Here is a 45677-nt window from a genome sequence, read left to right on the forward strand (position 1 = left end):
CAGCCCATCACAGACCAAACCACCCAAGACCAAGGCAAGAGCCACAAATCTCTTCTCGTCTTCAGGAAATCAGATATGATTTTCAAGGAACGAACGAGCAAAGGCTCCGGGTTTCCCCGGTTGGGATACCCCAACCCTTGCTCGGAACCGCCGACTGAAGCGCGGCGGGAAGACGTATTTAGTGACCCGAGGCCACCTCGTCAACCCTGCCCGTTCACTTCGTCCGGGGACACCGTGGCCGCCGTTTCAGGCGCCGTCGGTGTGGGGCGGCTTATATGGGGCCGCCCCACACCTGTCAAAGGGGTTTCACACAGTTTCCGCAAACGAGTCGATCGGGCTTACTTCCAGCCCATCCGGTCCCACGGAAACCCGCAGAGTCTGCCCGTCCTTCACGCTGCCTTCGAGCAGCATGCCGGCCAGCCTGTCCTGCAGGTTGCGCTGGATCACCCGCTTCAGCGGCCGCGCGCCATAGACGGGGTCGTACCCCGCCTCGGCCAGCCAGTCGCGCGCCTCCTTGTCCAGTTCCAGCGTGATCTTCCGGTCCTCTAGCAGCTTCCGCAGCCGACCCAGCTGGATCTCGACGATCGAGCCCATGTCCGCGCGCGCGAGGCGCCGGAACAGGACAATCTCGTCCAGCCGGTTCAGGAATTCCGGCCGGAACCGGGTGCGCACCACGTTCATCACTTGGCCGCGCACCAGGTCGACGTCCTCGCCTTCCGGCTGGGCGGCCAGGATCTCGCTACCCAGGTTGCTGGTCAGCACGATCAGGGTGTTCCGGAAGTCGACCGTCCTCCCCTGCCCGTCCGTCAGCCGCCCGTCGTCGAGCACCTGGAGAAGGACGTTGAACACGTCCTCATGCGCCTTCTCCACCTCGTCGAAGAGGATGACCTGGTAGGGCCGGCGCCGCACGGCTTCCGTGAGCGCACCACCCTCCTCATAGCCCACATAGCCCGGAGGAGCGCCGATGAGCCGGGCGACGGCGTGCTTCTCCATGTATTCCGACATGTCGATGCGCAGCAGCGCCCGGTCGTCGTCGAAGAGGAAGCTCGCCAGCGCCTTGGTCAGCTCGGTCTTGCCGACGCCGGTCGGGCCCAGGAAGAGGAAGCTGCCGATCGGCCGCCCCGGATCCTGCAGGCCGGCCCGCGCACGCCGAACCGCCTTGGAGACGGCCTCCAGTGCCTCCTCCTGGCCGACGACGCGCCTGCGCAGCTCGTCCTCCATGCGGATCAGCTTGGCGCGCTCGCCCTCCAGCATCTTCTCCACCGGCACGCCGGTCCAGCGGGAGACGACGGCCGCGACACCCTCCTCGGTCACCGCCTCGTTCACCAGACGGCCGCCCTCATCGGAGGATTCCGCGATCTTCTTCTCCAGTGCCGGGATGACGCCATAGGTCAGCTCGCCGGCCCGGGCGTAGTCGCCCTTGCGCTGGGCCAGCTCCACCTCGGTGCGTGCGCGGTCCAGCTCCTCCTTGGCCTTCTGCGCCTCGGTGAGCTTGTTCTTCTCCGCCTGCCAGCGCGCCGTCAGCGCGGAGGACTTCTCCTCGAGCGAGGCGATCTCACGCTCCAGCCTTTCCAGCCGGTCACGGCTGGCCGCGTCGGTCTCGCGCTTCAGCGCCTCGCGCTCGATCTTCGAGCGCATGAGGTCGCGGTCCAGCGCGTCCAGCTCCTCGGGCTTGCTGTCCACGGCCATACGGAGGCGGGACGCGGCCTCGTCCACCAGGTCGATCGCCTTGTCCGGCAGGAAGCGGTCCGTGATGTAGCGGTTCGAGAGAGTCGCCGCCGCCACCAGGGCGCTGTCGGCGATCCGCACGCCGTGGTGCAGCTCGTACTTCTCCCGGATGCCGCGCAGGATGGAGATCGTGTCCTCCACGGTCGGCTCGCCGACGAAGACGGGCTGGAACCGCCGCGCGAGCGCCGCGTCCTTCTCCACATGCTTGCGGTACTCGTCCAGCGTGGTCGCACCGATGCAGTGCAGCTCGCCGCGGGCCAGTGCGGGCTTGAGCAGGTTGGAGGCGTCCATCGCCCCATCCGCCTTGCCCGCGCCGACCAGCGTGTGCATCTCGTCGATGAAGAGGATCACCTCGCCGGCTGCCGTCTCGATCTCCGTCAGCACGCCCTTGAGGCGCTCCTCGAACTCACCGCGATACTTCGCGCCGGCCACCATCGCGCCCAGGTCGAGCGCGAGCACGCGCTTGCTCTTCAGCGCCTCCGGCACGTCGCCATTCACGATCCGCAGGGCGAGGCCTTCGACGATCGCCGTCTTGCCCACGCCGGGCTCGCCGATGAGCACGGGGTTGTTCTTGGTGCGGCGGGCGAGAACCTGGATCGTGCGGCGGATCTCCTCGTCGCGCCCGATCACCGGGTCGAGCTTGCCGTCCCGCGCCGCCTCGGTCAGGTCGCGCGCGTATTTCTTCAGCGCGTCGAACTGCTGCTCGGCATTGGCATTGTCCACGGTGCGGCCCTTGCGGAGCTCGGCCACGGCCGCCTCCAGCTTCTGGGCGGTGGCCCCGGCCTTGACCAGCAGCTTGCCCGCCGGCGTGTCGCTCGCCGCGATGGCCACCAGCAGCCGGTCCTGCGCGACGAAGCTGTCGCCGGCCTTCGTCGCCGTTCGCTCGGCCGCGTCCAGCACGCGCACGAAGTCGGGCGTCACCTGGGGCTGGCCGGCGCCACCGCCGGAAACCCGCGGGTTCTTCGCCACCTCGCCATCCACGTCGCGCTTGGCGGCCGCGGCGTCGCCCCCAGCGGCGCGGATCAGGCCGGCGGCGGCCCCTTCCTCGTCATCCAGCAGCGCCTTGAGCAGGTGCTCCGGCGTCACCCGCTGGTGGTATTCGCGGATGGCGATGGTCTGCGCGGCCTGAAGAAAGCCGCGGGCGCGTTCGGTGAGTTTCTCGATGTCCATGTCTCTGTCCCTCCACCCCGGTTCGGAACCCCGGAGGATCGATGGCGACCGCCCTTGCCGCCCCTCATCAGGCAGCGGCTTAAGCGTGTAAGGGGGATGTGGTAATGACCTCGATCAAGGTTCAAGGCCTTTCGGGAGAGCTTCGGATGCGTATCGAGCGGCTGTACCGCTACCCCGTGAAGGGCCTCACCGCCGAGAGCCTGGAGGAGGTGGAGCTGACGGCCGGGGAGACCATCCCCCATGACCGCCGCTTCGCACTGGCGCAGGGAGACGCTCCCTTCGACGAAACCGAACCGCGCTTCCTGCCGAAGCAGAACTTCGCCTGCATGATGAAGAACGGGAAGGTGGTGCTGGTGCGCGCCGCCTTCGACCCGCGGGCGCGCACACTGGCACTGGCGGCGGATGGGCACCCTCCCCTTTCCGCCCCGACCGATACGCCGGACGGCAAGGCCGCCCTGGGAGAATGGCTGATCCGCTTCCTCGGGGATGAGGCACGGCACGGGGTGAACCCCGACGGCAGCGCCCGCCCGCCGCGTTTCACCGAGGCCCCGGGCCATGCCTTCACGGACCAGGTGAAGAAGGGCGTCTCGCTGATCAATCTGGCGAGCCTCGAGGCTCTGGAGAAGGCGATCGGGCGGCGGCTGGATCCTCTCCGCTTCCGGGCGAACATCTATTTCTCCGGCCTGCCGGCCTGGGCGGAGCACGAATGGGTCGGGCAGGAGCTGCTGGTCGGCGGTGCCCGGCTCTCGGTGTTCAAGCGCACCGTCCGCTGCCCCGCGACCCAGGTGAACCTGAAGACCGGAGAGCGCGACTGCGACGTGCCGCACCTGCTGATGGAGCATTTCGGCCACAAGGACCTCGGCATCCACGCCACCGTTGCGGAGGACGGAAGAGTTTCCGTCGGAGATGCTCTCGAACCGGTGTGACTTGAAATGCTGCAGCGCAACCGGAACATAGGCCAGCGGTTCAACCACTTGCCCCGGCCGGGGCGCCGGTGGGTGCCGGCGGGGGAGGCCGGGTTCCGGAGGGAACTGCTCCCATGCGCATCGCACAGGTCGCACCGCTTGCTGAAGCCGTGCCGCCCAAGCTCTATGGCGGGACGGAACGCATCGTCTCCTATCTCACCGAGGAACTGACCGCCCTCGGCCACGAGGTCACCCTCTTCGCCAGTGGCGACAGCATCACGAGCGCGGCGCTCGAGCCGATGCTGCCGCAGGCCATCCGGCTGGACCCCTCGATCCGCGATCCGATCGCGCCGCATATGCTGATGGTCCAGAAGGTGCTGGACCAGGCGGCGCGCTTCGACATCGTCCACTATCATATCGACCACCTGCACCTGCCGGCCCTGCGCGGACGCGGCGTACCCTTTGTGTCCACGTTCCATGGCCGGCTGGACCTGCCGGAGATCCAGCCCCTGCTCTCCGCCTTCCCGGAGGCCCCCTTCATCTCGATCTCGGACAGCCAGCGCCGGCCGCTCCAGCATGTGGACGTGAACTGGGCCGGGACGGTCCTGCACGGCCTCCCGGCAGGGCTCCTGCCCTTCAGCCCTCGGCACCAGGGCTACATCGCGTTCCTCGGGCGAATCTCGCCGGAGAAGGGGCCCGACACCGCCATCCGCATCGCGGTGGCCGCCGGCATTCCCATCAAGATCGCGGCCAAGGTGGACAAGGCGGACCAGACCTATTTCGAGGAGGTGGTCGCCCCGCTGCTGGACCAGGACGGGGTGGAGTTCATCGGCGAGATCAACGAGGCCGAGAAGGCCGAGTTCCTCGGCAATGCCATGTGCCTGCTGACGCCCATCGCCTGGCCCGAGCCCTTCGGGCTGGTGATGATCGAGGCCATGGCCTGCGGCACGCCCGTCATCGCCTTCAACCGCGGCTCCGTGCCTGAGGTGGTGGAGGACGAGGTGTCCGGCTTCATCGTGGAGGACGAGCTGGGCGCCCTCGCCGCGCTGAAGAAGCTGCCGGCCCTGGACCGGGCCGCCGTCCGCACGGCCTTCGAACGCCGATTTACCGCCCGCCGGATGGCCGAAGACCACCTGGCGTTGTACCGCCGCTTGCTCGGGCGTGAGCGGACCACCATCCTCCGCGCCGTCTGACGGCCGCCGGCGCGCGCCATAGCCGGAAATTTCCGGGGGGTGGCGCGCGTTGCAGGACGGCACGCGCGACAGGGAGTGGTTGAATGGACGAAGACGGCACGGGCGCGGTACGTCAGGACGATGATGGCGCCTGGAGCGTGACCGCGACGGCGGCCACGGCCCTGGCGCTCTACCGCCCCCGTACGCTCAAGAACGGCTCCTCCTTCCTCGTCCTGGACCATTTCGGGGACGCCCAGGCGATCGGCTCCACGGCCGAGGGGCTGTTCCACGACGACACGCGCTTCCTCTCTCGCCTTTCGCTGCGCCTGGCCGGGCTGCGGCCCTTGCTGCTCTCCTCGGCCGTCAGCGCGGACAACACCGTGCTTTCGGTCAACATGACCAACCCCGACATTCCCGTCGCGCCCGACCGCAAGCTGATGCGGGACAGCGTCCATGTGGAGCGCCAGATGGTGCTCGGCTCCGGCGTGGTGCGGGAGCGGATCACCCTCCGCAACTTCGCGGAGACGCATCTCTCCACCGAGATGTCCCTCACCTTCGCCGCGGATTTCGCCGATATCTTCGAGGTCAGGGGCCAGAAGCGCGCCCGCCGCGGCGAGCGGCGCGCGCCGGAGATCCGGCCCGATGGCAGCCTCGTCTTCGCCTATCGCGGGCTGGACGATCTGGAGCGCCGGACGCGGCTGCGCTTCGACCCCGCGCCGGACGGCGCCCCGGGGCGCGACAATCGCTGGCCGCTGGAGCTTCCGCCCGGTGGCCGGCAGGTCATCGAGGTGACGATCACCTGTGAATCCGGGCCAGAGGCCGAGGAGGCCGAGGCCCCCGGCTTCGACGGGCTGCTGGCCGGCATCCGCGCCTGGTGCGGAGAGAGGGACGCGGCGCGGGCCCAGGTCGTCTCCTCCAACCAGGCCTTCAACGACTGGTTCGCCCGGTCGGAATCCGACCTCACCATGCTGACGACCCAGACGCCGTCAGGCCCCTTCCCCTATGCCGGCATTCCCTGGTTCTCCTGCCCCTTCGGGCGGGATTCCATCATCACGGCGCTGCAATGCCTCTGGGCTGATCCGGAGCTGGCCCGTGGCGTTCTCCGCTACCACGCGAAGCTGCAGGCCACCGCCATGGACCCGGCGCGGGACGCGGAGCCGGGGAAGATCCTGCATGAAAGCCGGAAGGGAGAAATGGCGGCACTGCGGGAGGTGCCCTTCGGCCGCTACTACGGCTCGGTGGATTCCACGCCGCTCTTTGTCGTGCTGGCCACTCAATATGCCGAGCGCACAGGGGACTGGGCGCTGATCCGGGAGATCTGGCCGAATATCGTGGCCGCCCTGGGCTGGATCGAGCGCCATGGCGACATCGATGGCGACCTGCTGCTGGAATACGACCGGCAATCCCTGAACGGGCTCATCAACCAGGGCTGGAAGGACAGCTGGGACAGCGTCTTCCATGAGGATGGCCGGCTCGCCGACGCCCCCATCGCGCTGATCGAGGTGCAGGCCTATGCCGAGGCCGCGTGGCGCGGCGCCGGCCGCATGGCCAAGGCGCTAGGCCATGAGGACGAGGCCGCCGTCTGGACGGACAGGGCCGACGCGGTCCGCGCCCGGGTCGAGGAAGCCTTCTGGTGCGAGGAACTCTCCACCTACGCCCTGGCGCTGGATGGCGAGAAGCGCCCGTGCCGCGTGCGCTCCTCGAATGCCGGGCACGCGCTGCTAACCGGCCTGCCCTCCCCCGACCGGGCGCGCCGCATCGCCCAGACGCTGATGGCGCCGGAGAGCTTCTGTGGCTGGGGGATCCGCACGATCGCGGAAGGCGAGAGCCGCTACAACCCGATGTCCTACCACAATGGCTCGGTCTGGCCGCACGACAACGGGCTGATCGCGCTGGGGATGAAGCGTTATGGGCTCAACGTGCAGCTCGAACGGCTGCTGACGGGCCTCTATGACTCGGCCCTGTCTGTGGACATGCACCGCCTGCCCGAGCTATTCTGCGGCTTCCCCCGCCGCCATGGGGAAGGCCCAACGGCCTATCCCGTGGCCTGCCTGCCGCAGGCCTGGGCGGCGGCCAGCGCCTATGCGGCGCTCGGCGCCATGCTCGGCGTGTCCTTCCGGCCCGAGGAAGGCGTGATCCGCTTCCAGCGCCCCTTCCTGCCCGCCTGGCTGGAAGAGCTGCGGATCGAAAACCTCCGCCTGGGCACCGCGGCCGTGGATGTCCGGCTGCGGCGGCACGAGGCGGATGGGAGCGTCTCGCTGAACCTGCTCCGCCGCCGCGGGCAGGTGGAGGTGGCGGTCATCACCTGACCGCCGCCGCTCCGGCCCGGCCAGCCGGGCCTCACAAGGCCCTACTGGACGGTTTCGCGCGTCTCGCCGTCGACCGAGGGCGATTCGTAGTTGCCGTTGGAGCTGGTGATCGTGGCCTCGCCCTCGGCATCGCCGAAGCCGTCCCCCTGGCCATCGTTGCCGCCGTAGCGGCGGCCGCCATGCTGCGGGCCGGCCGCCGCGCCGCCCTGCTGCTGCTGGGCCTGGTTCATGGCGTTGAGGATGCGGAAATAATGCTCCGCATGCTGGAAATAGCCCTCAGCCATCACCCGGTCGCCGGAGCCGGTCGCGTCGCGGCCGAGCTGGAGATACTTCTCGAACAGCTGCTGGGCCGTGCCGCGCATCCGCATGTCCGGTCCGATGGAGTCGAACACGTGGTTCCGGTTCATCGGCTGGTTGCCGTTGTTGTGGTGCCGGGGAGCGCCTCCCCCACCACCGCCGCCGCCATGACCTCCCTGCCGGAAGTTCCCGCGGCCGCGCATACGCTTCATGTTCATCTGGATCTGGTTCGCACCTGCATGCTCGGGCCGGCTGCGGAGGCGGGGGCTGTGCCCCAGAATCCTGGTCCGACTTCCGAGATGATGATCGTTGTGCCCGGGGGCACCGGATTGTTGTGCCTGGCGGCGCAACCGAAGCGACGGCCGACCCGCACCGGGGTTTTCAGGGCCAAGGCTCCGGCTGACCCGCCGCGTGTCGCGATGGGGGCCGCAAGGTGAAGGTAGTGAGCCCGGCCGATTCCTCCAAATGGTTTTTTCGGGGCCGGCTTTTCAAGCCGGCCGAAGCACCAGGGCGCGGGGGATGCCACCCAGGTCCGACCGGCATTCGACCGCGCGGAGCCCTGCCCCGGCCATCAGCCCCTCCACCGCAGGCTGCTGCCCCTGGCCGAGCTCCAGCACCGCCCTGCCCGCCCCGGTCAGAAGGCGCGGGAGGCAGGCGGCCAGGGCGCGATAGGCGTCCAGGCCATCGGGCCCGCCATCCAGCGCCAGCGCCGGCTCATGCCGCGCCACCTCCGGCATCAGCCCGGGAATCGCCGCGGATTCGATGTAAGGCGGGTTCGAGAGAATCAGGTCGAACCGCCCGGCCAGCGCATCGGCCCAATCCCCCGCCAGGATGGCGGCGCGTTCGGCCAGCCCGTTCCGGGCGGCATTGGCCCGGGCGAGCGCGGCCGCCTCGGGGTTCCGCTCCACCCCGACCCCGAAGGCCCCGGGGAATTCCTCCAGGCAGGCCAGAAGCAGCGCGCCGGTACCCGTCCCCAGATCGAGGATCCGGGTCACGGCCCCACGCTCGGGGAAGGCTGCGAGCGCGGCCTCGACCAGGGTCTCGGTATCGGCGCGCGGGATGAGGGTGGCGGGGCTGCTCAGCAGGTCCAGCGTCCAGAATCCGGCATGGCCGAGCAGATGGGCCATGGGCACATGGCGGGCGCGGGCGGCCAGGGCTTCCCGGAAGCGCGCCTGTGCCTCGGGCGGCACGGGCGCGCGGGGGTCGCGCAGCAGGTCCTCCTGCCGGCACCCCATGGCATGGGCGAGGAGAAGCCGCGCTTCCAGCCGGGGGGCCTCCACCGCCGCCGCGCGCAGCCGCTGGCCGGCCTGGCAGAGAAAAGCCCCGATCGACTCGCCCGGCTCGCAGCCGCTCACCCCTCCTCCGCCGCCAGCCGCGCCGCCTGGTCCTCGGCCATGAGGGCGGAGAAGATCTCCTCGAACTCGCCCATCATCACCCGGTCCACCTTGTGCAGCGTCAGCCCGATCCGGTGGTCGGTCACGCGGCCCTGGGGGAAGTTGTAGGTGCGGATGCGCTCGCTGCGGTCGCCGGTGCCCACCTGCCCCTTGCGGTCGGCGGCGCGGGCGCCGGCCAGCGCCTGGCGCTGCGCCTCGTAGATGCGGGCGCGCAGCACCTTCATCGCCTTGGCGCGGTTCTTGTGCTGGGACTTCTCCTCCTGCATCGCCACCACCGTCCCCGTGGGAATGTGGGTGATGCGGACGGCGCTGTCCGTCTTGTTCACATGCTGCCCGCCCGCGCCGGACGCCCGGTAGGTGTCGATGCGCAGGTCGCTCTCGTTGATCTGCACGTCCACCTCCTCCGCCTCGGGCAGCACGGCCACGGTGACGGTCGAGGTGTGAATGCGGCCCTGGGTCTCGGTGGCCGGCACGCGCTGCACGCGGTGCACGCCGCTCTCGAACTTCAGCTTCGCGAAGACGCCGCGCCCGGTGATGTTGGCGCTCGCGCCCTTGACGCCGCCCGCCTCGGCCTCGTCCCATTCCAGCACCTCGAAGCGCCAGCCCTGGCTTTCGGCGTAGCGCTGGTAGGCGCGGAACAGCTCCGCGGCGAAGAGCCCGGCCTCGTCGCCGCCGGCCGCCGGCCGCACCTCCAGGATCGCGGAGCGCTCATCCGCCGCATCCCTGGGCAGCAGCATGATGCGGATCTCGTGCTCCAGCGCGGGCACGCGGTCGCGCTGCTCGTAGAACTCCGCCTCGGCCAGTTCCCGCATCTCGGGGTCGGCCATCATCGCCTCGGCATCGTTCCGGGCGCGCTCGGCCTCACGCAGCTCCTGCACCTTGGCGACGACCGGCTCGATCTCTGCGAGTTCCTTGGACAGCGCGCCGAAGCGGCTGCCATCGGCGGTGCCGAGCTCGTGCCGCAACTCCTCCGCGCGGGTGAGGAGACGGTCCAGCTTCGCGGGGAGTGCCATCAGATGAGCCGTGCCGCGAGTTCGGCCAAGGGCACCCGCTCCTGCGTGCCGGCATCGAGGTCGCGCAGCTGCGCGACACCTTCGGCCAGCTCCTCATCCCCGATGATGACGGCGGCGCGGGCACCGAGGCGGTTGGCACGCTCCATCCGGCGCTTCAGGTTCCCCTTGTACCCGACCTCCGCGACCACCCCGGCGCGGCGGAGGGACTGCACGGCATCCAGCGCCGCCGCCTCGGCCGCCTCCCCCACCGGGATCACGGCGACGGGGCGCGGGGCGGCCGGCGCGGCCTCCAGCAGCATGGATAGGCGCTCGACTCCCGCCGCCCAGCCGACGGAAGGCGTGGGCGGGCCGCCCATCTCCTCCACCAGCCCGTCATAGCGGCCACCGGCCATCACGGTGCCCTGGGCGCCCAGGCGGTCGGTGACGAACTCGAAGGCGGTGTGGCTGTAATAGTCCAGGCCGCGCACGATGCGCGGGTTCTCGCGATAGGGCACGCCGAAGCGGTCCAGGGCGCGTTTCACCCCGGCATAGAAGGCCGAAGCCGCCTCGGTGAGATGGGCTTCGATCGTGGGCGCGTCGGCGACCAGCGCCTTGTCCCCGGCATCCTTGCTGTCGAGGATGCGGAGCGGGTTCTTCTCCAGCCGGGTCCGGCTCTCCTCCGAGAGCCTGTCGGCGGAGGCCTGGAAATAGGCGACCAGCGCGGCGCGGTAAGCCTCGCGGCTCGGCCCGTCGCCGAGCGTGTTGATCTCCAGCACCGCGCCCTGGTCGATGCCCAGCGCCTGCTGGATATGCCAGCCGCAGGCGATCACCTCGGCATCGGCCAGCGGCTCGGCCGCGCCCATCACCTCGCAGCCGATCTGGTGGAACTGGCGGTAGCGGCCCTTCTGCGGCCGCTCGTAGCGGAACATCGGGCCGGCATAGAACACCTTGCGCGGCAGGTTCGTCTGGGTGAGCCCGTTGGTCACCAGCGCCCGGCAGGCACCCGCCGTCCCCTCGGGGCGGAGCGTCACGCTTTCCCCGCCGCGATCCTCGAAGGTGTACATCTCCTTCGTCACCACGTCGGAGGTCTCGCCCAGGGTGCGGGCGAAGACGCGGGTATCCTCGAAGATCGGGGTCGCCCATTCCTCGAAGCCATAGAGGGCCGAGATGCGGCGGGCCGTGTCGATGACGTGGTGGTGGCGCCGGAACTCCTCGCCGATCAGGTCATGCGTGCCGCGCGCGGGCTGGAGGTCAGGTTTCGCCATGGCGCCGGGCGCTAGCGCCACCGGAAGCGTCTGGCAAGGGTCGAGGCCTTCGGCCCGGCCATCTTTGGCCCGGACATGCCTGCCCCGGATGCTCTAAGACGCCATCTCGCCTCTGTTCTACGGAGCCGGCCTGCCTGTCTTCCGAACTCATCCTGGTGCTTCTCATCCTGGGCGCCGTCGTCCTGATGCTCGCCCTGAACCGGCCAAGGGCGGATGCGGTCGCCGTCCTGCTGGTGGTGACCCTCCCCTTCACCGGGCTCGTCACAGTACAGGAAAGCCTCTCGGGCTTCGCCGACCCCTCGGTCGTGCTCGTGGCGGCCATGTTCGTCATAGGCGATGGGCTGGTCCGGACCGGTGTCGCCTCGCGCCTCGGGGACTGGATAGGAGACCGCAGCGGCCGGGGGGAGGCCGGCGTGATCGTGCTGCTGATGCTGGTCACCGCAGGCCTGGGATCCATGATGAGCTCGACCGGGGTGGTCGCTATCTTCATACCGGTCGCGCTCCGGGTCGCGGCGCGGCGCGGCATACCGCCTGGGCGGCTCATGATGCCGCTCAGCGTGGCCGCTCTGATCAGCGGGATGCTGACCCTGGTGGGAACTCCGCCGAACCTCGTAGTGAACGCCGAACTGTCGCGGGCGGGGCTGCCGCTGCTGGGTTTCTTCTCCTTCACGCCCATGGGGCTGACAGTGCTCGTCCTCGCCCTGGGCTGGATGCTCCTGGCCCGCCGCTGGCTAGGAGGGGCAGCTGGGACGGAGCAACGGCCAGCCGGGCGGCGCCTTGCCGACTTGGCGGCGGACTACGCCATCCTGGACCGGGTCATCCGCGTCCGGCTTCGGCCCGGATCACCGCTGCTCCACAAGCCGCTGAGCGAGCTGTCGCTGCGCGCCGGTCATGGGCTCAACGTGCTTGTCATCGACCGTCACAAGGGCCTGAGCCGTCGCACGCTGCTGCCAGATCCGGCGACGCGGCTGCACGCGGGAGATGTGCTCGAGATATATCTCTCCTCGCCGATCGAGGACGGCGGGCTGCAGCCGCGGCTGGAGGCGCTCGGAATGGAGGCGCGGCCGCTGGATCTGCACGACGTGGCCCACCGCCCGCGCCAGATCGGAGTGGCCGAAGTGATGATCGCCCCAGAATCCAAACTGATCGGGCGAACGATTATGGACGCCCGCTTCCGCAGCCGCACCGGTCTGACTGTCATCGGCATCCGCCATGGAGCTGCATCAGGGCGCATCGCGCTGAAGCACGGGCTGACGGAACAGGTGCTGGCGCTGGGCGACACCATGCTGGTGGTCGGCCCCTGGCGCTCCATCCGCCGCCTGAGGGATAGGCGCGACCTCGTCATCCTGAACTTACCCGCTGAGTTGGAGGAGGAGACGCCGGCGATGCGGCACGCTCCACAGGCCTTGCTGGCCACAACGCTGGCGGTGGCACTGATGGTGACCGGTATCGTGCCCAATTCCGCCGCGGCCCTGATCGGCTGCCTCGTCATGGGTGCCACCGGATGCACGGATCTGGATTCCGCCTACAAGGCGATCTCCTGGCGCACCGTAGTGCTGATCGCCGGCATGCTGCCGCTTTCCCTGGCGCTTCAACGCTCTGGCGGGGTGGAGCTGGCGGCAGCAGGGCTGCATTCCGTGATGACCGGGCTGGGACCTCGCGGCATCCTGGCCTGCCTTTTCGCAGTCACCGCAGCTATGGGCCTGTTCCTCTCCAACACCGCAACGGCGGTGCTGATGGCGCCGGTGGGCATTGCCATCTCTCAGGAGATGGGCCTGTCGGCACCGCCTTTCGCCATGACCGTGGCGCTCGCGGCCTCGGCCGCCTTCATGACGCCGGTCTCCTCACCGGTGAACATGCTGGTGATAGGACCGGGCGGCTACCGCTTCTCCGACTTCCTTCGGATCGGCCTCCCGTTGGCCCTCGCATCCATGGGCGTTACGGTGCTGATGGTCCCCTGGATCCTGCCGCTGCATGGAGCGGCCACGGCCTCGCCATGAGGCGGACCGGAGCCGAAGGGCGGCGGCTGGAGAAGGCTCCCTAACCTTCCCGCAGCACCGCGACGGCCCGGCGCAGATGCTCCCTGGCCTCCGCGAACACCTCGGCGTCCCGCTCGTCCAACGGGCCATGCCCTTCCTCGAACTCCTCCAGGAGGTCGAGGATGGCCTGCTCCATGGCGGCGAGGACGGGGTGTGGATCCTGCTCGGCGGAGGGCATCACTCGGCCGCCTGCACCGCGAGGGGGATGTCACCCACCGCCTCGGCCGCCTTTTCCGCGTCCTTCTGCGCCTTCAGCAGCGCGGCCCGCTGTTCCACGAGCCCGACGATGTGGTCCACCATCTCATCGCTCCGTGTCGTGTGGCTGGTCTTGCCGGCCGAGTAGACCATATGGGTCCCTGCCCCGCCACCGGTGAGGCCGATATCGGTCATCAAAGCCTCGCCCGGCCCGTTCACCACGCAGCCGATGATGGAGAGGGTGATGGGCTGCTCGATATGCGCCAGCCGCTCCTCCAGCGCCTCCACCGTCTTGATGACGTTGAAGCCCTGCCGGGCACAGGAGGGGCAGGAGATGATCTTCACGCCACGGTGCCGAATGCCCAGCGACTTCAGGATGTCCCAGCCCACATGCACCTCCTCCTCCGGCTCGGCCGAGAGGGAGACGCGCAACGTGTCGCCGACCCCGGCCCAGAGCAGGTTGCCGAGGCCGATGGAGGACTTCACCGTGCCGGTGCGGCGCCCGCCGGCCTCGGTGATGCCGATGTGCAGGGGGTGGTCGCAGGCATCCGCCAGCTGCTGGTAGGCGGCGACGGCCAGGAACACGTCGCTGGCCTTCACGCTGATCTTGAACTCGTGGAAGTCGTTCTGGAGCAGGTGGTCGGCGTGCCACAGGGCGCTTTCGACCAGCGCCTCGGGGTTGGGCTCCCCGTATTTCTCCAGCAGGTGCTTCTCCAGGCTGCCCGCATTCACGCCGATGCGGATGGAGCAGCCGTAGTCCCGGGCGGCCTTCACGACCTCCTTCACCCGCTCAGCCGAGCCGATATTGCCGGGGTTGATGCGGAGGCAGGCCGCGCCCGCCTTCGCGGCCTCGATCGCGCGCCGGTAGTGGAAGTGGATGTCCGCGACGATCGGGACATTCACCTCGCGCACGATCTCGGCCAGCGCCGCCGTCGCCTCCTCGGTCGGGCAGGAGACGCGGACGATGTCCACCCCGGCCAGCTCCGCGCGCCGGATCTGGGCGATGGTCGCCTCGGCATCCTCGGTCGGGGTGTTGGTCATGGTCTGGACGGTGATGGGCGCGTCACCGCCCACGGGCACCTTGCCCACCATGATCTGCCGGGACTTGCGGCGCTCGATATGCTGATACGGGCGGTAGGACGACATGCGCGGGCTTCCCCGAAATGCCCCCTGGATATGGCAGGCCAGCCCGCCATGGCCAAGGGACGATGAGGTTACCGCATCCGGGCCGCCGGCACAGCCGCGCGCGAACTAGCGCGCGGGTGCCGGGGCGGCGCCGTTGCGGGGCTGGCGGAGCTGGTCCGGGTTCAGCACCACGTCGCGCACCACGCCGGTCCGGCCGGTGAGCGCCGGGCTGACCTGCCCATCCACCACCAGCTCCAGCCCCTGGGCCTTGCCGGTGGTCAGCACCAGCCCTTCCCGCAGGGGCACGGCATAGGTCTCGCGGGGCTGCAGCACGCGGCTCATCACCGTCTGGCCCGAGCGCGAGTCGCGGATCTGCACCCAGGCCTCCTCGGTCGCGCGCAGGACGATCCGGTTCGGCGGCTCCGCCGGGGCGGCGGGAGTGGTGGGGGCGAGAGGCGGCGGGGCGGGCGCGGCCGGGGTGGCGGCCTGGCCAGGGGTGGCCGCGACAGGACCGTTGAGCGCGGGCGCGCCCGGCGGGCGCACCCCGCTCACGGCCGGAGACGCGGCAGGCCCGGTGGGCGCCGCCGGAGCCTGGGCGCCCGGGCTGACGGGGGCCGAGGCCTGGGGCGCGGCGCCGGGGCCGCCCGGCGGCGGAGGCGTCACGCCCGGCCTGCCCGAGCCGGCGCCGGGGGTCGCCTGGCCCAGGGTGGGCGGCAGCACGGGGGCCGTGTCGTTCTGCGGCAGGCCGGGGCGGGCATCGCGCGCGGCCTGCTCGATCCGGGCAGGGGGCGGCGGCACCTGGTCCACCGTACGGTCAGCCGAGCCGCTCCAGCGCCACCAGGCGGCATAGGCGCCGACCATGATCACCACGCCGACCAGGATCACCGCCCCCGCCGGGATGCCACGCTCGGGCACCGGCTCGGGGAAGACCAGATCGGTGCGGCCGACCCGCGCCGGGCCGTTCTCGCGGTAGCGGCGGGCCAGGTCGTCGGCATCCAGCCCGAGCGCGCGGGCATAGGTGCGGACGAATCCGAGCGCATAGGCGGGGCCCGGCAGGTCGCGGCTGCGGCCCTCCTCGAGGGCGGCGAGGTAGCGGCGGTTGATGCGGAGGTTATCCGCCACCTCGTCCAGCGTCGCCCCCAGGGCGAGCCGGGCGTCCCGCAGCTCCTCGCCCACGCGGGCCGCTTCCGCCGTCGTCATGTCGGGCTTCACCATCGGGGAAACGGAACTTCTAGGGGTGGAAACGGACCTCTAACGCGGCCCGCCGGAGCAAGGAAGCCCCGGCCCGATTCTCCTTCGGGCAAGGAGTGGCTTGGCCCGTCCGCCGAGGCCGCGCGGCGCGCTTCGCGGTGCCGGGGCTTAGGCCCGGGCCGCCAGGGCGGCGGCGGCCTGGTCCATCAGCTCGGCCAGGATCTCGGCCGCCGGGGCCTCCTTCGTGACCATGCCGACGCTCTGCCCGGCCATGAGGGAGCCGTTCTCGACATCGCCGTCGATCACGGCGCGGCGCAGGGCGCCGGCCCAGTAATGCTCGATGTCCAGCTGGGCCGCGACCTTGTCCAGCTCGCCGGACTGGTGGCGCCGGATCACCCCGGCCTGGTGCTCGAGGAAGCGCTTGGTGCCCTCGTTCTGCAAGGCGCGAACGGGGATGACGGGGAAGCGCTCATCCAGCTGCACCGTGGGCAGCGCATCCCGCGCGGCGCCGCGGATGAAGGCCTGCTTGAACTTCGGATGGGCGATGCTCTCCGTCGCGCAGACGAAGCGGGTGCCGATCTGCGCGCCGGCCGCGCCCATCTCCAGGTAGGAGAGCAGCGCCTCGCCGCGCCCAATGCCGCCGGCGACGAAGACCGGCACCTCGGCGGCCATGGCGGGCAGGATCTCCTGCGCCAGCACGTTCAGCGAGACCGGGCCGATATGACCACCGGCCTCGGAGCCCTCGATCACCAGCGCATCCGCGCCCGAGCGCACGAGCTTCTTGGCCAGGGCCAGCGCCGGGGCGAAGCACACCACCTTGGCCCCACCCTCCTTCGCCTTGCGGATGGCGGGGGTGGGCGGGATGCCGCCGGCGAAGACGATATGGCCCACCTTCGCGTCGAGGCAGACCTGCACCAGGGCATCCAGGCGCGGATGCATGGTGATGAGGTTCACGCCGAAGGGCTTGTCGGTCAGCGCCTGGGTGGCCGCGATCTCCTCGGCCAGCCGGGGCGGCTCCATCGCGCCGCAGGCGATCACGCCGAAGGCGCCGGCATTGGACAGGGCGGCGACGAGGTTGCGCTCGCTGATCCAGGACATGGCGCCGCCCATGATGGCGACGCGGCTGCCCAGGAAGGCGGCGCCGCGGGCCATCAGCCGCTCCAGCCGCGCCCGCGCCGCGTCATTCGCCGGGGGCGTGGAGGGCGGGGCGGCGGGCGCCGCGGCCTCGGCCGCCGCAGCCGCCTGGGAGGCGGGCGTGTTGCCCTGCGCGGCGGGGATGGCGGGGAGGTCGGTGGTGCTGAGGGGTGCCATCAGGCCGGGGCGTCCAGGCCATAGGCGGTGTGCAGGGCGCGCACCGCCAGCTCGGTATACTCGGCGCCGACCAGCACGCTCGTCTTGATCTCGCTGGTGGAGATGACCTGAATGTTGATCCCCTTCTCCGCGAGCGTCTTGAACATGGTCGCGGCCACGCCGGCATGGCTGCGCATGCCGATGCCGACGATGGAGATCTTCGTCACCTCCGGGTCGGCCAGCACATCGGCGAAGCCGATCGCGCCGCGGGCCTTCTCCAGCACCTCGCGGGCCCGGGGCAGGTCTGCCTTGCCCACGGTGAAGGTCATGTCCGTGGTCCCGTCGGAACCGAGGTTCTGGACGATCATGTCCACGTTCACATTGGCATCGGCCAGGGGGCCGAACACGGTCGCCGCGATGCCGGGCTTGTCCGGCACCTGCCGCAGCGTGACCTTCGCCTCGTCGCGCGAATAGGCGACGCCCGTCACCAGGGGCTGTTCCACGATCTCGTCCTCGTCCACCACCAGGGAGCCCGGCTTGTCCTCGAAGGAGGACAGGACCTGCACCCGCACCTTCTGCTTCATCGCCAGCTCGACCGACCGGGTCTGCAGCACCTTCGCGCCGACCGAGGCCAGTTCCAGCATTTCCTCATAGGCCACCGCGGCCAGCTTGCGCGCGCGGGGCACGATCCGGGGGTCCGTCGTATAGATGCCGTCCACATCGGTGTAGATGTCGCAGCGGTCGGCGCGGACCGCCGCGGCCACCGCGACCGCCGAGAGGTCCGAGCCGCCACGCCCGAGGGTCGTGATCCGCTCGCGCGGGCCGATGCCCTGGAAGCCGGCGATCACCGGCACCTGGCCCTGGCCCATGCGCTCGACCAGCCGCTCGCCCTCGATCTCCTCCACCCGCGCCTTGCCATGGGCGCCATCGGTGCGGATCGGCACCTGCCAGCCCTGCCAGGAACGCGCGTCCACGCCCAGCGTCTGCAAGGCGATGGCCAGGAGGCCGGTGGTCACCTGCTCGCCGGTCGCGACGACGGTGTCGTATTCCCGCGCGTCATGCAGCGGCGACAGCTCGGTGCACCATTTCACCAGCTGGTTGGTCACGCCCGACATGGCGGAGACGACCACCGCCACCTCATGCCCGGCATCCACCTCCCGCTTCACGCGGCTGGCGACGTTGCGGATACGGTCCAGGTCGGCGACGGAGGTGCCGCCGAACTTCATCACGATACGGGCCATCGGGGATCGGAGAGCTGCCGGAAAGGGGTTCGCGCGGGTTGCGTCCCGGCGCGGGGCGGCACAGATACCGGCCCCGGCCCCCTTGAGCAACCTGGGCGGGCGATCTGGGGGATTCCCATGGCGGGTGGAGCGGTTCCGGCGGGCACGGTGCTGGACAGCGAGGTCGCGAAGTTCGACGCGCTGGCGGCGGAATGGTGGAACCCGCGGGGCCCCATGGCCCCGCTGCATGCCATGAACCCGCTGCGCACCCGCTGGATCGCGGAACGGCTGGGCAGCGCCTTCGGGCGCGACCCCGCGGCGCTGGACGGGTTGCCGCTGCTCGATGTGGGCTGCGGCGCAGGGCTGGCCGCCGAAGCCCTCGCCCGCCGCGGCGCCCGCGTTACGGGGCTCGACATGGCCGCGGGCGCGCTGGAGGCCGCGCGCTTCCATGCCGCCGGCCAGGGCCTGTCCATCGATTACCGCCAGGGGCGCCCGGAAGATCTTTCCGGCCAGTTCGAGGCCGTGACGGCGCTGGAGGTGATCGAACATGTGGCGGACCGGGATACCTTCCTGGCCTCCCTCGCCCGCGCCACCCGGCCTGGAGGGATGGTCTTCCTCTCCACCCTGAACCGCACGGCCCGGAGTTTTCTTTTCGCCAAGCTTGGGGCCGAATACCTGCTGCGGCTGCTGCCGCGCGGCACGCATGACTGGCGGATGTTCGTCACCCCCGCCGAACTCGGCATGGGCCTTCGCCGCGCCGGGCTGCGGGTGGTGGATGTGGCCGGCATGGTGCCGGACCCGCTGACCGGTGGCTGGCACGAAAGCCGCGACACGGCCGTGAACTACATCATGGCCGCCCGGAAGGATTAGCCCCCGGGATCAGCCATCCGGATCAGCCGTCCGCTCGGGGCACCCAGGGAATGCGGCCGATCTCGATGCCCTCATCGGCCAGGGACTCGGCCTCCTCGGCCGTCGCCTCGCCATAGATCCCGCGCCGCTCGGTCTCGCCCCGGTGCATCTTCCGGGCCTCTTCGGCGAAGTCGCGGCCGACATGGTCGCAGTTCTTCTCCACCTCGGCCCGCATGCGCTGCAAAAGGGCCAGGACCTGCGCCGGCATAGGCCCAGCGGTGGCCGCCACCTCCTGCGGCGCGGCCTGGGGCGGCGCCTCCGGAGCCTTCACCGGCACGGGCTCCCCGCGCGTCTTGGCGATCGCGGGCGCCATGAGGTCCCGCCGGACCTTCGTGTCGCCGCAGACCGGGCAGTCCACCAGCCCGGTGGCGGCCAGCTTGTCGAAGGCGGCGCTGTCCTTGAACCAGCCATCGAAGCCATGTTCCTGGCTGCAGCGAAGTTGGTAGTGGATCATCTCGTGTCTTAGGGTTGGAGGCTGTGACGCCGCCCGGTTCTGGCACTCTGCCGATCAGAGTGCCAGAGAAGCCGTCAGGCCGCCAGAAGGGCGTCGAGCTTCCCGGCCCGGTCCAACGCGGCCAGATCATCCGAACCGCCAACCGCCTGCCCGCCGATGAAGATCTGCGGCACCGTCGTCCGCCCACCCGAGCGCTCGATCGCCGTCTTGCGGGCCGGGGAGCCGGTCGGGGCGTCGATCTCCTCGAAGGCGGCGCCCTTGCGGGCCAGCAACGCCTTGGCGCGCTCGCAATAGGGGCAATACGGGATGGTGTAGATCTCGATCTGGGCCATTCCCGACATGTCGGTAAGGCGCCCGAGTCCTTCAAGGCACCCGGCAAGGCACCCGGCAAGGCACCCGGCAAGGCGCCCGGGAAAGCGCCCGGGAAAGCGCCGGGTTTTCCCCTAGGAGGGCGTCCGGCGCGGAGCCGGGACGCGCGCCGCCGCGAGCACCTCGACCGCGGTCGCCCCGGCATCCAGGAGCGCCTCGGCGCAGGCATTGGCGGTGGCGCCGCTGGTCAACACGTCATCGACGAGCAGCACCCGCCGGCCCAGGATCCGCCCGCGCAGGCGAGACGCCACGCCGATGGCGCCATGCATCACCGCCCGCCGCACCTCCGCGCCCATGGGGCCCAGCGGGGGCGTGGCCCGCAGCCGCCGCAACGCATCCGGCAGCACCGGGCGTCCCGCGATCCTGCCGATCTGCCGCGCGAGCAGGGCCGCCTGATTATAGCGCCGCCGGAAGAGGCGCCAGCGATGCAGCGGCACCGGGACGATCACCTCCGCCTCCGCCAGCAACGCGGCCCCGGCGGCGGCCATATGGCGCGCGAGCGGCGCGGCCAGTTCGGTCCGGTCTCCATATTTCAGCGGCAGCACGAGCCGCATCACCGCCTCGTTGTAGGTGAAGGCGGCCCTGGCCCGGTCGAAGGCCGGCGGCGCGGCGACGCAGCGGGGGCAGAGGCCCGCCTCCCCCTCCCCCTCATGCTCGAAGGGCAGGCCGCATTGGTCGCAGAAGGGCGGGACGATCAGGTGCAGCCCGGTGAAGCAAGAGGGGCAAAGGGTTCCCTGGTCGAGCACACGCTCGTCGCAGGCCAGGCAGTGCGGGGGCAACAGCGCGTCCAGCACCGCCTTGCCCCCGAGCCGCGCATAGCGCGCCGCCCCCTCCATCGCCGCCGCCCGCATCATTCGCTCCGAAGCACTGGGGCGGATGCTAGCCCGAGGCCCCTGGCGGCGCGAGGGCCGCCGCGACATATGCGGGGAATGAGCGCGCCCCATTTCATCTTCGACCGGCCCCTGCACCGCCGCCGCCGCGACCGTGCGGCCGCCACGCAGCACCGCGTGGCCCCGGTCATCGAAGCACTCGCAGAGCGCCTTCTGGACCGGCTGGACGACACCACCCGGCGCTTCGGCCGTGCGCTCGAAATCGGCGGCCGTGGCATTGTCGCGCCCGCCCTGCGGGCGCGCGGCATCCCCTTCGTGACCTCGATGGACCTATCCCCCCGGCAGGTCGCCGGGGCGGGCGGGCTGGCGGTGGCCGGGGACGAGGAATGGCTTCCCTTCGCCGAGGGCAGCTTCGACCTCGTGGTCGCTAACTTCTGCCTTCACTGGGTGAACGACCTGCCCGGCGCGCTGGCGCAGATCCGCCGCGCCATGACGCCGGACGGCCTGTTCCTGGCCACCCTGCCCGCCCTGGGCACGCTCCAGCCCCTGCGCGAAGCCCTCACCGCTGCCGATGCCGCCCTCCGCGGCGGCGCCTCCCCCCGGGTCTCGCCCTTTCCGGAGCTGCGGGACGGCGCCGCGCTGCTGCAACGCGCCGGCTTCGCCCTGCCGGTCGCCGACCTGGAGGAGGTCTCCCTCGCCTATCGCGACCCGCTGATGTTGCTGCGCGATCTTCAGGCGGCGGGCGAAACCAGCGCGATCCTCTCCCGCGATGCCCGAATCCCGCCCCGGAACCTCTTCCCCCAGGCCCTCTCCGCCCTGCCCGGCGGCGCCGAGGGGATCCCGGTGACGATCCGTCTTCTCACCCTCACCGGATGGAGCCCGGGACCGGATCAGCCCCGCGCCGCGCGCCCCGGGAGCGCCACGGCACGTCTGTCCGATGCGCTGGGCGTTCCCGAACACAAGGCGGGCGATGCCGTGGGGTAATACCGTGGTGCGCTTCCTGTTGAGGGCTCCGCCCTCGCCCGGGTTGCTGGGCGCCTATTCTGCCTTGCAGTCGCCTGAGGTTTTAGACCTCAGGCGCACCGTCAGCCCGTGATTCCAAACTGATAGAAAAGATGGTGGTGAAGGGTCCGGGGAGAGGAAGAATTCCTTCTTCCTCTCCCTGGCGCAGGCCGTCAGCCCAGAACAAGGGCGTGCGGAAACCGGGCCAGACCGCGATCTGCGCGCCCCGGCATCCATCCCTCTCCCTACGCCAGCGGGAGGTTAGGCGCCGTAGCGCAGCACCATCCGGCCTTCGTCGCTGCACACCAGCTGGGTTCCCACCTCCGGCTCGGCGCCGGGTTGGGCGCCGATCCAGCCGCCATGCAGCCCTTCCAGCACGGGCCCGATCCATTCCCCTTGCCCGTCGCGCAGGCTGGGCAGGCTCGGCGGGGCCGCGTGGGTGAGAAGGAGGGCGGGCCCATCGGAATCGAGCGCGATGGAGACGGTGCCCCAGCGCGGCACCGCGAGCCGCTCGTTCATCCGCGCCTCAAGCCCGGCCAGCGTATCCTCGGGCGGGATGGGCGAGAGAGCGGCGATCTGCGTGCCGATGGCGCGCAGCAGCACCGCGCGCTCTTCGGGCGACATATGGGCGTCCAGCGTATCCAGCAGGGCGCGGAGAAAGCCCTCCCATTCCGGGCGGGCGTCACTGTTGGAGGTCATCGGCGCGGCGCCTCCTCACGGGTCGAAGCGGTAGCGGGCATAGATCAGCGCCCGCGTTTCATCGAAATCGGCCGCACGGTCGTAGCGCACCGAGGCGCCGACGCGGAGCGACGGCGTGATCGCATATTCCAGGTCGCCGCGAAGGCCCGCGGTGACCGTGGTCTCCCGCTGGGCGGGGTAGAAGGCCGAGACGGACGGGTCCGCCGCCGCCTGGGCCTCGACCACCGCCTGCAGCGCCCCGTTTGTGGGGTAGTAGGGCATGCGCTTCTCGCGGAAATGAGCCACGCCGATGCTGCCGCCCAGGCGATAGGCCCAGTTGCCGCGCCGCTCTCGGTAATCCACCGGGATGGAGGCCGCGACATAGTCCTGCGGGCTGAAATAGCCGCCATGCCCCAGGGTGAAGAGGCGCAGGTTCTTGTCGTAGGAGTAGTAGATCAGGTCCAGCCCGGTCACGAGTTCCCGGTTCTGGTCGCGGATCAAGGCATAGTTCACCCCGGCCCCGGCCTCGATGCGGGTGTTGTCCGCGACGTTGTGGCCGGTGATGGAGGAATAGCCTGCCCCGGCATAGGCGCCGAAGCGGCCGTCGTAATATTCGAGCTGGGCCCGCCCGGTGTTGCGCACCACGCCGCCGAAGCTCGCCCCCGATTGCGGGTCGCGCATGCCGGACCAGGAGAGCAGGCTGTCCGTCACCGAGCGCCGCTCACCCCGCAGGCGCAGCTGCAGGTTCTCACCCAGGCGCGGCGTCACCTCGACGCCGCCGAGGATGTTCTGCTCGCGGAAGCCGAGCGGGGTGGAGCCGAGATCGACCGACATGCCATTGCGGGCATAGGCCACGCCGAGGCTGGTGCCGGTCGCCGAATGGTCGCGCGGCGTCAGCGCCGCCGCCTGGTCCGCCCCGATGGTGCTGGACGCGTTCGGCAGCACCGTCGCATTCGTGCCGAAGCGGCGCAGGTTGCCGACCGAGGGATCCAGGCGCCCGCTGTCGATCGTCACGGCTTGCACGCGCGCGCTCAGCTCGCCGCCGATGCCCGGCAGCGGCAGCGCGGCCTCGACCCCGCCGCCATATTCCCGCAGCCGCTCCAGGCCGCGGTCGCCCGAGCGGGCACGGAAGGCGAAGTTCGGGACGATGCGGCCCGAGGCCTCCTCGTTCACCTCGGCGAGCTGGCGGCCGATCTCGCTCAGCAGCGGGTCCTCCGAGGCGCGCAGCTGGCTCGGTGTCACCTCGCCCACCACGGCGCTGGCGGGGCTCGTATCCGCCGGCATGAAGCCGCTGGCAGAGGCGTCGCCCGCCAGCATCGTGCGGCGATAGGGCGTCTCGGCGGAAGCGAGGGAGACGCCCCCTGCCCCGCCGATCTGCGCCCGGCGCTGATCGGCGGCGAGTTGCAGCGCCGTCTGGGCGCGCCGGCGGTCGCCGGTGGCGCGGGCCAGGCGGGCCTCCATCACCGAAACGCGCGGATCGGTGCCGTTGAGCAAGCGTCCCTGGGCCAGCAGCGCCTCGGCGCCTTCGAGGTCGCGCTGGGCGAGCGCGGCCTCTATGGCGCCCAGGCGGGCCTCCGCATTGCGCGGGTCGCGCCGCAGCACGGCCTCGGCAATCCGGCCTGCCACGCGCGGGTCGCGCGCCCCCTGGTAGAGGCGCGGCGGCTCGGCCTGGACGATCTGCGGCGGCGGAACCGGCTGGGGCGCCGCGGCCATCTGCAAGGACTCGCCCCCGGGAAGGGCGGCAAGCTGCCGGCGCTGGGCGGCGGGAAGGCCGGCTTCGGCTGCCAGCGGACGCAGCACCTCCCCGGCCTCGCCTTCCATCCCCGCATCCGCCAGGGCTCCGGCCAGGCCGATCCGAACCGACGCGCTTCCGGCGCGCGACGCTCCCAGCGCGCGGCGCACCGCCTCCGCCGCGCCGTCGCGGTCGCCCGCGCGCAGCAGGGCCCGCACGGCGCGGATCTGAGCCTCGCCTGTCGGATCGGGGCGCCCTGCCATGGCGAGGAGCGCACCGCGTAGGCCGGGTCCGTCCTGGGCCATCGCCTCCGCGATCTCGGCCTGCCAGCGCAGGCTGCGGAGCAGGCGGGCATGATCACTGCCGCGCACGCGGCTGGGCACGCGCTCGAGCAGGCGGATGGCCTCGGCGAAACGGCCCTCCGCCTCGGCATAGAGGGCGGCGACCTGGATGGCCTCGGGTGCCGGGGTGGCGGAGAGCCCGGCCTCCATCACCGCGCGCCCCTCGGCCGCGCGGCCCTGGCGGGCGAGCATGCGCGCGAGGTCGAGCCGCGCGCCGGCGCTCCCCGGCGCAGCGGCCAGCGCGTCGCGCAGCAGGGCGATGGCGGAATCCGGATCTTCGGTGCGGGCCGCCTCGGCCCGGAGCGCGTCGGCGCGGCCCTGGTCGGAGATGGCGAGCTCGCGCTGCAGGCCATCGGCCTCGGCGATCCGGTTCTGGCGCCGCAGGCTTTCCAGCAGCCCGAAGCGCGCAGCCGGCAAGCCGGGGCGGCGATAGGCGGCCGCGCGGAACCGCGCCTCTGCCTCCTGCAGCTCTCCCCGGCGTAGGGCGAGGTCGCCCAGCAGGGCCTCCGCCTCGGCCACTCCCGCCGCATCACGGCGAACGGCGCGGAGCAACACATGCTCCGCTGCGTCCGGGGCACCGAGGGCGATCTGGCGCCGCCCTTCCGTCATCTCGACCGCGAAGGCCGCCTCATCCAGCCAGGGGGCCCAGCCGCGCGCCTCCGCGCCGCCGCCCGCGACGGCGCGCGCGAGGAGGTCCCGGGCCTCGGCCGGGCGGCCCTGCCGCAGCCGGGCCAGGCCCAGCCCGCCCAGGGCGCCGAGATCCTCGGGGCTGCGTGCCAGCATGGCCTCGAAAGCCAGGGCCGCTCGGGCGATGTCGCCCTCCTCCAGAGCCCTCTCGCCCGCGACACCCTCAGCCGCGCGAGGGGGCGCGGGCTGTTGGACGGCGCCGCGAAGGGCCACTTCCAAGCGGGCGATGCGGGCATCGCCCGGCGCGGCCTGGCGCAGCCGCTCCAGCAGGCCCCCCGCCGCCGCCACATCCCCCAGCTCCAGCTGGGTCAGGGCCGCGGCCATCAGCACCTCGGGGTGCGAGGGCTGGGCGGCCAGGGCACGGTCCAGCGCCGCCGCCGCCCGCGCGGGCTGGCCCTGGCCGCGCCAGAAGCCCGCCTGCTCGATCAGCACCTGCACGCCGCTGCCCTGCGCGAAGGCCGGCCCGGCGGCGAGGAGCGCCGCGCCGGCGGCAGCCCCGAGAAGATGGTGGCGGAGCGAGGTCATGAACGGATCCTCAGCCGGCGGATCGCCCGCTGGCGCAGCGTCCAGTAGAGCGGGATGGCGATGACCAGCGCCGCGATCACCAGCAGCCCGAGCATCAGGTCGGGCCGGGTGGTGAGGTAGCGCTGGGGCAGCAGCGTGATCGGCAGGCTGCCCACGCCGTAGTTCCGCGAGACCTTGAAGGAGTTGACCTGGCCGTTGGTGACGTAAGCGAGGTCACCCTGGATGCGCGGCTGCTGCTCCGGGTCGCGCAGCGCGCCGATCATCGCCTCCATCCCCTGCGGGCTGGAGCCGGTGAGCGCGATCACGGAGCGGTCGGAGTTCAGCGGGCTCTGGAAGCCGATGAGCATGCCACTGCCCTCGCCCGGCGCGCCGCCGAGCGTGGCGGTCAGCCGCTCCCGGTCCAGGCGGCGGTCGTCGGTGAGGAAGATGTTGCGGAAGCTCTCCAGCATGTCCGGCAGCGCGACGCTGACGCGGTTCCCCTCCACGGTGATCGGCCCGTCACGCAGCAGGGTGGAGAGGGCGGGCTGGCGGTTCAGCGGGCCGACCACCAGCAGGTCCCGGCTCGACACCGCCTCCAGCCCACCCGGCCGCGCCACCTCGATGCGGGTGGCGGGATAGCCGACGATGGCGGCGAGGCGGCCGATCAGGTTCAGCGTGGAGGAGATCTCCAGCGCCGAGGCCCGGTCCGGCAGTACGACGGCCGTTGTCGAGAGGTCCGCCATCTTCGTGTAGGGGAAGCCGCTGCCGACGAAATAGGCAAGGTTCGGCAGCTCCGTGTAGCGATAGGCCGCGGAGAGGTCGATCGTGCTGTCCGGATCGATCGAGGAGCGGATGTCGCCCGGCACGCTGACGCAGTCCCCGCGATGCAGCGGGCGCAGGTCGAAGCGGAACTGCAGCTCGTTCAGGCCGAAGACGAGGTAGGGGGGCAGCCCCACCGTCCCCTCGCCGCGCTCGGCCCCGGCGTTGCCCACGGTGCGGTAGACCCAGTTCCAGGGCCAGCCGGCCTCGCCTTCGCGGAGCGGGAAAGACTTGAGATAGACGTCGTTCAGCGCCGCATCGAGCCGCGACACCGCCAGGTCCAGGATCGGGCCCGGAGGCGCGCGGAAGCGGACATCGACGGGCAGGTTCCGGTCGCGGAAGGTGTAGAGGTCCGGCGCCGTGCGGAAGGGCACGGAAACCGGGCCCGGCGCATAGCCGTAGGACTGCAGCTCCGACGGATCCACCAGCTCGCCGAAGCGCACCGGACGGTCGTTGCGAATCCATCGCGGCGCGTCATAGGGCTGGCGCGCGGGCAGGTCGTTCACTGCGACTGTCGCCGTCTCGCCCGAGAGACCCTCCTTGGCTGTGGCCAGCACCTGGGCGGCGGTGGCCGCCTCGGCGCCCGAGCGCCCTCCGACGAGCAGCAGCACCGAATTCGGGTCGTTCGGGTTCGGGATGATGGCGAGGGTCGGGCCATCCATCCGCGGCAGCGTCAGCCCCGGCAGGGAATCGGAACCCGTCGCGATGACGATGGCATTCCCGCGCGAGGGCACGACGGAGCTGACGGGGAAGCTGGCGCCACGGTAATCCGCCTGCACGGCGAACCAGGAGGAGGCGACGATCGAGGCACGCACCGCGTCGTTGCCGGCGCCCTCGGCCATGACGACCGGCAGCACCAGCGGCTCGCGCAGCAGGCGCGGGTCGAAGAAGGGCTCGGGCAGGCGCGCGAGGTCACGGTTCAGCGGCAGCCGCTCCAGCGTGAGCTGAAGGGTCGAGAGATCCGACACCGTGGACCAGAGGAGGCCAGAGAGCGGGTCGTTGCACTCCACGGCGTAGCGGCCGGTGAAGCGGAAGTTCAGCCGGTTGCTGTCCGCGAAGAAGACCGGGTTGATCTGGAACTCCACCGGGCCGAAGGCCGGGCGCGCGCGCTCGGGCGTGATCGTCCCGACGAACTGCTCGTTCATCGTGATCGCGATCTGCGACAGCTCCGGGATCAGCGCCGGGCTGGTGGCGCCCTGCAGCGTCAGCTTGGCGGAGGTGACCACCTCATCCGAGCGAATGCCGAAGAGGATGCCCTGCAGGTCCGCGAGGCCCCGCAGCTGCATCGGGCTGCGCAGGCCGAGCTGGCGCAGCGTGCGCGTCTCGGTGCGGGAGCCGATGCTCGGCGTGGTCTCGCCGCCGAAGGTCACGGGAGCGGAAGGCGCCACCAGGACGGGCGGCGGGCTGACGGCCGGGGCCGTGGCAGGGGCCGCGGCAGGCGGCTGCGGCGAGGGCGCGTATTGCGGTACGCCGGCCGGGGCCGGGATCGGCGCGAAGGGCGCCGGGCCCGTGGAGCCCGGGGGCGGCGGGGGGGTGAAGGGAGCCCCCTGGTTGATCGCGGGCGGCGGGGTCGGCGCCTGCGGGCGGGGCGACTGGGCGGCTGCCGAGAACGGCAGGCCGAGGCCGAGCGCAAGCAGCACCGCCGCGGTGCGGCGCGCGCGCTCGGCCGCGCGGCGTTGCGCCGCCTCGGCCCCGCGGCCCGGGGCCACGGCCGGCGCGGCCGCGCGCGGCGCCTGCGCCCGGGCGGCGCGGGCCGCCGCCTGGCGCCGGGCCCGGCGGGCGCGCAGCGAGAACTGGCTGTCGCCGCGGAAGAGGCCGCCGATGCTGCGCACCACCTCCCCGAGCGAGCGCATGGGGCGGTCGTGGCGGACATCGTCCCAATCAACCCAGGCATCGGCGCGGCCGAGTACCACGCGGGTGATGTTGCCCTCGTCCCGCATGTCCTGGGGCACGAAGCGGACCTGCAGGCGGCCCTCCTGCCAGCGCAGGGCTTCCGCAGGGATCGTCACGCGTTCCGGGCCCAAGTCGATCTCCAGTGTCACCATGGCATTGTCGAGGAGGCCATCCGGCCGCGGGGCGGCGACGGCGGCGCCGCCGAGGGAGAGGTCCAGCGTCTCGCCGGGAACCAGCCTTCCATCGGGCAGCACCACGCCGACGGGCATGACCGCGCCGACGCGCGCGCGTTCGCGCACCTGCCGGCGCTCACGCCCCACGGCGAGCCCGGCCAGTACGGTGAGAAGCGAGAGCACGACCCAGAGCGTGTTCAGCGCGTTGGCCTGGAATTCGAGCGATTCGTAATCGTTCGTGGCCATGCCGAAGATGCCGGAGAGCAGGCCGAGCACGAGGATGACGGCGAGGATGAAGTTCGGCCCCGTCGCGCGAAAGTCGAAATAGCCCTCCTCCAGCGTGCCGCCCTTGTCCGTCACGTTGAACTTGCCCCGCTTCGGGTCGAGCAGCGTGGTGAGCACCACAGGCAGCAGGTAGAGGGCCAGCACCGTCTCGTAGATCTCGGACCAGAAGGAGTGCCGGACCCGCGCCTGGAGCTTGGAGTTGGTGAGCACCGCATGGACCACATGCGGCCCGGCATAGGCGATGATGGCGAGCGGCGAGGCCGCGATGATGTTCTGCCCGAGGAGCAGGTAGGCCAGCGGCGCCGTGAGGAAGATGAAGCGCGGCACCGGGAAGAGGAAGTGCCACATCGAGGCGGCGTAGCAGAGCCGCTGCGTCATCTTGAGCCCCGGGCCGAGTAGCGGGTTCTCGATGCGGAAAATCTGCACCATGCCGCGGGCCCAACGCATGCGCTGGCCAATATGCGCGATCAGCCGGTCGGTCGCGAGGCCGGCCGCCAGCGGCAGGCGCAGATAGGCCGTGCGCCATCCGAGCCGCTGCATCTTGAGGCTGGCATGGCAGTCCTCGGTCACCGTGTCGGTCGGCACGCCGCCGATCTGCTCCAGCGCCGTGCGCCGGATCACCGCGCAGGAGCCGCAGAAGAAAGCGGCATTCCAGAGGTCGTTGCCCTGCTGGATCAGCCCGTAGAAGAGCAGCCCCTCATTCGGCACGCGCGTGCCGGAGGCCAGGTTCCGCTCGAAGGGGTCCGGCGAGTAGAAATGGTGCGGCGTCTGCACCATGGCCAGGCCGGCATCACGCACCAGCCAGCCCATGGTCATCTGGAGGAAGGCGCGCGTGGCCACGTGGTCGCTGTCGAAGATCACAACGTATTCGCCATCCGTACGGGCGAGGGCGTGGTTGATGTTGCCGGCCTTGGCGCCCTTGTTGTCCGGGCGGATCATGTAGCCGCAGCCCACCTGGGCGCAGAAGGCGCGGAACTCCTCGCGGCGGCCGTCATCGAGCACCACCACGTTCATCTTGTGGCGCGGCCAGTCCATGGCCATGGCGGCAAAGACCGTGGGCTTCACCACCTCCAGCGGCTCGTTATAGGTGGGGATGAAGATGTCGACCGTCGGCCACTCCTCCGGGTCCTCCGGCAGCGGCGCCGGGCGGCGCTCCAGCGGCCAGAGGGACTGGAGGTAGGAGAGCAGCAGCGCGATGACCGCGTAGATCTCGGCCAGCAGGAGGCCGGTGCCGAGGAAGGTGGACCAGAAGCCGGTGTAGTCCAGCGTGTCCGTGATGCGCCAATAGATGTAGCGCGTGGAGATCACGCCCGAGAGCAGGGCGAGGAAGACCAGCGAGCCGCGCCCGGGCACGAGCGAGGTGATGGCGAAGACGAGCAGGCCGCCCACCGCCACCCAGGCCTGCTGCTCCGCCTCCAGCGGGGCCACGATGAAGGGCAGCGCGATCAGGAAGCCGAGCAGGACCGCGATGCGGCCCAGCCAGATGCTGCCGCCCACGGAACGGCGGAGGCGTCTCATCGGCTGGCCTCGACGGTGGGCTGGGGTGCCGGCAGGGGCTGGGGCAGCACGGCGGCCTCGGGCGTGGGCTGCGGCGCGGCACCCAGCATGGCCGCCGGCGGAGGCAGCGCCGCCGAGATCAGCCGCGCCACCTCCTTCAGGTCCGAAGCCGCGCGGCTCTCGGGCGCGTGGTCGAGAAGCAGGCGCTGGCAGGCCAGGCTTTCAGCCACCGTTTCCTCGCGGCTCATCGCGCCGAGCATCCGGAAGCCCAGATGCCGCGCGACCGCCTCGGCGGAGGCGCGCGACAGGCGCGAGGAGAGGTCCACCCCATTCAGCACCACGCGCAGGCGGCCGGCGAGCAGCGCCGCCATGGTCCCCGTGCCGAGGAAGCGGCCGCTCTCGATCTCCGGCACCAGTGCCGCGCTGATCGCCTCGGCCTGCAGCACGCCGATCACCATGGTCGCCATCGGCGCGAGCAGCGCCAGTGCCTGGGAGGGGCCGGGCGGCAGGTCCGCCACCACCACCAGATTGGGCTCGGCCAGCATCTCCCGGATCGGGTTGCCCAGCAGGTCCGGGTCGCGATCCAGCGCCGCGGCCAGGTCCAGCGCACCGCGCAGGTCCATCGCGCCATGGGGCAGCAGCAGCACGCCCGACGGGGTCTGGCGGAGCTGGCCGCGCCAGTCGCTGTTCCCCTGCATCAGCCCGGAGACGAAGCCGGCCTTGTCGGTCAGCGGCACTCCGAAATGCAGGCGCAGCGCGTTCTGCGCGTCCAGGTCGATCGCGAGCACGCGGTGACCCAGGCGCTGCAACGCGTCGGCGAGATTGGCGGTGAGCGTGGTCTTGCCGACCCCACCCTTGGGCGACGCGAAGCAGATCAGCGACACGACGTTGCTCCTGGACTCAGGCGGCACTGCGGGCGAGGCGGACGCCGGCGGCGACGCGCCGCAGCAGCTCCGGAAGCGCGATATCCACCCGCGCCGCCGGCCAGTGGCGGGGAGAGGGTTCGGCCGTGGTGCCGCGCATGGCGTCCCCCAGCGCATCGAGCAGGGGGTAGTGGATCGGGGTCGATGCTGCACCGGGACCGAAGCCCATCAGCGCGTCCAGCAGAGAGGAGCCGGTGCTGCCCCCGACGCGCATCGGCGGAAGGGCAGCGGGACCCTTGCCAAGTTCCGCCAGCATCGAGAGGACGGGCGCCTGTGGCACCAGCGGCGGCGCGGAAGGAAGGGCGGCCGGCGCGACCAGGGGGGCCGGGGCGACAGGCGCAGGGGCCATGGGCGCCGAGGCGACGGGTGCCGGGACAGTGGGCGCCGGCGCGACGGAGGCCGGGGGGATGGGCGCGGGAGCCACCGGCCGTGCCGCGATCGGCAGCGGCGGGACGGCAGCGGCAGGCTGCGGGGCGGGCCGCGTCGGCAGGGCCGGGGCGGCCTGGCTCGGGGCGGGCGGCACCTGGCCACCCAAGAGAACCTGCAACAGACTCTGCCCGGCAGGCTCCGCGGTCGGCAGCACCGGGCGGCTCAGCGGCGGCGCGGCAAAGGTGGGCGCGATGCCCCTGGGCGGCTGTGGAACGGTGGCCTGCGGCAGTGGCTCAGGCGCGACGGGCGCGCGATGCAGCACGGCGTGGGGGTTCGGCGCGGCTGACGGGGCCGCCTCCAGGGCGGCGGGCAGGTCGGCGCCGTGAAGTGGCGGCGGCTCCGGCAGCACGGGGGTCTTGGTCGCGAGCGGCGGAAGGGGATCGGCACCGCCCAGCACGGTATCGGGCGGAAGGTCGCTCGCGCCCGCCAGTGCGTCGCCCAGCGCACTGAATGCGGTGGTCTCGCTCGGCGGCGGAGCCGGCTGGGGATTCCGGACGGGCTCGTTGCCGAAGCTGCGGTACTTGAGCGATGGGGTCCGCAGGGCTGCTGCCATGCGGGCAACATCTGTGTCCTGGCGCATCAGCCCCACTCCGTCCGCCTGCGGCGCCAGATTCGGCCGCCGACGCAGCAACGTTATCTTAATTTTGCGCCAATCCTAACCCTTTTAGAGACGAAGCCCCCGCTCTGCGGCCCCCATGCGGGCCACCAGCACCAAAGCTGTGTCATAATAGTCACGCCCAGCAGCGGGAATTTCGGGCATTGCCCGGTCCCAGCGCAGGCTCCTTTGCCGGGCTGCGAAACGGCCGATCTCGAGCACGCCGAGCCCCGCCGCGTAAGGCGCCACGCTGTCATTCGACAGGTCCGCCCAGGCCGGCACATGCCGCAGGCTGGCATCGGACCAGAAGGCAAGTGGCCCGGCCACGGCCGCCTCGTCGGACAGACCGGCCCAGCTCAACCAGAGCGGGACCCGGATCGCATCGTAGGAGAAACGCGCCGGCCAACCCTGCGCCGGGGAAACCAGCCCATCCGCCCGGGAAACGGCCAGCCAGTCCGGGGAAAGCCCCCAGCGCCCGAAGCGCGCGGCCCGGAGAAGGCGCAGCCCGTCGCTGGCCACCCGCAGCCAGGCCGGATCCGGCACCGCCTCGGCCAGCACGGCGATGGCGGGATAGGCGTAGTAGGACGGGTTGATGACGACATGGGTTCGATGCTCGAAGCCATGTACGCCGGGCAGCAGGACGAGATGACCGCCGGCCCGGCGGACCAGCAGGCGCAGGACGTCCCGCGCCACCGCCGTACCCTCCTCCGCCAGCGCCGGGTCCGACCAGCGCCGCCCGGCCCGGAGAAGGGCGCTCGCGATGAAGAGGTCGCCATCCGTGGCGTTGTTGCTGTCCTGGACCGCCGGCTGGCGGTCGGGCCGCCAGCGCCAGGCATGCAGCTGGTCCGTCTCCCGCCGGAGATGGCGGCGGGTCCAGCCCAGCATGCTGTCGAAGGCCGGTCTGTCGTCATGATGCTCGGCCAGGGCGAGGCCCCAGCCCTGCCCCTCGGAATGGGACTGGTTGCCGTTGCCGTTGTCGATCACCCGCCCTTCCGGGGAGAGGAAGCGGGCTTTGAAGGCGGCCCAGTCGCGCGCGTCGCCTGAGGTGGTGGCGGTGGCGGGCGAGCCGAAGGTGGCGGCCAGCCCGCCGCCGAGAAGGGCGAGCGCGGACCGGCGCGGAATCCGGCGCGGAATGTGGATCGGCATGCCTCAGCCTGTCGCGCCCGCCATGAAGATCCGGTTACCGCGGCCCCGCCGCGCCCGCTCGCGGCGCCCTGCGGGGCATCTTAGCGTTCACGTTCTCGGGAAGTCACCCTTCCTTTGCGCCCACGGCCGAAGGTTTCGCCCCGTGCCTTGGGGCCGGGACGGTGCCATATGCCGGTGCATGGCACCCCCACTCCTTCTTCTTCAGGGCATCCGGCAGGGCTTCGGCACCACGCCCCTGCTTCGCGACGCCACCCTGTCCGTCGCGCCGGGCGAGCGCCTGGCCCTTGTCGGCCGGAACGGTTCTGGGAAGTCCACCCTGCTGAAGGTCGCGGCCGGGCTGGTCACGCCGGATGGCGGCTCGCGCTTCCTCCAGCCCGGGGTCACGCTGCGCTACCTGCCGCAGGAACCCGACCTCTCCGGCCACGCCAACACCTTATCCTATGTGGAGGCGGCGCTCGGGCCGGGCGACGACCCCTACCGGGCCCGCTACCTCCTGGAGCAGCTCGGCCTGACCGGGGAGGAGGAGCCGGCCCGTCTTTCGGGCGGCGAGGCGCGGCGCGCGGCCCTGGCCTCGGTGCTCGCCCCCTCCCCCGACATCCTCCTGCTGGACGAGCCGACCAACCATCTCGACCTTCCCGCGATCGAGTGGCTGGAGGCCGAGCTCTCCTCTATGCGGGCCGCCCTCGTCCTCATCAGCCACGACCGGCGCTTCCTGGAGTCCCTCTCCCGCGCGATGGTCTGGCTGGACCGCGGCACGACGCGCCGGCTGGAACAGGGCTTCTCCGGCTTCGAGGCCTGGCGCGACCAGGTTCTGGAGGAGGAGGAGCGGGACGCGCACAAGTTGGCGCGGGAGATCGTGCGCGAGGAGCACTGGCTCCGCTACGGCGTCACCGCGCGCCGCAAGCGCAACATGCGCCGGGTCGGCGAATTGCAGGCGCTGCGCGAGAAGCACCGGCAACGCCGCGGGCCACAGGGCGGCGTGAGGCTCGCCGCCAGCGAGGCGGACGGGTCCGGCAGCCTCGTTGTCACGGCCGAGCGGATCTCGAAATCCTATGATGGCCGGCCGGTGGTGCGGGACGTGTCGGTCCGCATCCTGCGCGGCGACCGGATCGGGATCGTCGGCCCGAACGGCGCGGGCAAGACCACGCTGCTGAACATGCTGACCGGCGAGCTGCCGCCCGATTCCGGCGAGGTCCGCCTCGGCACCGGAATCGAGATGGTCACGCTCGACCAGCGCCGGGCGAGCCTGGACGATGCGATGACCCTCTCGGACGCGCTGACGGAAGGGCGCGGCGACATGGTCCATGTCGGCGGCACGCCGCGCCATGTCATCGGCTACATGAAGGACTTCCTCTTCCTGCCGGAGCAGGCCCGCACGCCGCTCGGCGTGCTCTCGGGCGGCGAGCGCGCGCGGGTGATGCTGGCCCGCGCCATGGCCCGGCCGAGCAACCTGCTGGTGCTCGACGAGCCCACCAACGACCTGGACCTCGAGACGCTCGACCTGCTGCAGGAGATGATCGCCGACTATCCCGGCACGGTGCTCGTGGTCAGCCATGACCGCGACTTCCTGGACCGGGTGGCCACCAGCCTGATCGCCTATGAGGGCGACGGCCGGTGGCAGGACTATGCGGGCGGCTATTCCGACATGGTCGCCCAGCGCGGCCATGGCGTGCGGGCCCGCTTGGGCGAGGCGCCCGCGGTCGCCGCGCCGCGGCGCGCGGCCGAGGCGCCGTCCGCCACCGCCGCCGCGCGCCCTCGCCTCACCATGGCGGAAAGGCAGGCGCTGAAGACGCTGCCGGGGGAGATGGAGAAGCTCTCGGCCGAGATCGCCAAGCTCAACGACATCCTCGCGGATCCGCAGCTCTATTCCCGCGATCCCGCGCGCTTCGCGAAGGCATCCGAGTTGCTCGCCCAGCGCCAGGCGGCACTGGGCCAGGCCGAGGAGCGCTGGCTCGAGCTGGAAATGCGGCGCGAGGAGATCGAGGCCGCCTCGTGACGCCGCCGGGCGCCCTGCGCCCGGCCTAGCCCGAGCTTAGCGGCACATCATCACGGGCATGTCGGCATTCTCCAGCACATGCCGCGTTACGCCACCAAGTATGAGCTGGCGGATGCGCGAATGGCTGTAGGCGCCCATGCAGAGCAGGTCGGCGTTGAAGTCCCGCGCTGCGCCGAGCAGCCCTGCCCCCACCTCGCGCGTGATGGGCTGGAACTCCACTGCCTCCGCCGTGATGTTGTGCCAGCGCAGGTAGGAGAGGATGCCCTTCACATCCGGTCCCCGGCGCTGGTAGTCGCGGCTGTACAGGATGCGCACGGCCTCCGCGCGATGCAGCCACGGCAGGGCGGCGGCAATGGCGGCAGCGCTTTCCGCCGTGCCGTTCCAGGCGCAGCAAACCCGCGTGCCGATGCTGGCTGGCGGCATGCGCGGCGCGATCAGCACCGGGCGCCCGCTGTCGAAAAGGATGGCATGCAGCGCGTCGGAGGAGGAGACATCCTCCCCCGCATCCGGATGGGGCACGACGGCCATGTCGTAGAGGCGCGATTCCTGCGCCACCAGATCCTCCTCCCGCCCCGCGACGGAGGCGAAGGACAGGGTGGCGGCATCCGCCTTCTCGGCCGCCTCGGCGGAGCTGGCCAGGACCACGTCCTTGCCGTCCACGAAGCGGTTGAACAGCGCCTGCACGCGGCTGGCGCGATCTCCGGATTCGCGCTCGGTCGCGGCCATCATCTCCTCGATCATCGCGCCGGACAGGCCCTCGCCCGCCAGGGGCGCGACGTCGCGGGCATCCACGCGCACATGGATGCAGTGCACATGGGAGTGCCATATGCGCGCGGTCATGACGGCGGTATGCAGCGCGGCCTCGCCGGCGGCGGTGCCGGTCAGGGGCAATAGGATTCGGCGGTAGGCCATGGTGGCAGTGCTCCCGTCGTGACCCGGCGAAGAGGCCTTTAGGCCCCCTCCCCGTGCCTCACCGAATCCGGTGCGGCACAGTCCAGTTTAGCATAACTGAAGTTGGGCCGCTTCAAGCGCCGCCGCCAGGGGGTCCGACGAGGCGTCGATCCGGTGCCAGCCCATGGCACCGAGCGGCTGGGCCGCGGCGTATTCCAACACGGCCGCCGTGGCGTCCGAGGCATCGCCGCGCCGGGCCGCGATGCGCGCGCGCAAGATCTCCAGCGGAGCCTCCAGCCAGACACCGCAGAATGGAACGCCAGCGGCACGCGCCACCGCCTGGGCTCCCTCGCGGCGTTCCGGGTCTAGGAAGGCAGCATCGAGGATGACCGGATGGCCGCCGCGCAGCGCCACGGCCGCTTCGTCGAACAACACCGCATGGACAGCCGCGCTCGCCGCCGGCGTGTAGGCCTCGGGCGGCAGCGGCGTCTCGGGCGCAAGCCCCGCGAGACGCTTGCGGATTTCATCGCTGCGCAGGTGCAGGGCGCCCGGCGCGGCGCCGAAGCGGGGCGCCAGCGCCCGCGCGAGCCGGGTCTTGCCGGTGCCCTGCAATCCGCCGACTGCGATGAGGCGGGCCGGCGGTGGCGCCAGCGTGGCCTCCGCATCGGCCAGGAAGGCCAGCCCGCCTTCCATGCCGCCCGCCACGCGCGCGAGGCAATGCGCCCGGATCATCGCGCGGGTGGAGAGCCAGAGCGGCAGCGCGGCGGTGAGCCCGGCATCGTCGCCCACGCCGACCGCCCGGCCGAGCACCCGGCACGCGGCGGCCCGCCCGCAGCGGCGCATCAGGTCCGCCAGCAGGAAGGCCAGGTCGTAGCCCGTATCGATGCTGGCCAGTTCCTCGTCGAATTCCAGCGCGTCGAAGGGGGTTGGCCGCCCCTTCCACAGCAGCAGGTTCCCGAGATGCAGGTCCCCGTGGCAGCGGCGAATGCGACCCTCGGCGGCCCGGGCCCGCAGCACCGGAGCAAGCCGCCGGAGCCATCGCCCCGATTGCCGCCGCCACCGGATCACCCGGGCCGGGTCCAGCCCGGCTTCCAGCGCGGCCCGCGCATTGCCCCGCAGCACGGCATTGAAGCGCGTGACGGGGTCGGCGGTGGAGACCGGCGGGCCATAGGTGCCGCGCATCGCCACGGTGACGTCGGCCAGCGCGTCCAGCATCGGACCGTCCAGGCCGCCGCGCGCCGCCAGCGCGTCGAGGAAGTCGCCGGGCGGAACCGGCGCCATCTCGACAACCCATTCGACCGCCTCTGGATCGTCCGGCGGGACCAGCCGGTCGGCAGCGGCCGGAATCCCGTGCACGGCGCGGTAGATCTCGGGCGCGGCGGGTGCGTTCAGCGCCAGCTCACGCTCCGCATAGCGGCGCCGCGCCTCGGGCTGGGTGAAGTCGAGGAAGCCGAGATTCACGGCCTTCTTCAGCTTCAGCACGCGGTCCGGCCCGACGAAGACCGCCGAGATATGGGTCTCGATGGGCTTCGCTGCCCCGGTCAGCCGCGCCAGCAGCGCCGCTGCCGCGGCCTGGACGGCCGGGATGGTCAAGGCCGCGGCGTCACGGATATAGGCGAAGCGTCGTCCAGCCCGCCTCCGTCCGTTCGAAGACCAGCCGGTCATGCATGCGGAAGGGCATGTCCTGCCAGAACTCGATGCGGCTGGGCAGCACGCGGAAGCCGCCCCAATGCGGCGGGCGCGGTACGGACTCCCCGGGATAGCGGGACTCTGTCTCGGCGATGCGGCGCTCGAACTCGGCGCGCGAGCCCAGCGGGCGCGACTGCTCGGAGGAGGCCGCCGAAATGCGGGAGCCGCGGGAGCGGGAGGCGAAATAAGCGTCGGATTCGGCGGCGCTGACCGGCTCCACCCGGCCCTCCACCCGGACCTGGCGCCGCAGCGACTTCCAGTGGAAGCACAGCGCGGCGCGCGGATTGGCGAGAAGCTCCCCGCCCTTCCGGCTTTGCTCGTTGGTGTAGAAGACGAATCCCGCCTCGTCGCGGCCCTTCAGCAGCACCATGCGCGCGGAGGGCCAGCCATCCGCCGTGGTGGTGGCCAGGCACATGGCGTTCGGGTCATTGGGCTCCCGCGCCACCGCCTCGGCGAACCAAGCCTCGAACAGGCCATAGGGTTCGCTCGCCTCGGGGATGCCGGCCTTATAGGCCTCGCCGGCGGGAACCTCGGTGGTCAGGCTCATGCGTTCGGCCCCTTGTTCCGTTCCATCCGGTGTGCCACCCCTCCCCGCCCGTCGCAACCGATGCCCGCCTGAGCTGGAGGACGCCCCATGGATGATGCGAAACCCGTTGCCGATGCCGCCCTCCTGCCCATGAAGGGCGATCTCATGAAGGGTCGCCGCGGCATCATCATGGGTGTCGCCAACGACCGCTCCATCGCATGGGCCATCGCCCAGGCCGCGGCGGCGCAAGGGGCGGAGCTTGCCTTCACCTATCAGGGCGAGGCGCTGGAGAAGCGGGTGCGCCCGCTGGCCGCCAGCGTCGGCTCCGACCTGCTGGTGCCCTGCGACGTCTCGGACGAGGCCGCCATCGACGCCGCCTTCGCCAAGGTGGCCGAGCGCTGGGACGGGATCGACTTCCTCGTCCATGCCATCGGCTTCGCGGACAAGCAGTATCTGCGCGGGCGCTACCTGGACACGCCGAAGGAGGCCTTCCTCCAGGCGCTCGACATCTCGTGCTTCTCCTTCGTCTCGGTCTCCCGGCGGGCGGCGGCGATGATGAAGCCGGGCGGGTCGCTGCTGACCCTCACCTATCTCGGCGCGGAGCGCTGGACGCCCCATTACAACGTCATGGGCGTGGCCAAGGCCGCGCTGGAGGCGAGCGTGCGCTACATGGCCGCCGATCTCGGCGAGGTCGGCATCCGGGTGAACGCCATCTCGGCCGGCCCGATCAAGACGCTGGCGGCGAGCGGCATTGGCGACTTCCGCTATATCCTGAAGTGGAACCAGTACAACTCGCCCATGCGCCGCAACGTGGGGCTGGAGGAGGTCGGCGGGGCCGGCCTCTACTTCCTTTCCCCCCTTTCCGGCGGCGTGACGGGCGAGGTTCACCACGTGGATTGCGGCTACCACATCATCGGCATGAAGAATCCGGACGCGCCGGACATCACGATCGAGAAGGGCTGAGCGTCTCTCCCCACCCATGTCGCACAACAGCTTCGGCCAACTCTTCCGCGTCACCACCTGGGGCGAGAGCCATGGCCCGGCCATTGGCGGCGTGGTGGATGGCTGCCCGCCCGGCCTCTCCCTGACCGAGGCGGACATCCAGCCCTGGCTGGACCGCCGGCGGCCCGGCCAGTCGAAATTCGTGACCCAGCGGCAGGAGCCGGATGAGGTGCGCATCCTTTCCGGCACCTTCGAGGGGCTGACCACCGGCACGCCGATCTCGCTGATGATCGAGAACAAGGACCAGCGTTCCCGCGACTATGGCGAGATCGCGGACAGCTTCCGGCCGGGCCATGCCGATCTCGCCTACCACCTGAAGTACGGCGTGCGGGACTATCGCGGCGGCGGGCGCTCCTCCGCGCGCGAGACGGCGATGCGCGTCGCGGCCGGCGCGGTGGCGCGGAAGGTGCTGGGCGCGGCTGTGACCATCCGCGGCGCGCTCGTCGCCATGGGCGGGGATCCGGTGGACCGGGCGAAGTGGGACTGGCGCGCGGTGGAGGAGAACGACTTCTTCTGCCCGGATCGCGAGGCCGCCGCCCGCTGGGAGGAACGGCTCCTCGCGCTGCGCAAGGCGGGCTCGAGCGTCGGCGCCGTGGTGGAGGTGGTGGCCGAGGGCCTCCCGCCCGGGCTGGGCGCCCCGATCTACGGCAAGCTCGATGCCGAGATCGCCGCCGCCTTCATGTCCATCAACGCCGTGAAGGGCGTGGAGATTGGCGAGGGCTTCGCCGCCGCTGCCCTGACCGGCGAGGACAATGCCGACGAGATGCGCATGGCACCGGATGGCACGGTGGACTTCTTGGCCAATCATGCCGGCGGCATCCTTGGCGGCATCTCGACCGGCCAGCCGGTCGTCGCGCGCTTCGCGGTGAAGCCCACCTCCTCCATCCTGGTCGCGCGCCGCACGGTGGACCGCCATGGCCAGGACCGGGACCTCATCACCAAGGGCCGCCACGACCCCTGCGTGGGCATCCGCGCCGTGCCGGTGGGCGAGGCGATGATGGCCTGCGTGCTGGCCGACGCGCTGCTGCGGCACCGCGCCCAGGTGCCGGATGCGCCGGTCTCGACCCGCCTCCCGAGAAACTGACAGGCAAAGGTCTTTATCCGACTGAAACAGTCGGATAATCGGGAACCTCGATGAGGTGAATCCCGATGCCGATTCCCGACCGCTCCCCTGACACCCATCCCGCCGCCGGGCCGGAGGTCCTCTCCGGCTTTGTCGGCCTGGCCGGGGCGGAGCGCTGGCAGGCCCGCCTGGCCGAGATCGGCCGCCGCGCCGCCTCTCCCTCCCTCACCGGCCGGGCCGTGGGAGAGCGGCATGCGCTGGAGCTGACGCTGCAGCGCCTTTCCGCTCCCGACGCGCAGGCCAAGGCCAGCCCGGCCGAGCGGCAGCTCCTGACCTATGCGCGGGAGGCCGTGCGGCTGGCGAACAGCCTGCCCGCTGAGCCCCGCAAGCGGCTGCGGGCCCGCATCCTCTCCGGGCTGACCGGCGAGTCGAACCTCATTCCCCTCTTCCACCTCCTCCGGGTCGCGGCGCGGCACCGGGCGCGCGGCTTCGATGTGCGCTTCACCGGCTTGGCCGAAGGCACCCCGCATGACCTCGTCATCGCGCGCGATGGCCAGGAGGCGGAAATCGCCTGCGAGACCGTCTCCGCCGAGGAGGGCCGCCCCGTGCTCCGCGGCGACTGGTGCGCCTTCGTGGACGGCATCAACCCGGACCTGCAGACCTGGCTCGCCGCCCATCCCGGCCGCTACGTGCTGAAGATGACCCTGCCCGAGGGGCTGAAGCGCGATTCGCTCGACGTCGCCACCCTCCAGCGCCGCATTGTCGAGATGCTGCGAGACCGGCGGCGGCAGGATTCGGCCGCCGACGCGGTGCTGAAGCTGGACCCCCTGCTGCTGGCCGGCGCGCAGGCGGCGGTCCCGGCGACCGCGCTCCGGCAGATCTTCGGGCCGGAGGCTCACCTCGCCGTGGCGCAGGGGAACGGCAACATCCTCGTGCTCGCCGCGCGGGCGGGCCAGGCGAGCGACATCGCCCAGGCTGTCTGTCGCCGCCTCGCTTCCGCGGCGGACCGGCTGGGCGGCGAAAGGCCGGGCATCCTCGCCATGTTCCTGGACGACCTGGGCCGCCAGGAATGGCGTGGCCTGCGCGAGCGCATGGAGCTGGAGGGATCGGTGCGACGCTTCCTCACCACCCCCGAGGCCCGGCGCGTCGCGGCGGTCTCCTGCGCGGCCCGCATGGAGATGTTCGGCATGGCGCCGCCGGATGCCGTGCCGGATGGCGAACTGCGCTTCCGCAACCCCGCCCACCCTCCAGCGCGGGACGGTGCTCTCGCCCCCGCCCTCTGCTCCATTGGTTGACCGCCCTCACCAACTGGTGAACAGGCGATTAACTGAAACTGTAGAGATACATTCCCGTTCCGGCGATGCTGCACTGCGAGACGGAGGGAAAAGCGTGACAGAGACCGAGGCGGAAAAAGCCCTCGCCGAGCTGGACCGGCTCCTGAACGACCCGGATGTGCAGATGGACCCCGCCCGGGTTTGGGCATTGGCCGGTCGCCTTTCCCGCGCCGGCACCGCCCCCGAGACGTCGCCAACCCGGCACTGAACCGGGGCGGCTGGCTCCGGCCGCCTCAGGCGCGCTGGGCGCCGATCAGGAACTCCTTGTTGCCTTCCGGCCCGGTGATCGGGCTCTCCGCGATGCCGAGCACCGTCCAGCCCGGCAGTTCCGACCACCAGGCCTTCACCTTTGCGCAGACAGCCCGATGCACATTCGGGTCCCGCACCACGCCCCCCTTTCCCACCATGCCGGGCCCGGCCTCGAACTGGGGCTTGATCAGCGCGACCGCGAAGGCGCCCGGCGCGGCCAGGGAAAGCGCAGCCGGCAGCACGGTGGACAGGCCGATGAAGGACGCGTCGCAGACCACCGCCCCCACGGGCTCCGGCACCTGGGATGCTTCGAGGTAGCGGGCATTCACCCGTTCCAGCACGACCACGCGGGGGTCGTTCCGCAGGCTCCAGGCCAACTGCCCGTGCCCGACATCCACCGCATACACCTTCGCCGCGCCGTGATGCAGCAGCACATGGGTGAAGCCTCCGGTGGAGGCGCCGACATCGATGCAGATGCGCCCCTTCGGATCCAGCCCGAAGGCCTTCAGCCCGTGGTCCAGCTTCAGCCCGCCGCGGCTGACCCAGGGATGGTCCTGGCCGCGCACCTCCAGCGCATCGCCCTCGCGCAGTTCCTGGCCGGGCTTCTCGATCCGGCGTTCCCCGCTGAACACCTTTCCCGCGAGGATCAGGGCCTGGGCGCGCGTGCGGCTTTCCGCCAGGCCGCGCTCCACCAGGGCGGCATCGGCCCGCTGCTTGGCCGGCTTGGGCTGGGGCAAGGCTGTCCTCCGTGACGAAGCGGGCAGGATAGCAGGACGCGTGGCGGGGGCCGACCCGTGCCGCGGGGGCTTGCCGCCGCGCCGGATGGGGTGGAGACAGAGTGCAAGAACGCGACGCGCCGCGCACCGGAGAAACGCCCATGACCACACGCCGCAGCCTCACCGGCGCCCTCTTGGCCGGCGCCACCCTCGCACCTGTCCCCCTGGCCCGCCCCGCCCTCGCGCAGGCGCCCTGGCCGGCGGGCCGCGCGATCGAGATCATCGTTCCCTATCCGCCCGCCGGGGGCATCGACGTCATGGCGCGTCTGTTGACCAAATACCTCCCAGGGCATCTCCAGGGAGCGAACTTCGTCGTCACCAACCGCGTCGGCGCGGGCGGACAGATCGGCAACGAGGCCATCTTCAATGCGCGTCCCGACGGCTACACGCTCGGTGCGGTCGCCACTCTCGGCTTCATCACCAAGGCGCTGGAGCGCGCCGTGCGGTGGAAGACGGAGGAGTTCACCTATCTGGCCAATGTCGTGGACGATCCCGGCGCCTTCTGGGTGCGCGCCGATTCGCCGCTGAAGACGGTGGCCGATCTGCGCGAGGCAGCGGGGAAGCGGGCCGAGGCCGTCTCGGTCGGCACCGCCGCGGGCACCTCCTCGGACGACCATCTGCTCCTCCTGGCCTTCGAGGCGGCGGCGGGGGTGAAGGCCCTGCATGTCCCGTATAACGGGACCGCCATCGCCATCCGGGACCTGCTGGGCGGGCAGCTCGACGTGGCCTCCTACAATGCCAGCGAAGGGCTGACGCTGCTGCGCGAGGGTCGCACCCGCTGCCTTGGCCAGGCCGCCCCCGCGCGATGGTCCGCGATGGCGGAGGTGCCGACCTTTCGCGAGCAGGGGCCGGACGTGCTCGGCGGCTCCGCCCGCGGCTTCGTCGCCCCGCCCGGCCTTCCCGCGGAGATGACCGAGCGGCTCGTCGCCGCCTTCCGCGCGATCCTCACCGACCCGGCCTTCCTGGTGGAGGCGGAGCGGCTGAACCTCCCGCTCCGCCCCCTGCTGGGCGATGCCTACAAGGCGTCCGTGCGCGAGGAGGAGGCCGCCGCGAAGCGCCTCTACGAGCGGTCGCCCTGGTCCACCCAGCCCTGATCGCCTGAGGAGAAGCACCAGTTCATGCCGCATGTGGCCGTGATCGACCCCATCCACCCGGACGGGATCCAACGCCTGCTCGATGCGCCCGGCATCACGCTGGACCACCCCGGCGCGCCCGGCGGCCCGGACCTCGCGGCGCGGCTGCGGGACGCGGAGGCGCTCATCGTGCGTGGCACGGTGGTCGATTCCGCCCTGCTCGCCATGGCGCCGAAGCTCCGCATGGTGTGCCGCCACGGCGTCGGCTACGACCTGGTAGACGTGCCCGCCATGACGCGGGCCGGCGTCGCGGTGATGATCACGCCGGAGGCGAACGCGGCCTCGGTCGCCGAGCATGCGCTGATGCTGATGCTGGCCGTCGCGCGCCAGGTGATCCCGGTCGATGCGGGCGTGCGCGCCGGCCAGTGGCGCGTGCAGGGCCAGTCCCGCACCTTCGAGCTGGGCGGCCGCCGCGTGCTGGTGCTGGGCTTCGGCCGGATCGGCACCCGCGTCGCCCGCCTTTGCGCCGCCTTCGGCATGAAGGTGATGGTGCACGACCCCTTCATGCCGGCCGGCACGATCCGCGGCGCAGGCTATGAGGCGGTGAAGGACCTAGCGGAAGGGCTGGCGGCCGCCGACATCGTCACGCTTCACCTCCCCGCCAGCGCGGCCACGCGCGGCATGGTGGATGCCGCCTTCCTGGCCGCCATGAAGCCGGGCGCCGTGCTCATCAACACCGCCCGCGGAACGCTGGTCGACGAAGCCGCGCTCGAGGCGGCGCTCCGCTCCGGCCAGCTCGGCGGCGCGGGCCTGGACGTGCTGCGGGCGGAGCCGATGACGCAGGTCCCCGCCATGCTGGCGCTGGAGAACCTCGTGGTCACGCCGCATGTCGCGGCCAGCACGGCGGAAGGGCTGCAACGCATGGCCTGGGACGCGGCGGGGAACGTGCTGGACTTCCTCGCCGGGCGGCCGGACCGGGACGCAGTGATCAATCCGGAGGTGCTGGGGTAGCGCCGCGGGCCATGGGAAGGCGCTGCCTCCCAGACCCATCCGCCGGGGAGCCTGAGGCTCCCCGGACCCCGGCATCGGCTGGCCCGGGGTTGGCGGTGCGGCTGCTGTGCGGTTACGCCCTCGCGGGCTGGGTGGAGGCGTCCTGTCCGAGAGCGTTGCGTGCGGCCTGTGCGATCTGGGGGGCGTTGAGGCCGGCGAGGTCGTACTGCTTTTTGGGCGTCTCGTGGTCGATATAGATATCCGGCAGGACCAGCGGCCGGAAGCGCAATCCGCCATCGAGCAGCCCGGCATGGGCGAGGTGCTGGGCGACGAGGGACCCGAAGCCGCCGACCGAGCCCTCCTCGACGGTGAGCAGGACGCTGTGGTTGCGGGCCAGTCGCTCGAGCAGATCGGTATCCAGCGGCTTGGCGAAGCGCGCATCGGCCACCGTGCAGGAGAGGCCCTGGGCGGCGAGCTCGTCGGCGGCCCGCAGCGCCTCGGCCAGCCGGGTGCCGTAGGAGAGGATGGCG

Annotated in this window: 37 protein-coding genes; 13 read left to right on the forward strand and 24 right to left on the reverse strand. The window is 71.4% G+C overall.

Features of this window, described 5'->3' with window-relative positions; all coding sequences use genetic code 11:
- Positions 1-306: 306 nt before the first annotated feature.
- Entirely contained in the window at positions 307-2898 is a 2592-nt protein-coding gene (clpB, locus tag BUB97_RS21875; RefSeq protein ID WP_073138918.1) for an ATP-dependent chaperone ClpB, read from the reverse strand.
- Between the two features lie 146 nt (positions 2899-3044).
- Here clpB and BUB97_RS21880 point away from each other — a divergent pair, with 146 nt between their 5' ends.
- The 3 genes from BUB97_RS21880 to BUB97_RS21890 all read left to right on the forward strand — a co-directional run bounded on the left by BUB97_RS21880 (position 3045) and on the right by BUB97_RS21890 (position 7284).
- Entirely contained in the window at positions 3045-3824 is a 780-nt protein-coding gene (locus BUB97_RS21880) for an MOSC domain-containing protein (protein ID WP_073138921.1), read from the forward strand.
- Positions 3825-3937: 113 nt separating this feature from the next.
- Positions 3938-4996: a glycosyltransferase family 4 protein gene (locus BUB97_RS21885; RefSeq protein WP_073138924.1), complete on the forward strand. Its 1059-nt coding sequence runs from the start codon at positions 3938-3940 to the stop codon at positions 4994-4996.
- Between the two features lie 83 nt (positions 4997-5079).
- Entirely contained in the window at positions 5080-7284 is a 2205-nt protein-coding gene (locus BUB97_RS21890; protein WP_086062457.1) for an amylo-alpha-1,6-glucosidase, read from the forward strand.
- A gap of 41 nt (positions 7285-7325) precedes the next feature.
- On the opposite strand, the gene BUB97_RS21895 is transcribed toward BUB97_RS21890, so the two are convergent.
- From BUB97_RS21895 to hisS, 4 genes are all read right to left on the reverse strand, one after another.
- Positions 7326-7799: a DUF4167 domain-containing protein gene (locus BUB97_RS21895; RefSeq protein WP_086062458.1), complete on the reverse strand. Its 474-nt coding sequence runs from the start codon at positions 7797-7799 to the stop codon at positions 7326-7328.
- 270 nt (positions 7800-8069) lie between these two features.
- Positions 8070-8936 carry a peptide chain release factor N(5)-glutamine methyltransferase gene (prmC, locus tag BUB97_RS26595; protein WP_073138929.1) on the reverse strand — a complete coding sequence of 289 codons (867 nt, stop codon included), beginning with the start codon at positions 8934-8936 and terminating at the stop codon, positions 8070-8072.
- Positions 8933-9988 carry a peptide chain release factor 1 gene (prfA, locus tag BUB97_RS26600; protein ID WP_073138932.1) on the reverse strand — a complete coding sequence of 352 codons (1056 nt, stop codon included), beginning with the start codon at positions 9986-9988 and terminating at the stop codon, positions 8933-8935. Before prfA ends, prmC begins: the two co-directional genes overlap by 4 nt.
- Positions 9988-11232: a histidine--tRNA ligase gene (hisS, locus tag BUB97_RS21910; RefSeq protein ID WP_073138935.1), complete on the reverse strand. Its 1245-nt coding sequence runs from the start codon at positions 11230-11232 to the stop codon at positions 9988-9990. The genes prfA and hisS overlap by 1 nt, the downstream gene beginning before the upstream one ends.
- Before the next feature lie 155 nt (positions 11233-11387).
- Here hisS and BUB97_RS21915 point away from each other — a divergent pair, with 155 nt between their 5' ends.
- Positions 11388-13232 (forward strand): SLC13 family permease, encoded by a 1845-nt coding sequence (locus tag BUB97_RS21915; RefSeq protein WP_245818412.1) that lies wholly within the window; start codon positions 11388-11390, stop codon positions 13230-13232.
- A gap of 40 nt (positions 13233-13272) precedes the next feature.
- On the opposite strand, the gene BUB97_RS26385 is transcribed toward BUB97_RS21915, so the two are convergent.
- The 5 genes from BUB97_RS26385 to BUB97_RS21935 form a co-directional block, all read right to left on the reverse strand.
- Positions 13273-13449, reverse strand: a complete 177-nt coding sequence (locus BUB97_RS26385) for a hypothetical protein (RefSeq protein ID WP_175562709.1) — start codon at positions 13447-13449, stop codon at positions 13273-13275.
- Positions 13449-14612, reverse strand: a complete 1164-nt coding sequence (gene ispG, locus BUB97_RS21920; RefSeq protein ID WP_073138942.1) for a flavodoxin-dependent (E)-4-hydroxy-3-methylbut-2-enyl-diphosphate synthase — start codon at positions 14610-14612, stop codon at positions 13449-13451. Before ispG ends, BUB97_RS26385 begins: the two co-directional genes overlap by 1 nt.
- 105 nt (positions 14613-14717) lie before the next feature.
- Positions 14718-15806 carry a helix-turn-helix domain-containing protein gene (locus BUB97_RS26390; RefSeq protein ID WP_073138945.1) on the reverse strand — a complete coding sequence of 363 codons (1089 nt, stop codon included), beginning with the start codon at positions 15804-15806 and terminating at the stop codon, positions 14718-14720.
- Positions 15807-15950: 144 nt separating this feature from the next.
- Positions 15951-16934 (reverse strand): NAD(P)H-dependent flavin oxidoreductase, encoded by a 984-nt coding sequence (locus BUB97_RS21930; protein ID WP_245818414.1) that lies wholly within the window; start codon positions 16932-16934, stop codon positions 15951-15953.
- 158 nt (positions 16935-17092) lie between these two features.
- Entirely contained in the window at positions 17093-18313 is a 1221-nt protein-coding gene (locus BUB97_RS21935) for an aspartate kinase (protein ID WP_073138948.1), read from the reverse strand.
- A 117-nt stretch (positions 18314-18430) separates the two neighbouring features.
- Between BUB97_RS21935 and ubiG the strand changes: the two genes are divergently transcribed.
- Positions 18431-19162, forward strand: coding sequence for a bifunctional 2-polyprenyl-6-hydroxyphenol methylase/3-demethylubiquinol 3-O-methyltransferase UbiG (gene ubiG / locus BUB97_RS21940; protein ID WP_073138950.1), 732 nt, complete (start codon positions 18431-18433; stop codon positions 19160-19162).
- Positions 19163-19184: 22 nt separating this feature from the next.
- Here ubiG and BUB97_RS21945 read toward each other — a convergent pair whose 3' ends face one another.
- The 3 genes from BUB97_RS21945 to BUB97_RS21955 all read right to left on the reverse strand — a co-directional run bounded on the left by BUB97_RS21945 (position 19185) and on the right by BUB97_RS21955 (position 20878).
- The gene (locus BUB97_RS21945; protein ID WP_073138953.1) at positions 19185-19655 is read right to left on the reverse strand and encodes a DUF1178 family protein; all 471 of its coding nucleotides are present in this window, start codon (positions 19653-19655) and stop codon (positions 19185-19187) included.
- Positions 19656-19729: 74 nt separating this feature from the next.
- Complete coding sequence (gene grxC, locus BUB97_RS21950) at positions 19730-19987, reverse strand: glutaredoxin 3 (RefSeq protein WP_073138956.1); 258 nt, start codon at positions 19985-19987, stop codon at positions 19730-19732.
- Positions 19988-20098: 111 nt separating this feature from the next.
- On the reverse strand, positions 20099-20878 hold the full coding sequence (locus BUB97_RS21955; protein WP_245818413.1) for a ComF family protein: 780 nt from the start codon (positions 20876-20878) through the stop codon (positions 20099-20101).
- 66 nt (positions 20879-20944) lie between these two features.
- On the opposite strand from BUB97_RS21955, the gene BUB97_RS21960 reads away from it, so the two are divergent.
- On the forward strand, positions 20945-21838 hold the full coding sequence (locus BUB97_RS21960) for a methyltransferase domain-containing protein (RefSeq protein WP_073138959.1): 894 nt from the start codon (positions 20945-20947) through the stop codon (positions 21836-21838).
- 279 nt (positions 21839-22117) lie between these two features.
- Here the strand turns inward: BUB97_RS21960 and bcsD are convergent, their stop codons facing one another.
- The 6 genes from bcsD to BUB97_RS21990 form a co-directional block, all read right to left on the reverse strand.
- Positions 22118-22555 carry a cellulose biosynthesis protein BcsD gene (gene bcsD, locus BUB97_RS21965; protein WP_073138962.1) on the reverse strand — a complete coding sequence of 146 codons (438 nt, stop codon included), beginning with the start codon at positions 22553-22555 and terminating at the stop codon, positions 22118-22120.
- Positions 22556-22570: 15 nt separating this feature from the next.
- Complete coding sequence (locus BUB97_RS21970) at positions 22571-25819, reverse strand: cellulose biosynthesis protein BcsC (RefSeq protein WP_073138965.1); 3249 nt, start codon at positions 25817-25819, stop codon at positions 22571-22573.
- Positions 25816-30486, reverse strand: a complete 4671-nt coding sequence (gene bcsA, locus BUB97_RS27310) for a UDP-forming cellulose synthase catalytic subunit (RefSeq protein WP_073138968.1) — start codon at positions 30484-30486, stop codon at positions 25816-25818. The genes BUB97_RS21970 and bcsA overlap by 4 nt, the downstream gene beginning before the upstream one ends.
- Positions 30483-31349, reverse strand: a complete 867-nt coding sequence (locus BUB97_RS21980; RefSeq protein ID WP_086062460.1) for a cellulose synthase operon protein YhjQ/BcsQ — start codon at positions 31347-31349, stop codon at positions 30483-30485. Before BUB97_RS21980 ends, bcsA begins: the two co-directional genes overlap by 4 nt.
- 16 nt (positions 31350-31365) lie before the next feature.
- Positions 31366-32397, reverse strand: coding sequence for a hypothetical protein (locus tag BUB97_RS27025; RefSeq protein ID WP_139281422.1), 1032 nt, complete (start codon positions 32395-32397; stop codon positions 31366-31368).
- Positions 32398-32481: 84 nt separating this feature from the next.
- Complete coding sequence (locus tag BUB97_RS21990) at positions 32482-33558, reverse strand: family 8 glycosyl hydrolase (protein ID WP_086062461.1); 1077 nt, start codon at positions 33556-33558, stop codon at positions 32482-32484.
- Between the two features lie 178 nt (positions 33559-33736).
- Between BUB97_RS21990 and BUB97_RS21995 the strand changes: the two genes are divergently transcribed.
- Positions 33737-35554 carry an ABC-F family ATP-binding cassette domain-containing protein gene (locus BUB97_RS21995; RefSeq protein ID WP_073138974.1) on the forward strand — a complete coding sequence of 606 codons (1818 nt, stop codon included), beginning with the start codon at positions 33737-33739 and terminating at the stop codon, positions 35552-35554.
- A gap of 36 nt (positions 35555-35590) precedes the next feature.
- Here the strand turns inward: BUB97_RS21995 and BUB97_RS22000 are convergent, their stop codons facing one another.
- The 3 genes from BUB97_RS22000 to pdxH form a co-directional block, all read right to left on the reverse strand.
- Entirely contained in the window at positions 35591-36466 is an 876-nt protein-coding gene (locus BUB97_RS22000) for a universal stress protein (protein ID WP_073138977.1), read from the reverse strand.
- Positions 36467-36553: 87 nt separating this feature from the next.
- Complete coding sequence (locus BUB97_RS22005; protein ID WP_073138980.1) at positions 36554-38038, reverse strand: bifunctional aminoglycoside phosphotransferase/ATP-binding protein; 1485 nt, start codon at positions 38036-38038, stop codon at positions 36554-36556.
- A gap of 10 nt (positions 38039-38048) precedes the next feature.
- Positions 38049-38681, reverse strand: coding sequence for a pyridoxamine 5'-phosphate oxidase (gene pdxH, locus BUB97_RS22010; protein ID WP_073138984.1), 633 nt, complete (start codon positions 38679-38681; stop codon positions 38049-38051).
- Positions 38682-38768: 87 nt separating this feature from the next.
- Here pdxH and fabI point away from each other — a divergent pair, with 87 nt between their 5' ends.
- From fabI to BUB97_RS22030, 4 genes are all read left to right on the forward strand, one after another.
- Entirely contained in the window at positions 38769-39623 is an 855-nt protein-coding gene (fabI, locus tag BUB97_RS22015) for an enoyl-ACP reductase FabI (RefSeq protein WP_073138987.1), read from the forward strand.
- A gap of 16 nt (positions 39624-39639) precedes the next feature.
- Positions 39640-40746, forward strand: a complete 1107-nt coding sequence (gene aroC, locus BUB97_RS22020; protein WP_073138990.1) for a chorismate synthase — start codon at positions 39640-39642, stop codon at positions 40744-40746.
- 65 nt (positions 40747-40811) lie between these two features.
- Positions 40812-42020, forward strand: a complete 1209-nt coding sequence (locus BUB97_RS22025) for a hypothetical protein (protein WP_073139005.1) — start codon at positions 40812-40814, stop codon at positions 42018-42020.
- A 94-nt stretch (positions 42021-42114) separates the two neighbouring features.
- Positions 42115-42267 (forward strand): peptide chain release factor 1, encoded by a 153-nt coding sequence (locus BUB97_RS22030; RefSeq protein ID WP_073139008.1) that lies wholly within the window; start codon positions 42115-42117, stop codon positions 42265-42267.
- 25 nt (positions 42268-42292) lie between these two features.
- Here BUB97_RS22030 and BUB97_RS22035 read toward each other — a convergent pair whose 3' ends face one another.
- Positions 42293-43045 carry a TlyA family RNA methyltransferase gene (locus BUB97_RS22035; RefSeq protein WP_073139011.1) on the reverse strand — a complete coding sequence of 251 codons (753 nt, stop codon included), beginning with the start codon at positions 43043-43045 and terminating at the stop codon, positions 42293-42295.
- A 140-nt stretch (positions 43046-43185) separates the two neighbouring features.
- Between BUB97_RS22035 and BUB97_RS22040 the strand changes: the two genes are divergently transcribed.
- Both BUB97_RS22040 and BUB97_RS22045 read left to right on the forward strand, forming a co-directional pair.
- Positions 43186-44178 (forward strand): Bug family tripartite tricarboxylate transporter substrate binding protein, encoded by a 993-nt coding sequence (locus BUB97_RS22040; RefSeq protein WP_073139014.1) that lies wholly within the window; start codon positions 43186-43188, stop codon positions 44176-44178.
- 24 nt (positions 44179-44202) lie between these two features.
- Complete coding sequence (locus tag BUB97_RS22045) at positions 44203-45168, forward strand: hydroxyacid dehydrogenase (protein ID WP_073139017.1); 966 nt, start codon at positions 44203-44205, stop codon at positions 45166-45168.
- A 112-nt stretch (positions 45169-45280) separates the two neighbouring features.
- Here BUB97_RS22045 and BUB97_RS22050 read toward each other — a convergent pair.
- Positions 45281-45677, reverse strand: a 397-nt coding sequence (locus tag BUB97_RS22050; RefSeq protein ID WP_277614048.1) for a transketolase C-terminal domain-containing protein, incomplete at its 5' end; no start/stop codon positions are given.

Source organism: Muricoccus roseus (assembly GCF_900141905.1).
In the GTDB taxonomy this organism is placed as follows: domain Bacteria; phylum Pseudomonadota; class Alphaproteobacteria; order Acetobacterales; family Acetobacteraceae; genus Roseomonas; species Roseomonas rosea.

Coding starts and splice junctions, on each gene's coding strand:
- clpB (WP_073138918.1), bottom strand. CDS start 2,898: ATGGACATCGAGAAACTCACCGAACGCGCCCGCGGCTTTCTTCAGGCC.
- BUB97_RS21880 (WP_073138921.1), top strand. CDS start 3,045: ATGCGTATCGAGCGGCTGTACCGCTACCCCGTGAAGGGCCTCACCGCC.
- BUB97_RS21885 (WP_073138924.1), top strand. CDS start 3,938: ATGCGCATCGCACAGGTCGCACCGCTTGCTGAAGCCGTGCCGCCCAAG.
- BUB97_RS21890 (WP_086062457.1), top strand. CDS start 5,080: ATGGACGAAGACGGCACGGGCGCGGTACGTCAGGACGATGATGGCGCC.
- BUB97_RS21895 (WP_086062458.1), bottom strand. CDS start 7,799: ATGAACATGAAGCGTATGCGCGGCCGCGGGAACTTCCGGCAGGGAGGT.
- prfA (WP_073138932.1), bottom strand. CDS start 9,988: ATGGCACTCCCCGCGAAGCTGGACCGTCTCCTCACCCGCGCGGAGGAG.
- hisS (WP_073138935.1), bottom strand. CDS start 11,232: ATGGCGAAACCTGACCTCCAGCCCGCGCGCGGCACGCATGACCTGATC.
- BUB97_RS26385 (WP_175562709.1), bottom strand. CDS start 13,449: ATGCCCTCCGCCGAGCAGGATCCACACCCCGTCCTCGCCGCCATGGAG.
- ispG (WP_073138942.1), bottom strand. CDS start 14,612: ATGTCGTCCTACCGCCCGTATCAGCATATCGAGCGCCGCAAGTCCCGG.
- BUB97_RS26390 (WP_073138945.1), bottom strand. CDS start 15,806: ATGGTGAAGCCCGACATGACGACGGCGGAAGCGGCCCGCGTGGGCGAG.
- BUB97_RS21930 (WP_245818414.1), bottom strand. CDS start 16,934: ATGGCCCGCGGCGCCGCCTTCCTGGGCAGCCGCGTCGCCATCATGGGC.
- BUB97_RS21935 (WP_073138948.1), bottom strand. CDS start 18,313: ATGGCCCGTATCGTGATGAAGTTCGGCGGCACCTCCGTCGCCGACCTG.
- ubiG (WP_073138950.1), top strand. CDS start 18,431: ATGGCGGGTGGAGCGGTTCCGGCGGGCACGGTGCTGGACAGCGAGGTC.
- BUB97_RS21945 (WP_073138953.1), bottom strand. CDS start 19,655: ATGATCCACTACCAACTTCGCTGCAGCCAGGAACATGGCTTCGATGGC.
- grxC (WP_073138956.1), bottom strand. CDS start 19,987: ATGGCCCAGATCGAGATCTACACCATCCCGTATTGCCCCTATTGCGAG.
- BUB97_RS21955 (WP_245818413.1), bottom strand. CDS start 20,878: ATGATGCGGGCGGCGGCGATGGAGGGGGCGGCGCGCTATGCGCGGCTC.
- BUB97_RS21960 (WP_073138959.1), top strand. CDS start 20,945: ATGCGGGGAATGAGCGCGCCCCATTTCATCTTCGACCGGCCCCTGCAC.
- bcsD (WP_073138962.1), bottom strand. CDS start 22,555: ATGACCTCCAACAGTGACGCCCGCCCGGAATGGGAGGGCTTTCTCCGC.
- BUB97_RS21970 (WP_073138965.1), bottom strand. CDS start 25,819: ATGACCTCGCTCCGCCACCATCTTCTCGGGGCTGCCGCCGGCGCGGCG.
- bcsA (WP_073138968.1), bottom strand. CDS start 30,486: ATGAGACGCCTCCGCCGTTCCGTGGGCGGCAGCATCTGGCTGGGCCGC.
- BUB97_RS27025 (WP_139281422.1), bottom strand. CDS start 32,397: ATGCGCCAGGACACAGATGTTGCCCGCATGGCAGCAGCCCTGCGGACC.
- BUB97_RS21990 (WP_086062461.1), bottom strand. CDS start 33,558: ATGCCGATCCACATTCCGCGCCGGATTCCGCGCCGGTCCGCGCTCGCC.
- BUB97_RS21995 (WP_073138974.1), top strand. CDS start 33,737: ATGGCACCCCCACTCCTTCTTCTTCAGGGCATCCGGCAGGGCTTCGGC.
- BUB97_RS22000 (WP_073138977.1), bottom strand. CDS start 36,466: ATGGCCTACCGCCGAATCCTATTGCCCCTGACCGGCACCGCCGCCGGC.
- pdxH (WP_073138984.1), bottom strand. CDS start 38,681: ATGAGCCTGACCACCGAGGTTCCCGCCGGCGAGGCCTATAAGGCCGGC.
- fabI (WP_073138987.1), top strand. CDS start 38,769: ATGGATGATGCGAAACCCGTTGCCGATGCCGCCCTCCTGCCCATGAAG.
- aroC (WP_073138990.1), top strand. CDS start 39,640: ATGTCGCACAACAGCTTCGGCCAACTCTTCCGCGTCACCACCTGGGGC.
- BUB97_RS22025 (WP_073139005.1), top strand. CDS start 40,812: ATGCCGATTCCCGACCGCTCCCCTGACACCCATCCCGCCGCCGGGCCG.
- BUB97_RS22040 (WP_073139014.1), top strand. CDS start 43,186: ATGACCACACGCCGCAGCCTCACCGGCGCCCTCTTGGCCGGCGCCACC.
- BUB97_RS22045 (WP_073139017.1), top strand. CDS start 44,203: ATGCCGCATGTGGCCGTGATCGACCCCATCCACCCGGACGGGATCCAA.